We start from the raw sequence: 56,281 nt of genomic DNA, 5'->3' as shown, positions 1-56,281 counted from the left end.
GGGGAGCAGCAGCTGATCGAGCCGTCCCAGCCAGACCGGCATGCCGGTGACGGAAGGAACATGGTGATAGAGGATGCGCAGGGCATCGAGCGCTTCATCGAAATTTCGCGGCGCTGCCAGCTCCAGCCAGGCTGAGCCCTGGGTCAGGAACTTCTCGTAGTCCGGCAGCACATAGCGCGGCTTGTAGGGGGCGTGGCCCTCGAACATGTCACAGACAAATCCCTGCGCCATCGCCTCGGCCACTGCGGCAGGCAGGTCGGGGTATGGCAGCGCATTCTCGGCGGCCAGCGCCAGCGCGTGGCTCTTCTGGGCGGGAGAGAGATGGGGATCGCGCACGATGCGCTGGCAGGTTTCGGTCAAAGACATGGCAAGCTCCTTCACTGGCAGAGCCCATATCCTCACCTTTTGCAGGCTTTTTTGGAATTGACATTCATAACATGGTGGATGTCCCTAAAAGACATCCGAAAGGCGGGATCACATCCGCTACAAACCAACGGGGCCCGCTCGATGGAGCGGGCCCCGTTCATCAATCAGGGTTCGATGATGATAGGCGTGCCGGGCTTGACGGCCTCCCACACCTCATCCAGATCGTGGTTGAGCATGGCGATACAGCCGTTGGTCCAGTTGGAGGGCTGTACCCTGCGGTTGCCAATGCTGTTGATCTGACCGTGGATCATGATCATGCCACCCGGGTTTACCCCCTTCTCGTTGGCCGCCTTGATGTCGTCCAGATTGGGGTAGTTGATGTGGATCGCCTTGTAATAGCCGGAGTTGGTCTTTTTGTAGTCGAGGATGTAGCGACCTTCCGGAGTGCGCTGATCCCCCTCCCGCTGCTTGTGCCCCTTGGGCGCTGGGCCCAGCGCGATCCAGTAGCGTTTGACCTCTTTGCCATCCTTCATCAGGGTCAGGCTATAGGTGGACTTCTTGACCACCACCATGTCGGCAGACAGGGTGGCAAAACTCAATGCGGGCCACAGCCCCAGTAAACACAGTAATACGGCTCTCATTCCATCCCTCGACAAGCCTCTGATACGGGCTTTGGTGTTGCCAAATCATCTGAATAATCTTCGCCTGCTGGCGAGCGAGCGCCATGATATTGGATCGCCATCAATACTCAATATGCGCGATAAAACATATCTTGGCACCGGTTTCGCCTGATCCCCGCGCACGTCGGTCAGACTTCAATAATTAATATTAAAAACAATAAGATATCGTCAAACATCAGTTCTGGCGTATGACCTGATGATCGGCGATGATTACTTTTCAATCCATCGACAGGATCATGCCATGCGCTCTTCATGCCGCTTCGTCCACCTGCTGTTGTCACCCCTGCTGCTCTGGCTGCCCGCATCCTACGCAGCGGATGCGCTCTGGCTGCGCGACCCCGCCCTCTCCCCCGATGGCAAGCAGCTTGCTTTCACCTGGCAGGGACGGATCTTCATCACAAGCGCACAAGGGGGGCCGGCCAGCGCCCTCACCGGCAGCAGCTACCTGAGCCAGCGCCCCATCTGGTCGCCAGATGGCAAGCAGATCGCCTTTGCCGCCAACCTCTATGGCAACGAGGATGTGTTCGTGGTGCCCGCCAGCGGCGGCAAGATGGTGCGGCTCACCCGCGACTCGCGCAACGACCTGCCGCAGGCGTTCAGCCCCGATGGCAAACAGCTGCTGCTGAGCAGCCAGCGGCTGACCGACCCCAATGCCGATCACTTCGTGGCCGAAGGGGTGCAGGTCAGCGCCCTCTACTGGGCGCCGGTAACAGGGGGCAAGCTGCAGGCAGATCTGCCACTGCCGGCGATCCTCGCCCGCCCGCACGGGCAGCAGCTTGCCTACCAGATGCCGTCGATGGAGCAACCCTTTCGAAAGCACCAGCACTCGTTCGCGGTGCCCCGCCTCTGGCTGTTCGATGGCAAGCAGCACAGCCAGCTGACCGAGGATCGCATCGCCGCCACCGATCCGGTCTGGAGCGACAAGGGGGATACCCTCTTTTATCTGAGCGAGCGCAGCGGTGACTTCAACGTCTGGCGCCGCGATCTGGCCAGCGGCAAGGAGCAGCAGCTCACCCACTACAAGGGCAGTCCGGTGCGGGGGCTGAGCGCTTCGCGCAGCGGCGATCTGGTCTGGTCGTGGCTCGGGGAGCTCTACCGCCTCGATGCCGGCAGCACCGAGCCGCGCAAGCTCGCCATCACGCCGCAGGTGGTGAGCGAGCCGGACGAACAGAGCCAGTCCAACAATCAGGCGGACGAAATTCTGGTCAGCGAGGAGGGCAAGGAGCTGATCCTGGTGAGCGAGGGGAGCCTGTTCGCCGTCGATCCCGAGCGGGAGCGGGTACGCCAGCTCACCGACTCCCCCAGCGAGCAGTCCAGCCCCCTCTTTGCCGAGAAGGAGCGCTCGCTTATCTACCTCTCCGAGCAGGATGGGCCGGCCGCCCTCTATCGCCTGCGCAAAGCGGATCCGGAGCGTCTCTTCAGCGATCCGGGCCCCTTGCAGGAGAGCCTGCTGCTGGCCATTCCCGGCAAGGGGATCAGCCGTCCGGTGCTATCTCCCGATGGCAAGCTACTCGCCTTCGTGGTCGATGGTCAGGCCATCCATCTGCTCGATCTGGCGAGCAACAAAGAGCGGGAGCTGGTTCCCGCCAGCTTCAACCCTTCGCGCCACGAGGTGATGCTCGCCTTTGCTCCCGACTCCCGCCATCTGGCGCTCACCTTCCGCCCCGACTCGGCCCAGCAGGAGATCGCCGTGCTCAATACGGCCGATGCCAAAGCCAAGCCGGTTAACGTCAGCCTCAACGGCTATCAGGACGGAGCGCCGGCCTGGAGTCAGGATGGCGGCATCCTCTACTGGCAATCGACCCGCTATGGTGTGCTGGATGCCGATGGTGAACCCCTTGGCAGCAACCTGCTCGGCATCTACAGCAGCCGGGCGGCCAAGGCGGACTTTCTGGCCGAAGTGGCGCCGCCCAAGGAGGGGTATGGCTTCGAGACCGATCGCCTCTCCCATCGGGAGGCGCTGCAACTCTTCCCCAGCGGCACGCTGCTCGCCAGCCGGGTCGTTCACGACCAGCTCGTCTATCTGGTGGAAGAGGGGGGCCCCAACAACGAGAGCGAAATCAAGGGTTACGCGCTCGACCTGCGCAAGGGGGAGACCCGCCAGCTGTTTGGCGATCAGCCGGGGCCGGCCATGGCCACCCTCAATCGGGAGGCGACCCTGGCCACTCTGGTGCGGGACGGAGAGATCACCCGCATTAACCTCGACTCCGGCGAGGCGCTCAGCTCCGCTTTCGAGCTGGTGCAGAGCAGGGGCCAGCACGCCCGGATGGTGGCCGCCTTTGACCAGATAGCCCGCCTCACCCGGGACGAGTTCTATCGCGACGACATGAACGGAGTGGACTGGAACGGCTATGTCGCCACCTATCGCCGACTGCTTGCCGGCATCAACAACGGCCGCGACTTCGGTGACCTGCTGGCGGAGCTGGCGGGCGAGCTGAACGTCTCCCACACCTGGGGCTATGGCCCCACCCGCTATCCCGACATGGCGGATGAGACCGCCAGTCTCGGGGGCTACTGGCAGGATGGCAAAGAGGGGGTAGTGCTGACCCATCTGCTGCCCGGCGGGCCGCTGGATCAGGAGAGCGACATCGCCGCCGGTGCCCGTCTGCTTGCCATCAACGGCAATCCGGTCGCCACCCGGACAGAGCTCGATCGCGCCCTCAACCACAAGGCCGGGGCGCGGCTTGCCCTCACCTTCCAGCAGGTGGGGAACAAGGAGCCGGACGAGGTGGAGGTGACCGCCATCGATCAGCAGCAGGAGTACCGGCTGCAGCTCGACAGCTGGATCGCCAAGCGGCGGGATCTGGTGGCCAAGCTGAGCAAGGGCCGGGTCGGCTACGTCTATCTGCCCGAGATGAACAGCGCCGTCTATGAGGAGCTGGTGTCGGAGGCGCTCGGCCGCTTGCGCAGCAGCGAGGCGCTTATCGTCGACGTGCGCTTCAACAAGGGGGGCTATCTGGCCAATACCCTGGTTGGCTTCCTCACCGGCAGCAGCAGCGCCCACGGCATGGCCATCTCGGATCCCAAGGCGGGACAAGGGGCCAGCGATGCCGCGACTCGCCAGTGGACCAAACCCTCGGTGGTGCTGGTCAACGCCGGCAGCTACTCGGAGGGCTCCGCCTTCCCCGAGTACTACCGCGCACTCAAGATTGGCCCCATCGTCGGCGAGCCGGTGCCCGGTACCGGCACCATGGTCTATGGCCATACTTCCCGTCTCGTGCCCGGCCTCTCCTACGGCATTCCGACTCTGGGGCTGCGCAAACCGGATGGCACCTTCTACGAGAATCAGGAGCTGATCCCGGATCTGCAGGTGCCCCTCACCCCGGCCGATATGCTGGCCGGGCGGGATCCGCAACTGGAGGCCGCGGTACAGGCCGCCCTCAAGCAGCTGCCCGCCAGCGCCAAATAACGGCGCCCATCAAGCTCACCGAAAGCGAAACAGCTCGCGATGCAGATGCCCGCCCGGCAACAGCCGGGTCAGGGCATCTGCCATCCCCTCCGGCCCGCAAAACCATACCTGCTCGGGTGCATCCTGCGCGATGCGGGCCAGATCCAGCCGCCCGGCCGCCTTGTCCAGATGCAGCTGATAACGCACACCGGTGCGATGACAGAGCTCGGCTAACCGCTGGTGGTAGACGGCGCCCGCCAGATCCGGCGCACACTGGATCAGGGTGATCCCCTCGCCGCGCTCGCCACGGGCAACCAGCCCCTCCAGCCAGGCCACAAACGGCGTGATACCGATCCCGGCCCCCAGCCAGAGGGCTCGCCCTCCCCCTTGCGGGGCGACAAAAGCGCCATAGGGGCCGGTCACCACCACCTCATCCCCGATGCGCGCCTCTGCCACCAGCTGACGGGTATGATCCCCGAGCGCCCGTACCGCGATCACCAGCTGGCGCCGATCCGCCGACACCCGCACCAGAGTAAAGGGGTGCGGCCCCTCCTTGGCGTCAAATTCGAAAAAGGCAAACTGACCCGGGCGGTAATGGGCGAGCGGCCGCTCCAGCTGCATGGTCAGCTCGCAGGTCTGATCCGCCAATGTGCGCACCGCAACGACCCGGCCGGGATGGCGCTTGCGCGCCCCCACTTGCCCCAGCAGGGAGTAGAGGGCCCCGATAGCGCCGATCCCGCCGATCAACCAGATCGCTACCCCAACCGGCGTCATGGCCCCCACCTGAGGCAGCAGGCAGAGCCCGTGGCCCCAACCCGCCAGATAGATGAGCGGTGCCAGCCGGTGGATCAGCCGAAAGCGGCCATAACTCACCAGCGCCAGCAAGCTCACCACCACCAGCGCGATCAGCAGATAGAAACTCCACTCCCCCAGTGTATTGCCAAGGGCATGGAGCGAGATGCCATTGCCTGCTCCTGCTCCTGCACCAGCTCCGGCCGCGCTGGCCCCACGCTTTGCGGGACGGCTCAGCCAACCCGCCGAGACCGCCCACTTGGGCGCCTCCACCAGCAGCCAGTGAACAGTCAGTGCCAATGCGCCGCCGATGGCCGTCTGGCGGTGCAATCGCAACATCCGGTCCAGACCGCCACACCACACTTCCAGCTGCGGCAGGCGCAACGCCAGCAACAGCGAAATGGCCATATAGGCCATCCCCAGCAGGCCCGTCAGCAGCAACATCTCATGGCGCCAGGGCCACACCCCGTTGGCGTCCCCCGCATAACCCAGCCACCAGACTCCAACCGCCAGCAGCGGCAACAGCCACCACACCCGTTTACTCGTCATAACATGCTCCCTGGTTCCATCGTGGCAGGGCCTCACCCCTGCTCATGGTTCCATTACAACCCCGTCCGGTCACAAGACTTTGCCAGAGGGGGAAGCTTGTGTGGCAATGTGTGACAAACGGCAACAGCAGAGGAGCCCGCCGGCCCCTCTGGTCACCCTTGCTGACTGGCCCTCTCTTCATGGGGAATAGCGCAAAATCCACCTCTGCCGTGATTGACGACCTGCCTGCAAAAGGAATCAAATGGGGACGACACATATCTGCGGCGGAAAACCAGCTGCCCACTCTTCCGGACAAGGAGATCCCCCTTGCTTTCATCCACCGAACAACGCTACTGCTCAAGCTGTCAGCGCGAGACCAACCATGTCGTGGTGCTGGTCGACAAAGCCTTTGGCCAGCAGCTGACACCGGAGCAAAAGCGCAAAGCGTTTATCAAGGACTTCATTACCGGCTGGGCCGCCGGCCCCTTTCTGGCCAACATGGATCGCTTTGAACGCCACGCCATCTGTGAAAATTGTGGAAAAAAGGTCATCGATGAGTAGTGAACAATGAGCAAAAAGAATGGCAGGAAGGTTGCCCCGCCTGCCAATTGCCGTATCAAAGCAAGTTAACGCCTATTAGATTGCTCACTGCACGCAGCTCCGCCCCTCCCCGACATCCCCCGCAAAGTAGTGCCGGGCAATCCACGCCTCGAAATCGACCAGCATGCGCGCCTCCGACTCGCTGTTGTCGGCGATAAGCTCGGCGCCGTGTACCACCCGGATATGGGCGTCGAGCGGGCTTCCCTCACCCGCCGCGGGGCGCACCCGGGCGGCGGCCATGCAGGCTTGCGCCTGTTGCCACGCCTCGGCGGCGCTCAGGTTGCACGCCTCGGCCAGCGGCACGGCACTGAAGCCTTCACCAGTCAGGCTGCGCAAAGTCTCATCGTGAGTCATGCCGTTGCCCGGCCCCCAGTAGTGGGCAGCCAGATCCGGCCCGATGCGCGGGTTGTCGGTAAGGTAGCCATCGCGCTTGAGGAAGTAAGCGCGGGTTTGCTCCACCGCCATCAGCGCCAGCAGGTAGCCGTGATAGGCGCAGGCCGACTCCTGATTAAGGAGGTGCGGAATGGCCAGCAACGGGCGCGGGCTCTCGACCCCGAGGATCTTGCGCTCCCATTTGCGGGCCAGTGCCAGCACAGCCTCGGGCGTGCGATCGCTCTCTGCCATGGCGTAGAGATCCCGCTCGAAGTAGGCCACCAGCGCGATCTGGCGTTCGTTAAAAGCGCGAAACGGCTGACGTGCGGCGATCATCTCCTTGATAAGCGCATCGGGGATCGCCTCTCCTGCCGTATTTCTGGCGTAGCGTTTGAGCCAGTCGGCATCGTCCAGCAGGCTGTCGCAGAACATCGACTGGGTCTCGGCATAAGCCATGGAAGTTGGCGGGAACTCCTGGGAGAAGCAGGGGGCGTTGCCGGTGACATTGGCAAAGTGCGCAGCGTGGCCCCCCTCGTGGAACAGGGTATTGAGGCCACTCCAGCCGCTGCCCACCTGCGCCGGGTCGGCCAGGCTGGTGAAGTTGACCACCGCAGGTATCCACTCACCCTGCTGGAAGAAGCTCGGTACCGGGCCATGACAGAAGCCGTTCTCGTATTTCCCCTCCCGGGTCAGCAAGTCCAGGGTAAGGGTCGCACCACGATACTGGATGCCGAGCCGGCGGAAGCTCTCGACCCAGTCCCGCAGCGCCCGCGAGAAGGGCACATAGGGGTCGAGCTGGCGGGTCACGTCGCCACTGACGAAGTAACGCAGGTTGTGGGGCAACAGGGCCGCCTCCCCTTTGGCCGCTGTCAGTTCGACCAGACTCTGCTGCAACCGGGCGTCGGTACGGGCGATGAAGTCATCAAGGATGGCGAACAGCTGATCCGGGCTCATCTGCTCGTTCTTGCGCACCTTGTAGGCGAAGTAGTCGCGATAGCCCATGGCGCGGGCAAAGCGGTTGCGCAGCGCCACCACCTCGAGAAAACCGTTGCCGACCACCCACTGCTCCAGGGTGTGGAACATGGCGATGGCGCTTTGTCGCACCGCCTCGTTCGAGCTGGCGGCCAGCGAGGTGCTGGCGGCGGGCAGGCTGCCAGCCACCTGCTGGCCCTGCTCATCCAGCAGGGTCAGTTTCAGCCCCTTGCGGCGGGCAAACAGATCCGCCTCGGCAGCTACCAGCTGATCCATCAGGGCGGCGGCAGCGGGATCCTCGATGACGTTGCACTCGAAGAAGGCGATCCAGCCCGCCAGACCCCGTTTTAACTCCTCATCTTCGGCAAGGGCGTGCATCTTGCGCAGTTCCGGCAACCGCTCCGGATTGGCGCAAAAGGCCTTGTAGGCCTGCTCGGCTGTGGTAAATCCTGCCTGATCGTCGCTGGTGCCCATGTAGGTGGCCCAGAACAGATCCTCCTTGCGTCTGTGAACCTGCAGATAGTCGCGATTGAGCTGGTCAAAATACTCTCTGGCAATCGAACTCATAAATTCCCTCTTGTCGCAGGAGCGCTCCGGATGGCCCCTGTTCTGGTTGGTGAAATGCTAAGCTATTCACATTTTTCGGCAAATCGTGCGAAGAAACCCTTTTCAATGTGCTACCCGAAAGCGGGCTGTAACCTCTGCTGACTATACTGATGTTAAAACGCTCATTTAAACAGGCTCGCCAAGCCACTGAAAGTAAATGAATTGTTAAATGAGACGTTCAGCAAGAGAGATAGAGGCTACCGCTGTATCGAGCCACCATAACATCAACGGGATAACGAGGGGTTAGTCATGTTCAAGCTCGGTGATATCACCGTGAGCCGCAAATTGATCTTGCTGCTCACGGTTGCGTTTGTCGGTTTCGTGTCACTGCTGCTCATCTCCGCCAACGCACTCCAGCGCAATCTGATGAGTGAACGGGAAGCGCGACTCAATGCCGTGCTGGGACAGGCCATGAGCCAGATCCAGTTTCTGGCCAGCACCCTGCCGGCAGAGCAGGCGCAGCAGGAGGCGCGCAAGCTGCTGACCAATATGCGCTTTGATGGCAACAACTATTTGTTCGTCATCGACGAGAGCCGCAAGATGCTGGTACATCCCATCCGGCCCGAACTGGTCGGCCAGACCATGGGAGAGGGTTCGGGTGCCACCGCAGGGCAGTTCTGGTTCCAGATGGTCGATATCGCCCGTGGCGGCAAGCAGGGAACCCTGCAATACATCTGGACCGGCCCGTCTGGGGAAACCGCTGACAAGCTCTCCATGGTCTCTGGCTATCAACCCTGGGGCTGGATCCTCGGCACCGGTATGCTGCTGCAGGACATCCACCAGACCATCTGGGCCCAATACATGAAGATGGGCAGCGCAACCGCCATCGTCATTGTACTGATGGGGCTGCTGGGCTGGCGCATCACCCACTCCATCGTCTCCCCGCTCAACCAGATCAACCACGCCATGCAGCGGGTCGCCAGGGGCGATCTGGTGGTCACTATTCCGGTGCAGGGCAAGGATGAGCTGGGCATGGTGGCCAGCTGCACCAACCAGAGTCTCGATGCCATCCGCCACGCGCTGCTGGAGGCAAGTCAGGGGGCCCGCAACGTGGCCGATGCCGCCCTGCGCATCGCCGCCTCCGCCGAGCAGACCAATCAGGCGGTCACCAATCAGCGGGATCAGCTGGCCCAGCTCGCTACCGCCATGAACGAGATGAGTACCACCATCTCTGACGTCGCGGGCCATGCCGAGAACACGGCGCGCGATACCCAGGAGGCGACCGGCGAGGCTGGCCTCGGCAACCGGGATGTGCACGCCAGCGTGAACGGCATCAAGGCGCTCGCCAGCGAAGTGGAGCAGGCGACCCAACAGGTCAATCAGCTCAAAGAGGGGGTCATGCAGATCGGCGAGGTGACGGCGGTCATCAGTGCCATCTCGGATCAGACCAACCTTCTGGCCCTCAACGCCGCCATCGAGGCAGCCCGCGCCGGCGAGCAGGGCCGTGGCTTTGCCGTGGTAGCCGACGAGGTGCGCCAACTGGCCAGCCGCACTCGCCAGTCCACCGAGGAGATCCAGAGCACCATTGCCCAGCTGCAACAACGGGCCGTCAGTGCAGCCAATGCTATGGATGCCAGCCGCAAGCTGGCGGAGAGCAGCGTCGATCAATCCCAGCAGGCGGGCCAGGATCTCACCCTGATCGTCAACCACATCCAGCATGTGAGCGACATGGCGACCCAGATCGCCACCGCCGCCGAGCAGCAGAGCATGGTGGCCGAGGATATGAACCGCAACGTCAGCGGCATCAACGACTCGGCGCTGGAGATGTCCCAGTCCGCCTCGCAACTGGCGCAGGAGAGCGAGCTGCTGGCCGGTCTCTCCCGCAGCCTGGATGATCGGCTTGCGGTGTTCAAACTGGGCAAGGAGTCAGCTACAGCGCCAATGATGGCTCCCGTATCTCCCCCCTCCGGAGAGCTGCGCGCCCGTCATTGATGGCGTCAACCCGTGTCGCTTTGTCACCCGACCTGCCAGCCAAGCTGGCAGGTTTTTTTACGCCGCCAACACGCAATCGGCATGCACCTTATCGGCATATTCAACGGCATTCGATGCCATTCACAGATAAGAGAACAATTTAAAAACAGCTAGTTAGAATGATCCATGTGCCGTTGAACGGTGCATTTAAACATTTAACTTCAAATAATTAATCAATGCAGTGCACAATACTAATGGCCGAACATTTGGCCCATAACTAACCATCTAGTCATTTGGCAAACTGACCGAAAGGTCGGGACGCAAAGCCTCCGGTCTACAGACGTTTTGTCCAGGATAGCGGGGTTGCCACACGCAAGTGTGCATCGGGGAACTCCCCGGCCAACTGACTGCCCACATCTATCGAACAGAGGAATGTATGGCAGCAAAAATCCAACTCAATCACATCGCAACGGTGCTGGCCCTGCTAGCCAGCGGCAGCGCCCTGGCTCATGGCTACATCAACCAGCCAGAGAGTCGCAACTACCTGTGCAAAACCGGTGGCAACAGCCAGTGTGGCGGCGTGCAGTGGGAACCCCAGAGCGTGGAGGGCCCATCAGGCTTCCCGCAGAGCGGCCCGCAGGATGGCCAAATCGCCTCGGCGGGCAGCCCGCGCTGGAGCGAGCTGAACATCCAGACCAGCGACCGCTGGACCAAGCGTGAAGTACAGCCCGGCCCCTTCGCCGTCAGCTGGACCTTCACCGCCAACCACGTCACCCGCAACTGGCGCTACTACCTCACCAAGCAGGACTGGAACCCCAACCAGCCGCTCACCCGCGCCTCGTTCGACCTGACCCCCTTCTGCATCATCGACGGCAACATGGTGCAGCCGCCCAAGCAGGTGACCCACAACTGTGTCCTGCCGGAGCGCACCGGTTATCAGGTGATCCTCGGCGTGTGGGAAGTGGGCGACACCAGCAACAGCTTCTACAACATCATCGATGCCAAGTTCAAAGATGGCAGCCAGCCGCCGCTGGAGTGGAGCCAAGCAGGCACCATCTACCCCTCCATCGACCTCGCAGTGGGTGACAAGGCGATGACCCGGGTATTCGATGCCAACGGCGAGCGCCCCGAGCTGCAGACCGTACTGACCATCACCACCGCCGAGCAGGGCCAGAAGAACAGCTGGGCCCATGCCCTCGCCAGCAAGATCAACGCCGAGCAGAGCCTGATCCGCGCCGGCCAGCAAGGAGCCGATGGCCAGTTCAATCCGATTTACGGCATGAACCCCGTCTATCTGAAGCGAAACAGCAAGCTGGAGCGAGTCGAGATTGATCTGCAACAGCTGCAGCCGCCGGTAGTGGACAGCATCAGCGTCAGCGGTCTGGCCAGCGACTATGTGCTGGATAACGGCAAGGCAACCCTCGATTTCACCGTCACCGCACAGGGCGATCTGGCCGTCACCAACACCCTCTATGACCACGGCGGCGTCGCCAAGGGTGAAAGCAGTGCCGACATCAGGGACAGCAGTCACACCTTCACCATGGCGCTGGAAGGGCTCAAGGCAGGTCACCACCAGCTGGTGATCAAGGCCACCCCGAAAGCGGGCGGCGAGACCATCCAGCAGACCATGGATCTGATGTTCAAGGAGCAGAGCAGCGGCGAATACGACTTCGTCTTCCCGAACTCGCTCAAATCCTATGCCGCCGGCACCAAGGTGCAGCAGCCGAGAAATGGCAAGGTCTATCAGTGCAAGCCCTTCCCCTACAGCGGCTACTGCCAGCAGTGGACTACCACCGCCACCCAGTACGAGCCGGGCATCGGCTCCCACTGGCAGATGGCGTGGGATGAAGTGCACTAACCCACGCTTGGGCACATAAAAAAGGGCGTCCTCTCTAGCAGGGGACGCCCGGAAAAATCAAACCTTGCGGTTTGCATACCAACGGAACCAAGACCTCACTCTTCACTTACTTCACACACTCAACACACTCTTCAAAACAGGGCTTGTCCATTAACCCTGCCATTTTCCTCCTTCGACGATCACATCATTCGGATCGGTATCAGGGCTCAGCTTGTCACGCACATACTGGTCATAGAGTTTCAGCAGGTACTTCTCCTCACCCAGCTTGGCGAGACGGTCGTTGACCCAGTCACGCAGCTCGATATTGCCCTTCTTCACCGCCGGGGCGATGGGATCTTCCGAGCCCAGTTTTTCGGGCAGTACCCGATAGCCCGGATTCTCCTTGGCCCAGCTGAACAGTACCAGGTTGTCCTGGGCGTAGGCATCGCCACGGCCCTGCGCCAGCGCCTGCAAAGATTCGGTGTTCTTCTCGAACTTGAGTACCTTCCACTCCGGGTGGTTGCGGGTCAGCCAGATGTCGGCCGTGGTGCCGGTGGTCACGATCAGGGTCTTGCTGGCCAGATCGTCGAGCTTCTTGGCCGGACTCCCTTCCGGCACCAGCACCTGTACCGCCACTCGCAGGTTCGGGTTGGTGAAATCCACCACCTCGCGCCGCTCCGGGGTCACCGTCATATTGGCGAGGATCAGATCCACCTTGTCGCTCTGCAGGAAGGGGATGCGACTGGCTGGCTCCACCGCCACGAACTCGATCTTGTTCTCGTCCCCCAGCAGGTCCTTGGCGAAGCGGCGGCCGAGATCGGTGTCAAAACCGACGTAGTTCCCCTTCTCGTCCACGTAGCCAAACGGTGGCTTGTCGGTGAATACGCCGACGATGAGCTTGTCCCGCGCCTTGATCTTGTCGAGAGAACCGTCCGCCGCATGGGCAGCGCCGCTGGCGATACCCAGTCCCAATAAGGCACTAAGCAGAACCGAGGTGATTTTTTTCATGCTGACTCCTTTCGTTTGATGACATTTGTATAAGAAAACTTGGCGAGGAACTGGCGCGCACGCTGGCTCCTGGGATTGTCGAAAAATTGGTGGGGGGCGGCCTGCTCCAGAATGTGGCCGCCATCCATGAAGACGATGCGATCCGCCACCGCCCGGGCGAAAGCCAGCTCGTGGGTGACGATAAGCAGGGTCATACCGCTGCCGGCGAGATCGCGGATCACCTCCAGCACCTCCTGCACCATCTCGGGGTCGAGGGCGGCGGTCACCTCGTCAAACAACATCACCTGCGGGTTCATGCACAGCGCCCGCACGATGGCGATACGCTGCTGCTGACCACCGGAGAGCTGGCGCGGATAGTCATGGCGCCGCTCCCACAGGCCGATGCGGGTCAGCAGCTGCTCGGCTTGCAGCAGCGCCTCTGCCCGCTCCCGCTTTTGCACCTGCAGGGGGCCAAGCAGCACATTTTCCAGCACCGTCAGGTTGGGGAAGAGGTGATAGCTCTGGAACACCATGCCGATCCGCTGGCGCACCCGCTGCCAGTCGGTGGCACCATCCAGCAACACTCCATCGAAGCGGATCTCGCCCCCCTGAATGGGTTCGAGCCCGTTGAGAGTGCGCAGCAGTGTGCTCTTGCCACAACCGCTCGGCCCCAGAATGACGATCACCTCCCCGGCGCGCACGCTGAGGCTGATCCGATCCAGCACCAGATTCGGGCCGAACTGTTTACTGACAGAACCGAGTTCAAGCAGAGGTGTCATACCGCATTACCCCATTGTTGCTCCAGCCTGCGCGAGGCGAGCGAGAGCGGATAGCAGACCAGAAAAAAGAACAGAAACAGCAGACCGTAAATAAGCAGCGAGCCATAGGTGCGCTCGATGATCTGCTGGCCCACCTTGATCACCTCCACCACCCCGATCAGCACCGCCAGCGAACTGGTCTTGATGATGCGGGTGTAGATGTTGATGGTCGGCGGCGTCAGCCGCTGCAACGCCTGCGGCAGCAACACATGGCGATAGAGCTGCCAGGTCGAGAGCCCGAGCGCCAACCCGGCCTCCTGCTGACCACGGGCGAGGGAGTTGAGGCCACCACGCACCACCTCCCCCACCTCGCTGGCGCCCCAGAGGGCGAGTACAAGCACGGCGCACCAGAAGGCCGGAATATCGAGGCCGAAAAAGATCGGCAACCCGAAGAAAAAGAGATAGAGCCACACCAGCACCGGCACCACCCGAAACAGCTCGAGATAAAGCCGCAGCAACCCCCGCACCAACCGGCCGCCCTGTTGTGCCAACACGCCGTAAGCGACACCGCCAAGGGTGGCAAACAGGATGGCCAGCAGCGAGATGGCGAGGGTCTGACCCGCACCCACCGCCAGCAGTGGCAACGCCTGCGCCAGCTGCTCAGTAACGGAATTGACCATATTGAGCCCTCCTTTCCTGCGCCTCGGTGGCGAATGACTGCGGCAGCTGGAAGATAAGTGCCCACATCGGGATCCTCGCCTGCATTAAGGATTCAGTGACCGAACTGACCATGTTGCAGCCTCCTTTCAACGACGCGCAGAGCGAGGGAGAGCGGCAGGAAGATCAGCACGCACATCAAGGTCAGCACCGCCAGCATCTCGTAGGTCTTGTAGTAGAGGGCGATGTAATTCTTGGTGGTGTAGAGCAGCTCTGGCACCGCCACCGCTGAGGCCACCGTCGTCTCCTTGAGCAGGAAGATGAAGTTGGCAAACAACGCGGGCAGGCTGGCGAGCCAGGCCTGGGGCAACTGCACGTGGCGCAGCAGTTGCCAGCGAGAAAGCCCGATAGCCCTGCCAGCCTCCAGCTGACTGGCGGGCACCGCCTGAATGCCTGCACGCAGCGCCTCGGTCAGATAACCACCGCCGAGGAAGGTCATGGCAATCACCGCAGTGGTAAAGCCCGACAGCGACAAGCCGAGCGCAGGCAGCCCGAAATAGAGGAAGAAGAGCTGGATCAGCAGTGGCGTGTTGCGGGCCAGCTCGACATATCCGCGGATCAGGGCGCTGAGCGGCCGCTTGTGCAGGCTCAACAAGGCGACGTTGAGCAGGGCGACCGCCAGCGAAGTGAGGATCACTATGGTTCCCAGCTGCAAGGTGACCCAGACCGCCTTGCCGAAGGCGGGCAGCGTCGTGAGGATGAAGGGCACATCCAGATTCATGCAGGGATCCTCCCGTCACGCTGCAGACGCTGGGGCAGCACAGTGATCGCATCAGGGTACTTGATGCCGGCACCGGTATTGAGCACGACAACCTGCTCCTGCTCCCGGATCCAGCCCGCCTCGCGCAGTTGACGAGCGGCAGCAAACGCGGCGGCCCCTTCCGGGCAGACAAAGCTCCCTTCGCGAGAAGCAAGCAAGCGGATCTCGCTCTGGATCGCCTTGTCATCCACCGCGATGGCGCAACCCTCGGTGCGATAGAGGGCGTCCAGCACCAGAAAATCCCCCAGCGCCTTGGGCACATTGATGCCGAATGCCAGCGTCCGGGAGTCGGGCCAGAAGCTCGATTCTGTGGATCTCTGTTGCCACGCCTGTACGATGGGCGCGCAACCGCTCGCCTGCACGGCCACCAGCCGGGGCAGGTCCCCCTTGACCCAGCCCAACTCCTGCAGCTCGCGCAGCCCCTTGTAGATACCGATAAGGCCGACCCCGCCACCGGTGGGATAGATGATCACATCCGGCAGGGTCCAGCCCAGCTGTTCGGCAATCTCCAGCCCCATGGTCTTCTTGCCCTCAATCCGGTAGGGCTCCTTCAGGGTTGAGGCATCAAACAGGGCGTGCTCCGCCACCGCCTGCGCCACCTGGCGTCCGGCATCGCTGATCAGGCCATCCACCAGATAGAGACGGGAGCCGGCGAGGGAGGTCTCCAGTCGGGTGATGGCGGGGGCGGCCTGCGGCATAACGATGGTGCTGCGCAGTCCGGCGCGAGCACCGTAGAGCGCCCATGCAGCCCCTGCGTTGCCGTTGGTCGGCATGGCGAAGTGAGTGACGCCGAGTTCACGCGCTCGGGAGATGCCCACTGCAGCGCCACGAGCCTTGAAGGAGCCGGTCGGAATGACGCTCTCGTCTTTCATCCAGAGATCCGGAATACCGATCTGCTTGCCCAGCGTGGGCAGCCGTAGCAGCGGGGTAAGCCCCTCACCCAACGTCACAACGTGAGCGGGATCCCGCACCGGCAGCAACTCGTGATAACGCCACAGGCTGGCCGGGCGACCCGACAATGCCGCCGGGTGCCAGGCTCGCTTCAGCGCATCGAGATCGTAGCTGGCCAGCAGTGGTGCACCTGCCCGGCTCAGTTGCCAAGGTTGGTCGGCATCATGGATCTCGCCACTCTTGCTGCAACGCAGATGTGATAGGTAGCTATACGGCATGCTTTATCCTGAATGGATCGACTTTGGTCAGTCACTTATTCCATCCTGCAATCCAAGTACCGGATAACAAACAAAATTAACTGGCAAACCTAAGTGAAAAAATTCATATGAAGCCGTCTGTTTTCGCTGACAATCTCATCTGCCAGCCATAAAGAAGGGGAGCCAATGGCTCCCCTTCTGCTCTTCTCTTCCGATTCAAATCTGGAAGTCGATGGCAGGCTCGCTGCCCATGGCGCGGGCCTGAATATCCGCCAGCGCCAGCTCGGGGTTGCAGAGCTGGATAAACTGCCAGGCAAAGTTGTGCTGGAACTGCCCCTGCTTGAGGCCAATCCAGGCGGTGTGGGGGGCAAACAGATGGCTGCCATCGAGCTGCACCAGCCCCTGATCCCGTTGGGCATCGAACGCCATGTCGGCCAGTATGCCGACCCCCATCTCCAGCTCGACATAGGTCTTGATGACATCGGAGTCCTGCGCCGTCAACAGGATCTGCGGCTCGATACCAGCCGCAGCAAAGGCTTCATCCACCCGTACCCGCCCGGTCAACCCGGCTTGATAGGTGACGATAGGCCAGTTGGCCAGCGCCGCCAACGTCAGATCCCGCTCACCTGCCAGCGGATGTTGCTCGGGCACCACGATATTGTGGTGCCAGCGGTAGTAGGGAAATGCCACCACCCCTTCGCTCTTGTCGAGCTGCTCGCTGCTGATGCCGATATCCACCTCGCCGGTCTGCACCAGCCGCACAATCTCCTCCGGGCTGCCCTGACGCAGCTCCAGCTGTACCAGCGGGAACTGCTCGCGAAACGCCTTCACCACCCGCGGCAGGGCATAGCGGGCCTGGGTATGGGTGGTCGCCACCAGCAAACGGCCCGAGTCGCGGTTGGCAAAGGTGCTGGCCAGTTTGCGGATGTTGTTGGCGTCATTGAGAATGCGTTCGGCAATCACCAGCAGCTCCTTGCCAGGCTCGGTCATACCGAGCAGCCGCTTGCCGTAGCGGATAAAGAGCTCGATACCGAGCTCCTCTTCCAGCTCGCGGATATGGCGACTCACCCCGGATTGCGAGGTAAAAAGGGCGTTGGCCACCTCGGTCAGGTTGTAATCCCGCCGCGCTGCCTCCCGGATAATTCGTAACTGCTGAAAATTCACCTTGTCGCCTCCTGCGAAGAGTGGGTGACACAAGCTGGTCACCCCCTCATTTTTGTTATTTGGCCGGATCATGCCCCGGCAGAGCGCCTGAACCCGGGTAACCATGCCACCCGCAACACAACATCAAATCTGGTAATCGGGATAGAACTGCGCCTGTCTGGCCACCAGCCGCACCCCCTGTCCCGGAGCAAACTGCTTGGCCGCCTCCTTGCTCAGCTCCGCCTCATAGTGGGCCCCTTTGGTTTCGCCATCGCCACGCAGCTCCACCCGAATGCGTGGCCCCATGGGCAGCAGACGGGTAATGGTGGCGCGGATCCCGCCCGGCGCATCGGCTGGCAAGATCTCTAGCTCATGGGGACGGACATAGGCGATGGCGGCACTGCCGTTTGCCAGATGAGAAGCCGACGGCCCGCCGAGCAGCTGCTCGCCGACACCGAATCCCTGCTCCGCTACCCGACCGCGGAACTGGTTCACGCTGCCAAGAAAGCTGTGGACGAAGGAGCTGGCAGGCTGGTCGTAGACCTCGGCCGGGGTGCCGATCTGCTCGACCCGTCCGGCGTTCATCAGCACCACCCGATCCGCTACCTCCAGCGCCTCCTCCTGATCGTGAGTCACGAACAGGCTGGTGACGTGCAGCTCGTCGTGCAGCTCGCGCAGCCAGCGGCGCAGTTCCTTGCGCACCTGCGCATCGAGGGCGCCGAAGGGCTCGTCCAAGAGCAACACCTTGGGCTGCACCGCCAGCGCGCGGGCCAGCGCGACCCGCTGACGCTGGCCGCCGGAGAGCTGGGTCGGGTAGCGCTCGGCCACGTGGCTGAGCTGCACCAGATCCAGCAGCTCTTTGACCCGGGCACGAATGGCCGCCTCGGCCGGACGCTCGCTGCGCGGTTTGACCCGCAGGCCAAACGCCACGTTTTCGAATACCGTCATGTGGCGAAACAGGGCGTAGTGCTGGAACACGAAGCCGACGTTGCGCTCGCGCACATGGAGATCCGAGGCATCCTCGCCACGGATGATGACGCTGCCACTGTCGGCCTGCTCCAGCCCGGCGATGATCCGCAGCAAGGTGGTCTTGCCACAGCCGGAGGGGCCGAGCAGCGCCACCAGCTCACCGTCGTGAAAGTCGAGGTTGATGTCTGCCAGCGCCGCGTACTGATTGAAATGCTTGTTGAGTTGTTGAACCTGAATGCTCATGGCTGCCTCTTTAAAACGGTGATCAGTGAGATTTGGTGGGCTGGGCACGCAGCCGGGCCAACAGGGTTTCACCCAGCAGGGTGAAGATCCCGAACAGAGCCAAGAGACTGGCCACAGCAAAGGCGGCGCCGGTCTGGTACTCGTTGTAGAGGATCTCGATATGCAGCGGCAGGGTATTGGTCTGGCCGCGAATATGACCGGAAACCACTGACACCGCGCCAAACTCCCCCACCGCACGGGCGGTACAGAGCAGCAGGCCGTACATCAGGCTCCAGCGAATGCCGGGAAGGGTGACGCGCCAGAACATCTGCAGACCGCTCGCCCCCAGCATGATGGCCGCCTCCTCCTCTTCCGGGCCGCGCGCCTCCATCTGGGGCAGCAGCTCGCGCACCACGAAGGGCACGGTAATGAAGGTGGTGGCCAGGATGATCCCCGGGGTGGCGAAGATGATCTTGATATCGTGCTCGCTCAGCCAGTCACCGAACCAGCCACGGCTGCCGAACATCAACACCAGCATCAGACCGGCGATCACCGGCGACACCGAGAAGGGCAGATCGATGATGGTGATGAGCAGCTGGCGACCGGGGAAGCGGAAACGGGCGATGGCCCAAGCCGCCGCGATCCCGAACAGCAGATTGAGTGGAACGGCGCAGAGCGTTACCAGTGCGGTGAGACCGAGGGCGCTCAGGGCATCCGGCTCGCTGATGGCGTGCCAGAAGAAGGCGAGCCCCGGCGTCAGCGCCTGAATAAAGACGGTGGCCAACGGCAGCAGCAACAGGGCGGCAAACCAACCGAGACCCACCGTGATGAGCAGCCATTTGACCCACTGGGGCTCGCGGATCACGGTCGGAGCCTTGCGCACGGAAGCAACCTCCACAGGGGCGACTTCAAGGGCGAGTGTCGATGCGTTCATATCCGGCTCCCTCCGATACGAGACCAGCTCCAGGCCTGCAACTTGTTGATTAGCAGTAACAAAATGAATGAGATCAGCAGCATCACCACGGCAATGGCAGAGGCGCCGGCATAGTCGTACTCCTCCAGATGACTCATGATCATCAGCGGTGCGATTTCCGAAACCATCGGCAGGTTGCCGGCGATGAAGATGACGGAGCCGTACTCCCCCACTGCACGGGCAAACGCCAACGCAAAGCCGGTGAGCAGGGCCGGGATCAGGGTCGGCCAGAGCACGTGGATAAAGGTCTGCCAGCGATCGGCACCGAGGCTGGCGGCGGCCTCCTCCTGCTCGCTCTCAGCCTCTCGCAGCACCGGCTGCAGGGTGCGCACCACAAAAGGCAGCCCGATAAAGGTGAGGGCGATAACGACGCCGATGGGGTTGTAGGCGAGCTGGATGCCGAGCGGCGCCAGCAGATGGCCGATCCAGCCGTTGGGGGCGAAAATGGCGCACAGGGCGATGCCGGATACAGCGGTCGGCATGGCAAATGGCAGGTCGATCAACGCATCCACCAGTCGACGACCGGGGAAGGTGTAGCGCACCAGGATCCAGGCCAGGATCAGGCCAAACAGGCTGTTGAGCAGCGCCGCGACAAAGGCCGCCCCGAAGCTCAGGCGAAAGGAGGCTAGCACCCGGGGTGAACCTATCACCTGCCAGAACTCGGCAGCGGTGAGGTTGTTCGCGGCAAACAGCACCAGCGCCGAGAGCGGCAACAGCACCAGCAGCCCCAGATAGAGCAAAGTAAAGCCGAGGGTCGGGCCAAATCCCGGCAGGACTGAGTAAGAACCAAATCGCATAACGATTCCATTTGTTATGAAAAACATCAGATATAGCGATTCTGCTTACTCTCCTTTTAAGCAACAAACACCATTTGCGACTTTGCTAATTACTTTTTTGTCTAACAACGGTGGAACAAGGCTTTTAGAGCGATCCAAATAAAAAAAGGTCTTTTATATAAATAAAAGACCTAAGAAATGGAGCAATACGGAGCGCAACATTCAAAGAGCAGGGTTCGCAACAGCTCACCCGATAACATATCCCGCCATTGGTTAAGGGCCGATGGCAGAGACAACAACAGTTCTGATAGCCGAAGCCGCTTGCGGAGCAACCACCAGCTCGGCCCGGCGATAGAGAGAGCCAAGCAGTTCCAACCCCTGATGCCAGTCGCCATGACCGGACTGGGCATTGATATGGCCCGCGTTGCCGGCGTCGAACAGGGGCACCTGCCACTGACGACTCCAGTATTCGGCCCGCTCGAAGCTCATCCAGGGATCGTTGCGACTGGCCACCAGCTGGGCGGAGACTTGCAACGGCCCTTCCAGCCGCTCATCGACAATCCCGAAACGGGCCGGATCAGCCGGTGCCACCAGAAAGAGCGAGGCGACCTTCTCCGGCTGCAATCTGGCTGCCGCGATGGCGGTCAGGGCACCAAAAGAGTGGGCCACCAGATGGACCCGACTACGGCGACTTCTCAACTTGCTCGCCAGCTTGGCACTCCAGACCGTGAGGTCCGGTTTCTCCCATGGCAGACCCGTCATCCGTTGCCAGTAGGGAAAGTGCTCGTGCCAGCGACTTTGCCAGTGATCCGGCCCACTGTTGTGCAGACCGGGAACCAGGAGGATCTTGTTCATCTTGGTGCTCCTATCGGCTGGCACAGGGGCCAGTTCAAAGGGGTTAAACGGCGTTACCTGCCTCAGCCACCGGGTTGGTAGATCTGGTCAAACAGACCGCCCTGTGCGAAGTGCTTCTTCTGGGCTTTATCCCAGTTCCCCTCGATATCCTTGACCGTAAAGAGTGCGAGCTTGGGGAACTGATCTGCGGTCTCTTTCAGGATCGCCGGGTTGCTGGGGCGGTAGTGATACTTGGCGACTATGTGCTGCCCCTCGTCGGAGTAGAGGTAGTCGAGGTAGGCCTTGGCCACCGTTTCGGTGCCGTGCTTCTTGGCGACCTTGTCCACCACCGCGACCGGCGGCTCAGCCAGTATGGAGACCGATGGCACCACCAGCTCGAACTTGTCGCTGGCACCGGGCTGACCAAGTACCAGCAGGGCTTCGTTCTCCCATGCCAGCAGCACATCGCCAAGGCCACGCTCGATAAAGCTGGTGGTGGCACCGCGGGCGCCGGAGTCCAGCACCTTCACGTTCTTGTAGAGATCGCCGACAAACTGTTTGGCCCCCTCTTCATTGCCACTCTTCTTCAGGGCATAACCCCAGGCGGCCAGATAGTTCCAGCGGGCACCGCCGGAGGTCTTGGGATTGGGGGTCACGATGGCCACATCCTTGCGCACCAGGTCGCCCCAATCCTTGATCTGCTTGGGATTACCCTTGCGTACCAGGAAGACGATGGTCGAGGTGTAGGGCGCTGCATTATTGGCCAGACGGTTCTGCCAATCCGCAGCGATAAGACCTTGCTTGGCAACGGCGTTGACGTCGTAGGCAAGCGCCAGCGAGACCACGTCAGCTTCCAGCCCGTCCACTACGGCGCGAGCCTGCTTGCCGGAGCCACCGTGAGACTGGCTCACCACCACATCGTCACCGGTTTTGGCCTTCCACTCCTTGGCAAAGGCGGAGTTGTACTCCTGAAACAGCTCGCGGGTCGGATCGTAGGAGACGTTGAGCAGGTGTACTTCCGCGGCGTAGGCCTGGCCAAAGGCCAGCACGGAGAAGAGGGAGAGAGCGGTCATTCGCAGTTTCATGGTGATACTCCATATCGTTGGGTTGAGAGCAGCATGCCGCGGAGTTGTTATGCCGAGAAGAAAGAAATAACTCTTTGCTTATCTCTTTTGCTCATATCAGGCGACCACACGCCACAAGGAGCCAGACGCAGACTCTGTGAGCCATGCCCCTCTGTGACTTCAAGCGCTGTGCCATCATGGGAACAAGGCAGACAGATGACGAAAAGGAAGTCGTTATGTGGATCAATGCAGAACCCGTCAACGGTGCCTTGGTCTCGCTGGCCATCGGCCTCATCATCGGACTGGAGCGCGGCTGGCAGGTACGCCAACTGGGGGATAACCAGCGCATCGCCGGGATGCGTACCTACGGCCTTATCGGTCTGCTCGGCGGGGTCTGCGGTTTGCTGCTGCCGACCCTGGGCCCCTGGCTGCCGCTGCTCGGCCTGCTGGCGGTGGTGATCGGCTGCGGCCTCTCGGTCTGGCTGGCCCAGCGCTGGCAAGGGGAGTTCGGCCTCACCAGCTCGGTGGCCATGCTGCTCACCTATCTGCTGGGGCTGATGTCGGTACTGCTGAGCCCGAGCGAGGCGGTGGCCTGCGCCGTGCTGGCGGCCCTGCTGATGGGGCTCAAGGGCAAGATCCAGCAGGGGATGCTGTTTCTCAGCGAAACCGAATTCCACGCCACCCTGCGCTTTCTGCTCATCTCGCTGGTACTGCTGCCGGTACTGCCCAACGAGGAGATGGGCCCCCTCGATGCCTTCAACCCCTTCAAGATCTGGCTGATGGTGGTGGTGATCGCCGGCATCTCGTTTTGTGGCCACTTCGCGGTGCGGCTACTCGGCACTCGCGCCGGACTGGTGCTCACCAGCATACTGGCGGGATTGGCCTCCTCCACCGCCCTCACCCTGCAGTTTGCCCGCCTCAACAAGGAACAAGGAGGGCTGGAGCGGCTACTGGCCACCGGCATCCTGCTGGCGGGGGCCACCATGTGGCTGCGGCTGCTGGTACTGGTGCTGCTGATTCACAGCGAACTGGCGATGCGCCTCGCCGCCCCGCTCGTGTTGCTGGCGACCACGGTGTACGGCTTTGCCTTCTGGTTCTGGCGCCAGCGCGAGGAGCTGACTGACGGCCCGGTGCAGCCGGAAACCAGCAACCCGCTCGATCTGGCCACCGCCATCAAGTTCGGCCTGCTGCTGGCGTTGATCGGCTTTATGGCAACTCTGCTGCAAGACAAGGTAGGCAACTCGGGGGTCTATCTGCTGTCGCTGGTGTCGGGGATCACCGACGTGGACGCCATCACCTTGTCGCTCTCCCAGCTCTCCCACAAGGAGCTGGCGCTGGAGGTGGCTGCCCGCGGCATCCTGCTTGCCGGTTTGATCAACTCGCTGGTGAAGGGGTTGCTGGCCCTCGGCATCGGTGGTCGCAGTCTGGGGCTGCGGGTGCTGCTCCCCTACTTCGTCTCGGCCCTGCTGATCCTGCCCCTCGTCTGGCCAGCAGGATGACGGGGATCACCTGCCAGAAGTGACAGACTGACGCCTCTCGCGCTTGTCACGTATACTGCCCCCTCTTGCAGCATGAGGAGGTAGCAATGGCGAGCGACTGGGACAAGGTACTGGCAGGCGGGGCGCTGGATGGCCAGAGCGAGGAGATAGCGAACGACCGGATCCGCGGTCAGGCGCTGCTGGCCCAGCTTAATGGTTCACCTGCAGGCGATGGCCCTCTGCGCCAGCAGATTTGCCGCGAGCTGTTCGGCCACTGCCCCGACTCCTGCTGGATCAGCACGCCCTTCACCTGCGAGTTTGGCCGCAACATCCACATCGGCGAGAAGACCTTCTTCAACTTCAACGTCACCATTCTCGATCTGGGTGAAGTGCATATCGGCAGCCATGTGCTGCTGGCCCCCAACGTGCAGATCTACACCGCCACCCACACCATGAACTATCTGGAACGACGCAACTGGATCGCCTACAACAAGCCGGTACGGATCGGCGATGACTGCTGGATCGGCGGTGGCGCCATCATCTGCCCCGGCGTCACCATAGGGCCGCGCTCCATCATTGGCGCCGGCGCCGTGGTCACCCGCGACATCCCGGCCGACTCGGTGGCGGTGGGCAATCCGGCCAAGGTGATCCGCACCCTCAAGCAGGATGAGGAGCGCTGCTGGGAGCTGGCCCAATGATGGCGCTGGCGCTGCTGCCGCTGGGCTGGACCCTCTGGCTCGGCCTCGACAGCCAGCAGTGGTGGCCACTGGCCGCACTGCTGACCATGAGTCTGCTGACGCTGGCGGCCTACGCCTGGGACAAGCGACAGGCGGTGCGGGGCGAGTGGCGCATTCCCGAATCGAGGCTCCATCTGCTGGAGCTGTGCGGCGGCTGGCCGGGCGCTCTGGTGGCCCGCCAGTGGCTGCGTCACAAGACCCAGAAGCGCAGCTACCGGCTGGTTTTCTGGTTTATCGTGCTGCTGCACCTCACCCTGTGGGCGCTCTGGGTCGCTCGGCCACTCTGGCAGCAATAGCTGTCTGCGTCACAAAGGGACAATTGGCCCCATTGCGGCCGCCCGGCGGCTATGAGAAAACAGAGCAGATCTCATCAGCGTTTTCGCCGTCTATAGACGACAAGGAGTCGTGACATGACCATGTGGACAGGCATAGTCCTGATCGTATTTATCAGCGTATTGTTCGGATATCTCGGCAAGCGGGCCCGCTATCAGATGGGGGATGCCCGCATCACCGACCGCCTCGGCAGGCAGGATATGATCATCAGAGAGTTGCAGGAGCGGATCGCCAATCTGGAGGCGATCGTCATCGAAGAGGAGAAACGGCGCCCATTCCGGGAGCTGTGATCTTTCACCGCCAGGTTTCAGATACAGAGAGGGCTGCATGATGCAGCCCTCTCTTGTTTGAACTGATTCAGATTGCCAGCGGCAGCAACTCGGCATAGTCGCGGATCGCCGGAAAAGCGGTAATGCTCTGCTCCGGCTTGCAGCTATCCGGATTCTGGATCGCCAGCTGATAGCCGATACCGTAGTCGGCGGCAGCCCGCAGGATCCGCTCGCTATCATCCACAAACAGGGTGCGGGCCGGATCGAACGCCAGCCGCTGTGCCAGCGCCTGCCAGCAGTGTTGGCTCTCCTTCGACCAGCCCAGCTCGTGGGTACTCACCATCAGATCCAGATGGTTGCTTAGTCCCAGCTGCGCATCCTTCACCGACAGACTGGCGGGGTGGGCATTGGTGAAAAGCACCAGCTGCTTGCCCGCGGCGCGCAACGCGGCCAGAAAGGGGATGGCGTGGGGACGCCACTGGATCTTCGCCAGCAGCTCCTGCTTGAGGGCACGGATGTCGAGCCCCAGGGTCTCGCTCCAGTAATCCACGCAGTACCAGTTGAGGGTGCCGTTGACGGCGTGATAGTGGACATCGATCTGCGCTTTGGCTTCATCCAGTGGCAGCCCGAGCCGCTCGGCGTAACGCTCCGGCACCAGCTGCTGCCAGAGGTGGTTGTCAAAATGGAGATCGATCAGGGTGCCATCCATATCGAGCAAGACGGTATCTATCTGGTGCCAGGGCAAGGTGTTTGAGCGGGAGTGTGGCATCGGGCCTCTTGATCGCGGATCTCGGAAAACGGGGCGGCAGTATAACGGATTTTTCCTCCCCCTTTCCCCTCCCTGCCCCGTGGTGTTCGGTGTGGGAGTCGTTTACTCTTGAAGCACGATTTTTTAACGAGCCGTCACCCCTGATGAGTGAGCACCACAAAAGCCCCCCCGAACAGATTTCGATCGACCAGCTGGAGCAGGAGAAGAGCAAACCGGAGATCCTCAAGGCCGAGATCGTGGCCGAGAGTCGGCTGTTCAGAGTGGAATCCCTCCACCTCAAATTCTCCAACGGCGAGGAGCGGGTCTACGAGCGGATGCGCGGCGGCAATCGTGGCGCCGTCATGGTGGTGCCGCTGTTCGATGAGCAGACCCTGCTGCTGGTGCGCGAATATGCCGCCGGCACCCACTCCTACGAGCTGGGCTTTCCCAAGGGGCTGATCGACCCGGGCGAAGATGCCTTCGAGGCAGGCAACCGGGAACTGATGGAAGAGGCGGGCTTTGGCGCCAACAACCTGACCCTGCTCAAACAGGTGTCGCTGGCGCCGGGGTACTTCTCCAGCCGGATGGACATTTTGCTGGCGCGGGATCTCTTCCCCGAGCAGCGGATCGGCGACGAACCCGAACCGCTGGAGGTCATCCCCTGGCCACTCAATCGGATCGACGAATTGCTGGCGCGGCCCGACTTCACCGAGTCGCGCAGCATCAGTGCCCTGCTCTTGGCCCAGAAGTGGCTGGCGGAGCAGGCAGAGTAGCCCGCAGACGGGCAGTTAACAGACAGAGGATAACGAGATGCAGGAGTTGTTGGCCTGGGTGCCGGGGGTCAAGGAGATTGCCCGCGAAGCCGGAAGGATCCTTCACGACATCTATCACGGCGGTCAGTTCGAGCGTCAGCTGAAGGAGGATGCGACCCCGGTCACCAGTGCCGATCTTGCTGCCGATGCCTACCTCAAACAGGCGCTCTCGGCGCTCACCCCCCATGTGCCGGTGCTGACCGAAGAGGCGGCCGATATCCCCTTCAGCCAGCGCGCCAACTGGCGACAGTACTGGCTGGTGGACCCCCTCGACGGCACTGGCGAATTTATCGCGGGCAGCGGCGACTTCGCCACCCTGATCGCCCTGGTGCGGGACAATGTGCCGGTGCTCGGGGTCATCTATGCTCCCGAGTCCAACGTGCTCTACTGGGCGGTGCGCGGCTACGGCGCCTTCAAGGAGGTGAATGGCGAGGTGTTGCCCATCAGCGCCATGCACCACGAGCATGACCAGCCTGACTCGCTGGTGGTGGCCATCAGCCGCCGCCAGAAGCTGGAGAAGCTCACCCGCCGCCTCAACCCGGCCATCAACTACGAGCTGATCCCGCTCGGCTCCAGCTCCCTCAAATCCTGTCTGGTGGCGGAAGGGGCGGCCGATTGCTACGTGCGGCTCGGCCCCACCGGCGAGTGGGACACCGCCGCCGCCCAGTGCATCGTCGAGGCGGCCGGTGGCCGCATCCTCAGCCTGGCGTTGCAGCCACTCAGTTACAACGAAACCGAGTCGCTGGAGAACCCTGACTTTATCGTGATGGGAGATCCGGATCTCGCCTGGGGCAACATTCTGGCCCACTAGACGGATTGCGATATCATCATATCAGACAAGCAGGCGGCCCGATGGCCGCCTGCTTTTTCAGGGAATCGCCCCCGAGTGATGACCGGAGCGATCCGCTGGTCAAGGCGCTCTTGAACAGCGTGATACGCTGGCAAAGCGGCAAAATGATAGTGAAACATCACAGTCGGTCGGTGAGAAATGGTGCAATTTTTCACGTAATTCTAAAAACACCTGATTAGCCAAAATAAAAAAACGAGCGCAGATCAAATTTTGGTTTTATATTTCACAAAAACTACCAATATCAGTTTTGTTTCATTCTGTGACCCAGATTCCATTCCCAATCTCGCTGGCTAAACCCCGCAATGGCAGTGATATGTTTCAGTCTCGCTTTTTGAGAATTAAATCCCGATAAACCACAATAAACTCAGATTAAAACACTGACAAAAAGTGAATTAGTAATGAGTTTATCTGTAGAGGCAACCAAGGAGCTATCCGGTTCCTGCTCCACCACTGCCTGCATCACCCGCTGGCGCCGTCACGACACCCACTGGGTTATCAGCCTGTTTGGCACCGCCGTTGGCGCCGGTATCCTGTTCCTGCCCATCAATCTGGGTCTGGGCGGCATCTGGCCTCTCGTCATCGTCGCGGTACTGGCAGGCCCCATGACCTTCCTCGCCCACCGCGGGCTGGCGCGCTTCGTGCTCTCCTCGTCACGCCCCCACGCCGACTTCACCGAAGTCGCGGAGGAGCATTTCGGCAAAATGGCCGGTCGCCTCATCTCGGCGCTCTACTTCCTCTCCATCTTCCCGATCCTGCTCATCTACGGGGTCGGACTGACCAACACGGTGGAGAGCTTTATGGTCAACCAGCTCGGCATGGCGACCCCGGATCGGGTGATGCTCTCAGGCGTGCTGGTATTCGCCATGATCGCCGTGATGCTGGCGGGTGAGAAAGCGATGCTGCGCGCCTTCGCCTTTATGGTCTATCCGCTAGCGGCCATTCTGGCGGCCCTCTCCTGCTACCTGATCCCTCAGTGGCAATGGCCGGAAGTGACGGCGTTTGAAGGGGTCAGCTTCCTCAACACCGTCTGGCTGGCGCTGCCGGTCACCGTGTTCGCCTTCAGCCACGCCGCCGCCATCTCCGGTTTTGCCAACGTGCAGCGCCGTGAATATGGCGAGCAGGCGGAAGCCAAGAGCGGCCTGATCCTGCGCAACACCACAGTGATGCTGGTGGGCTTCGTGCTGTTCTTCGTCTTCTCCTGCGTGCTGAGCCTCTCGCCAGCCCAGCTGGCCGAAGCCAAGGCCCAGAACGTCTCTGTGCTCTCCTATCTCGCCAACATCACCGATAACCCGGTGATCGTGACTCTGGGGCCGCTCATCGCCTTTATCGCCATCAGCTCCTCCTTCCTCGGCCACTTCCTCGGTGCCCGCGAAAGCCTGAAAAGCCTGATCGCCAAGCCCACCGGCCTGCCGCTGGCCAAGGCAGACAAGCTGGGCATCGCCCTGATGTTCTTCTCTATCTGGGGTGCCGCCGTCATCAACCCGGGCATTCTGGGGCTGATGGAGACCCTCTCCGGCCCGGTCATCGCCATGATCCTGTTTATCATGCCGGTGATTGCCATCTACAAGGTGGAGGCGCTGGCCCGCTTCCGTCACGGCTGGACCAACGGCTTTATCCTGCTGACCGGCTCGCTGGCGGTATCGGCGCTGATCTTCAGCCTGTTGAAGTAGCGACTCACAGCAGATAACAAAAAGAGAGGCGACCCCGGGGTCGCCTCTCTTCTCTCTGTTCGGGTGTGAGCTCAGCCCAGCCTGGCGCCGTTCTCCACCGCCTGCTCGGGGATGGCCATCACTACGGCGCCATCCGGCCGGTAGAAACCGGTCAGCAGAAACTCCGACTGAAACGGGCCGATCTGCTTGGTCGGGAAGTTGACTACGGCGATGATCTGGCGGCCCACCAGCTGCTCTGGCTGGTAGAGGGCGGTGATCTGGGCGCTGCTCTTGCGAATCCCCAGTTCAGGGCCAAAATCCGCCCACACCTTGTAGGCCGCTTTGCGCGCCTCGGGGAACGGCTCGACCCGCACCAGGGTGCCCACCCTCAGCTCCACCATCTCGAAATCCTGCCAGCTAATCGTCTCCATTTCGGCTCCTGTTTATCGTGCACCTTGCATGACCCGCAGCATGGCCCAAAGAGAGCATCCCGTCTTCGGCAATCAGCCGTTTCGTTACGGCTGGTGGCCGTTTTGCTGGCGCCAGAGGGACGGAGTGAGCCCGGTCTCACTCAGGAAGCGCTCGCTGAAGGCCCCCTGATTCTGGTAACCGCAGCGGCTGGCAATCTCGCCAACGGGCAGTTGCGTACCGGCAAGCAGGGTACGCGCCAGCGCCATGCGTCGACTGCGAATGTAGTGGGAGACGCTCACCCCCAGCTGCTGGCGAAAGGCGAGCTTGAACTGGCTCTGGCCAAGACAGGCGATGGCGGCGAGTTGCTGATTGGTCAGCGGGGCAGCGAGGTTGGCATCGATATGGCGTTGCACCTTGAGGATGCGGGCGGCAAGGCGTGGAATGGCTGCGCTCTGCATCCCCTGCCCTTCCGCCAGCAGGGAGAGCCACACCTGCTCCATGCCCGCCACCTGCCGCCCCTCGGCCACCATGCGGTGCAGAAAAGCGAGGTAGTGACGCTGAGGTTCATCCAGCTCGATAAAGGGGCGGGCCGCCAGATCACCGGGCAGCCAGTCGCTCTCCTGCACCAGAAACGCAAGCACCGGATCGGCGGCGTAGTCGTGCCGCTCGCCGGGAGCGATGACGCAGGCAGAACCGGGGGCAAGCCGACGCCCATGGCCCTGTACCTCGATCTCGAGGGGGCCGTCGAGGGGGATCACCAGCTGGGCAAAGTCGTGGCTATGGCTGCAGACGTGGTGGTGATAGTGGCGCAGGCTGAAACGGGACATGGCAGATAGCAATGACGCGGCCAGGGCCGCGTCATTGGGAGTTATTCCTTGTCGAAATCTTCAATCTCTTTGCCCAGCGCTTCCATGATGGCGCGCGCTTCGGCAGGGACGCTGTCCGGATGATCCTTGCGCAAGTCTTCGTCGCAAGGGAGCGGCTGGCCGGTGAAAGCGTGCAGGAAGGCTTCACAGAGCAGCTCGCTGTTGGTCGCATGACGCAGGTTGTTCACCTGACGGCGGGTGCGCTCATCGGTCAACACTTTCAACACCTTGAGCGGGATCGAGACGGTAATCTTCTTGACCTGTTCGCTCTTCTTACCGTGTTCCGCGTAGGGGCTGACGTAGTCGCCGTTCCACTCTGTTCCCATGACTCACCTGTTCTCATTTAGCCGTGAGCGCGGATTTTAACCCTTAAGGAAATTAATGGCAATCCAACAGCAAAGCCATTTAGACGTCTGGAAGTGTTGACGGCCTTTTTAAGCTGGCGTAGTGTGGTTCATCATGATGCCAGCATTGGCACGATTGCGTGTGGCAAAAGCAGCGTGGCAGGAAGAGCGGCCACCGTCCAGAGAGATCAAGGAGAGAAACATGACCCACAAGGCCACCCTGGCGGTTCGCACCGGGATTGAGACAGACCAGCAACACGGTGCAGTGGTGCCGCCTATCTACCTCTCCAGCAACTACACCTTTGCCGACTTTGGCGAACCCCGTCAATACGATTATGCCCGCTCCGGCAACCCGACCCGCACCAATCTGGCTGACGCGCTGGTGGCACTGGAAGGGGGCGCCGGTGCCGTGGTCACCGGCACCGGCATGGGCGCTATCCATCTGGTCACCACAGCCCTGCTCAAGGCGGGGGATCTGCTGATCGCCCCTCACGACTGCTACGGCGGCACCTGGCGCCTGTTCGAGTATCTGGCGGCCAAGGGCCACTACCGGGTGCAGTTTGTCGATCAGGGGGATGAGGCCGCACTGGCCGCCGCGCTGGCCCAGAAGCCCGCGCTGGTATGGGTCGAGACACCCTCCAACCCGCTGCTGCGGGTGGTGGATATCAGCGCCATTGCCAGTGCAGCTCATGAGGTGGGTGCACAGGTAGTGGTGGACAACACCTTCCTCTCCCCCCTGCTGCAACAGCCGCTGGCCCTCGGTGCCGATGTGGTGGTGCACTCCACCACCAAGTACATCAACGGTCACTCAGACGTGGTGGGCGGAGTGGCGATTGCCAAGGAGGCCGCACTGGCCGAGTCGCTGGTGTGGTGGGCCAACTGTCTGGGGCTCACCTCCGGGGCGTTCGACTCCTACCTCACCCTGCGCGGCCTGCGCACTCTGGCCCCCAGATTGCGCACCCATCAGGAGAACACCGATCGCATCCTCGCCTTCCTGCAACAGCAGCCGCTGGTGAAACGCATCTATCACCCCAGCCTGCCGAGCCATCCGGGCCACGATATTGCGCGCCGTCAACAGTCCGGCTTCGGCGCCATGCTAAGTTTTGAACTCGATTGCAGCGAGGCGGGCATTCGCGCCTTCCTTGCGGCCCTCACCCTCTTCTCGGTAGCCGAGTCCCTCGGCGGGGTGGAGAGTCTGGTGGCCCATCCGGCCAGCATGACCCACAGGGCCATGACCCCGGCGGCGCAGCAGGCAGCTGGCATAAGCGCCCAGCTGCTGCGTCTGTCGGTCGGTATTGAACACGGTGAAGATCTGGTGGCCGATCTGGCACAGGCTTTTGCACAGGCGCAGCAGGCAGAACAGGTAGCGAAGTAATGGAACAGCAGCAACAAGGAGAGATCGCGGTGGCAACAGAAGCAGGCTTGAAGCGACGTCACGTCCACAAATTCGGTGGCAGCAGTCTGGCGGATCCGGTCTGTTATCGCCGGGTCGCCAGCATCGTTGAACAACAGGTGGGTGGGGATGAACTGATCGTGGTCTCTGCCGCCGGCAAGACCACCAACCGGCTGATCCAGCTGGTGGAGCTGGCCGAAGCGGGGGATGAAGCAGCTGGTGAAGCCATCTCCGCCCTCCACGCCTATCAACAGGGGCTGATCGACGGCCTGCTGGAAGGCGAGTTGCAGCTCGACCTGAGCAAGCAGCTGGCCGACGACATGCAGCTCATCGCCAAGACGCTTGAGGGGCAGTTTGACCGCTTTGCCCGCAACGGCCTGCTCGCCTTTGGCGAGGTATGGTCGGCGCGCCTGCTGGCTGCCCTGCTCACCAGCCGCGGCGACAAGGCCATCTGGCTCGATGCCCGCAGCTTCCTGCGCGCCGAGGATGGCGCTCTGGTCAAGGTGGATACTGCGCTCTCCAGCGAACTGCTCAAGGCGCGACTGGCGGAGCATGCCGGTCGTATCGTGGTAACCGGCTTTATCGCTGCCGACATGGAAGGCCGCTCACTGCTGCTCGGTCGCAACGGTTCCGACTACAGCGCCAGCCTGTTGGCGCTGCTGGCGGACGGCGAATCCACCACCATCTGGAGCGACGTGGCCGGGGTCTACAGCGCCGACCCGCGCCGGGTGAAGGAGGCGCGTCTGCTGGAGCGCCTGAGCCTCGCCGAAGCCAACGAGCTGGCCCGCCTCGGCTCCTCGGTCTTGCACTCCCGTACTCTGCAACCGGTGGCTGACAGTCGTCAGCGCCTCACCCTGCGCTGCAGCTACAACCCTGACGAGGGCTGCACCCACATCCTGCGCCGCGCCCCCCGCTCCGGCGGTGCTCGCATCGTCTCCTCGGTGGATCAGATCGCCCTCATCGAGCTGAAGGTGCTGCCACAGACCAACTATGAGCAGACGGTGGCCACCATCGAGGCCCATCTGGCCCGTCACCGTCTCAATCCGCTCACTCTTCAGCGCCAGCCGGATCGCAGGGTGCTGCGCCTCGCCTATACCCTTGAGGTAGCGCAGGGGGCTTTCGAGCTACTGCGCGACTTTCAGCTGCAAGGGAGCTTCACCGGCCTCATCCAGAAGGAGGGGTACAGTCTGGTAGCGCTGGTGGGGGCCGGCGTCACCGACAATGCCGAGCAGTGCCACCGCTTCTACCAGCTGCTGGCGGATCAGCCGCTGGAGTTCGTCCAGGTGGCCAAAGATGGCCTGAGTCTGGTGGCCGTGCTGCGTCAGGTGGTACTGGAACCCCTGCTCATCGCCATGCACAGCGCCCTGTTCAGCCGCCCCAATCGGGTCGGACTGGTGGTGTTCGGCAAGGGCAATATCGGCGGCCACTGGCTGAGCCTCTATGCCCGCGAAAAGGCGCGCCTCGAACATGAACTCAATCTGGCGCTCACCCTCTACGGCGTGTTCAGCTCTGAAGGGGGCCTGCTCGATGAAGAGGGACTGGATCCGCTCAAGGTGCAGGACAACTTTGCCCCCAAAGCGCTGATCTGGCCCGAACTGCTGGCCCAGCTGGAGCAACACAGCTTCGACACCCTGATCGCCATCGATTTGACCGCCAGCGAAACGGTGAGCCGCTACTACCCCGACTTCGCCCAGCTCGGCATTCACATCATCGCCGCCAACAAGTTTGCCGGGGCCGCCGACAGCGAGTTCTACCAGCGCATCAAGCAGACCTGCCGCGACCATCAGGTGCAGTGGCGCTACAACGCCACCGTGGGTGCCGGGTTGCCAATCCAGTCCAGCATCCAGATGCTGCGCCAGAGCGGCGACCGTATTCAGGGGGTCTCCGGCATCTTCTCCGGCACCCTCTCCTGGCTGTTCCAGCAGTATGACGGCACCCGCCCCTTCTCCGAGCTGGTGGATGAGGCGTGGCAGCACGGTCTGACCGAACCGGATCCCCGCGAGGATCTCTCCGGTCAGGATGTGCGTCGCAAGCTGCTCATTCTAGCGCGGGAGGCGGGCTTCGAGCTCGACTCCGCCGATATCGAGCTCGAGAATCTGGTGCCCGTCCCGCTGCGCAAGGTGAGCACAGATCAGTTCATGGACAGGCTGAAAGAGCTGGATGGCCCGATCCAGACCGCCTTCGAAGGGGCCAAACGGCTTGGCAAAGTGCTGCGTTACGTTGCCCGCTTCGAGCATGACGGCAAGGCACGAGTCGGGCTGGAAGCACTGGAACCCCACCACCCGTTTGCCAACCTCTTGCCGTGCGACAACATTTTCGCCATCGAGAGCGACAGCTACCGCACCAACCCGCTGGTGATTCAGGGGCCGGGGGCTGGTCGCGAAGTGACGGCCGCCGCAATCCAGTACGACCTCTGGCAAATCTGCGCGTCGCTCTAAGCGCAGGAAATAGCGGCAATAAAAAAGCCCGAGTCGATGACTCGGGCTTTTTGTTGCTGAACGCAGCTTCTTAGGAGAAGCAGGCCTGCAGCACGTAGAAGATACCGATGGCCAGAATGGCACCTGCCGGCAGGGTGATGACCCAGGAGACCACGATGTTGCGCAGCACACCCAGGTTCAGCGCCGCGATACCGCGCGCCAGACCCACGCCCATGACCGCACCAACCAGAGTCTGGGTGGTGGAGATGGGCAGACCGGTGCCGGAGGCGATTACCACGGTAGCGGCAGTGGCCAGCTGGGCGGCGAAACCACGGCTCGGGGTCAGGTGAGTGATGCCGGTGCCGACTGTCGCCATCACCTTCTCGCCCATGGTGGCCAGACCGATCACGATACCGATCCCGCCGAGCGGCAGGATCCACCAGGCAATGGCTGCCTGACCGGAAATCTCGCCACCGGAAGCCACGATAGAAGCCACCGCAGAGAGCGGGCCGATGGCATTGGCCACATCGTTGGAACCGTGGGCAAACGCCATGGCACAGGCGGTAATGACCATCAGGATGCCGAACACCTTCTCCACGTTGGCGAAGTGCATCTTGCTGTCATCCTGCGGGTTGTACTTCTGACCGCGAATATAGATCCAGCCGGCAAACGCTACGGCGATGGAGATGGCCACGGAAAGCATGACGCCTTCGCCATCGGTCAGGTGCAGACCAACGTGAGTCAGACCCTTCTTGATGGTTACCAGGCAGATGACCAGCGAGGTCAGGAACATGTAGAAGGGGACGTAGCGCTTGGCGTTGTTCAGGGGATCATCGGTGTTGAAGATGAGCTTCTGCACGCTGATGAACATGAAGTAGGCGATGACACCGGAGATGGCGGGGGTGATGACCCAGGAGCCGACGATGCCGCCAAACTTGTTCCACTGCACCGCTTCCGGGCCAATGCTCACCACGGCGAAACCGACGATGGCGCCGATGATGGAGTGAGTGGTGGAGACAGGCCAGCCGAAGTAGGAGGCGAGGATCAACCAGGCACCGGCAGCCAGCAGGGAGGCGATCATGCCGAGCACCAGCAGATCCGGGCTATCGACAAAGGCATTGCTGTCGATGATACCGCTACGGATGGTGGCGGTTACTTCACCACCGGCCAGATAGGCACCGGCAAATTCGAAGATCATGGCGATGATAATCGCCTGACGAATGGTCAGGGATTTGGTACCGACCGATGTGCCCATGGCGTTGGCTACGTCATTCGCGCCAATGCCCCAGGCCATCAAAAAGCCGAACAAGGCCGCCACGAGCACCAGAGTGGTGCCGTAATTCGCAATAATGTCCATTGATAGTGTTTACCCAGTCAGTCGATTACGAACGAGCCAGCATCAGCTCAAGACGGGCGCCTACGCGCTCGGCCTGATCAGCCAGGTCACCTACCCATTCGAGGATCTTGTAGAGGAACATCACGTCGATCGGGTTGTAGTTCTGCTCAACCGCTTGCAGCTGTTGGCGCAGACCGATCTGCATGGTGTCTGTATCGTCCTCGATCAGATCCAGCTGGTGGATCATCTCGGCAACCATTTCCACTTCCCGTCCTTTGAAGCCGGTCTCGAGCAGCTCGTCGAGCTCCCCGATCGCTTTCTCGGCCTGAGCGGTCGCATCAATACAACGTTTGAGGTAAGCCATGAAGCCTTCCCGCATTTCGGAAGGGAACTCCATGCGACGACCAAGCATGCGGCCGGAGATATCCTTGGCACGGTTGGCAATCTTGTCTTGCTGGGTCAACAACTCCAGCAGGTCGGTGCGTGCAACCGGCAGGAACAGACCGCGGGGCAGTTTCAGACGAATTTCACGCTTGAGGATATCCGCCTCTTTTTCCAGCTGGGAGATCTGTTGCCGGATCTTCTCGGCATCTTCCCAACGGTCTTCAGCAACGGCATCAAAGAAGGGAACCAGCTGCTGGGAGCACTGGTGAACCTTGACGATATGCTTCTGCAGCGGCTTGATGGGGGACTTGGCAAAAAGCCCCAAAATAGTATTTACTGGCATGGCCAAACCTGTGTCGGTGAAAAAACACTCGATACGATTTTATGAGGCGCGCATGTTAACCGAACTGCGCCCTCAATTAAACCGCGAATTAATCTAGTCGTTTCGCGGGCATTATATCCCCGCGACCCGATTCCTGCCCCCCAAAGTTGCCTGCCAGCCCGGAATGAGTATGCAAACTGAGATCGAGATAAAGTTTTTTGTCGCCCGCGACATTGCGGCAGATTTATCCAACCTGTTGAATTCTTTTGAGATTAAAGAATCATCACAACAGCAGCTCGGCAACGTCTATTTCGACACGCCGACCCTCGACCTGCGTCGTCTGGACATGGGGCTGCGCATTCGCCGCTGCGACGCCTACGCCGAACAGACCATCAAATGCCGCGGCCAGGCGGTGGGTGGCCTGCATGCCAGACCCGAATACAATGCGCCTATTGGTGGCGATCTGCCGACATTGAGCGCCTTTCCCGCAGAAATCTGGCCAGATGTGACAGAACGTGACCGCATCCAGCAGCAGCTGGTCGCACAATTCAGTACCGACTTCCTGCGCCGCCACTGGCTCATCACCTTAGAGGGTGCCGAGATCGAGCTGGCCTGGGATCAGGGGGAGATAGTCGGCAGTCAGGGGCGCACAGCGATCAACGAGCTGGAACTGGAGCTCAAGTCGGGCGATACCACAGCGCTGTTTGCACTGGCGCAGCGCCTCGCCCGGCTGGGTGGAGTGCGTCTGGGGGCGCAATCCAAGGCACAGCGCGGTTATCGACTCGCTGGGCTCGGCAAGCCGCTGGCCCTGCAATCTCTGGCCACCAGCGAAGCCATGGATGTGGCAACCGCCATCGCCGCAGGCCTGAGTCACTGGCAGCATCACGAGCAGCTCTGGCTGGAAAATCAGCAGAATGAAACCATTCGACAGCAAGCATTCGCCGCCCTGTGTGAAGGGATTGCGCTGATTGAACGTCGGGCGGCCGAGCTGACGCAGCCGACCCTTTGGGGTTCAGAGCTGGCAAGCCTGCTGGCACATCTGCAAGCCGCGCCGGTCTCTGATCGGCAGTGGCCCGCCGAGCTGGGCAACCTCTTCCTCTCAGCGGATTATGTCGCACTGCAGCTGGCTATCGCCGACTGGCTGCACAGCGCACGCTGAGCGGCCCATCTGATACAGAAAACAAAACGGGTGAGCCTTGGCTCACCCGTTTTGCATTACAGCAGGTTGAGCTGCTGCATGGCGCTGCGAATGCGCTCGCGAGTCGCCTCCGACAGTGGCATCACCGGCAGGCGGCACTCTTCGCTGCAGAAACCGAGCAGGGAAGCGGCATATTTGGCACCAGCCGGGCTCGGCTCGGCAAACATCGCCTGATGAAGCGGAATCAGCTGGTCTTGCAGTTCACGCGCCTCTTGCCAATTGCCAGCCAGCGCCAGATTTTGCACCTCGGCCACCAGCTTGGGAGCCACGTTGGCAGTCACCGAGATACAGCCCTGACCACCGCCGATGTTGTAGGCCACGGCAGTGGCATCCTCACCGGAGAGCCAGGCAAAGGGCTTTTTGATCAGCTGGCGCTCGGTCCAGGGGCGCGCCAGATCGCCAGTGGCGTCTTTCACCCCGGCAATCCGTGGCAGTTCGGCCAGACGTGCCAGAGTGGCGGGCTGCACATCGACAATGGCGCGCGGCGGGATGTTGTAGACGATGATGGGTTTGCTGGTAGCGTCGTGCACTGCCTTGAAGTGGTGGTAGAGCCCCTCCTGATTGGGGCGGTTGTAGTAACCGGCCACATGCAGGGTGGCATCTGCACCGACCCGCTCGGCATACTGGGTATATTCGATCGCCTCGACCGGATTGTTGGAGCCCGCCCCGGCAATTACCGGAATGCGACCAGCGACCTGTTTGACTACCAGCTCCACCACCCGGCAGTGCTCGTCGTGGGTCAGGGTCGGGCTCTCACCCGTAGTGCCCACCGGCACAATGCCGTGAGTACCCTGCTCGATATGCCACTCCACCAGACGCAGCAGCGCCTCTTCATCCAGCTTTCCCTGTCGAAACGGGGTAATCAACGCAACGATTGAACCTTGAAACATGGGATCTCCTTCTCCGGTTTGACACTCATATGGCAATAAAAAACCCCGGTTCGATGTGCGCAACCGGGGTTTGAATCTTCTCAGGGATGAGAGGTTACGCGCGAACGTCAGCAGGCCCGAATTTCAGGCTTTTTTTATGCTTTCGTTTCAACCCGTTGAACCGCATTGACTCATCTCTGCTCAAAAAATGGTGTCTGGGCATATTTCGGGAACACGGCATAAATGTCAAGGCGAAAGGGGCTATGTATAATGGCCGCCCAAAATTGCGTGGAGAGACCCGATGAGCAGCCCAATCAGTGCCGTCAGCCAGATGCTGGAACGAAACCAAGCCCTCTTTGTCGGCAAGCGGCTACTTGTCTGTGGCGCACTGGAGGATGACTACCCTCGCCAGCTGGCCACTCTGACCCAAACCCTGACCGTCTTTACCACCGATTACTGCTACTACCGCAGCCAGCAGGCGGCCCTCGGCGAGGCTATCCTGTTCGACCACCAACTCGGTGGCGCCCCCCGCTTCGATGCCCTGTTGCTGCTGATGCCCAAGGCGAAAGCCGAGGCACAATATCTGCTGGCCATGATGACCCCCCTGCTGGAGGCTGGCGCCGACCTGTTCCTCGCTGGCGAAAACCGTGGCGGCATCAATGGCGCAGACAAGCTGCTGGCCCCCTATGGCGACAAACCGATCAAGCGCGATTCGGCGCGCCGCTGCTCTCTCTATCATGGCGAACTGAGCAAACCGGTCGCCCCGTTCGATCTGGATAGCTGGTTTGGCCGCTATCAGTGCAAGGCGGGTGATACCGAGCTGACCGTGCTGGCGCTGCCCGGCGTTTTCAGCGCCGCCGAGCTGGACCTCGGCACCCAGATGTTGCTGGCCACCGTGCCGGCCATGAAGGGTTCACTGCTCGATTTTGGTTGCGGTGCCGGGGTAATTGGCTCCGTGCTGGCCAAGCGCAATCCCGAGCTCAAGGTCACCATGGTGGACATCAATGCGCTGGCGCTGGAGTCAAGCCGCCGCACCTTGGCTATCAACGATCTGCAAGGGGAGGTTCATGCCTCTGACGTCTACTCCGACATTACGGGAAGCTTTGATCAGATTGTCTCCAATCCCCCTTTCCATGCCGGGCTCAAGACCTTCTATGCGGCGACCGAAACCTTCCTCGCCAGGGCGCCTGAATTTTTGCGTCCCCATGGCAGCCTGACCATAGTTGCCAACGCATTCCTGCGCTATCAGCCTATACTGGAAGCACACTTCAAACGGACGGAAGTGAGCAACAGCGATGCCAAATTCAAGGTCTATCTGAGCAAAGTGTAAATAAGTGTAAGCAGTACAATAAAACCGCTAGAGAGCGCCATCCGGAATCTGATAAGGTACTAGAAGCACAGCAAAAACACCCCTTTAGGGGTGTTTTTATGCCGAAGGTTGAAAACCTTTTCATACATGTTTATTCAGGGAGAGAAATACGATGGCTGGCATTTTGACCATGATCCTGGCCGGAGGTGAAGGTACTCGCCTGCAGCCTTTGACAACCACCCGCAGCAAGCCGTCGGTACCCTTTGGTGGCAGCTACCGGCTAATCGACTTTGTCCTCAACAATTTCGTCAACGCAGACTTTCTGCGCATCTACGTCCTCACCCAGTTCAAATCCCAGTCCCTCTATCTGCACATGAAAAAGGGCTGGAATATCGTCGGCATCACTGACCGCTTTATCGATCCCATTCCGGCCCAGATGCGGATGGGCAAGCGCTGGTATGACGGCACCGCCGACGCCATCTATCAGAACCTCGGCTTTATTGAGCGGGCCGAACCGGATCATGTCTGCATTTTCGGCTCCGACCACATCTACAAGATGGATGTGAGCCAGATGGTGAGCTTCCACAAGCAGAAGAATGCCGCCATGACAGTCGCTGCCCTGCGCATGCCGATTGCAGAAGCCAGCTCGTTCGGGGTGATCGAGGTGGACGCCGAAGGGCGGATGATCGGCTTTCAGGAGAAACCGAAACAGCCGAAACACATTCCCGGTGATCCCACCCAGGCCCTAGTCTCCATGGGCAACTACATCTTCGAGACCGAAGCGCTCTGCCGCGAGTTGAAGCGGGATGCCGCAGAGGAGAACTCCAGCCATGACTTTGGCAAGGATGTGATCCCCAGCCTCTACCCAAGGGCGCCGGTCTATGTCTACGACTACAGCACCAACGTGATCCCGGGCGAAAAACCCAACGTCTACTGGCGCGATGTGGGAACCCTGGACTCCTACTGGCAGGCGCACATGGATTTGGTGGCCGACAACCCTCTCTTCTCTCTCTACAACCGCAAGTGGCCGCTGCACACCCACTATCCGGCCCTGCCGCCAGCCACCTTCATCGACAGTGACGAGTGCAAGGTGAAGATCGCCAACTCGCTCATCTCCGCCGGTTGCTTCATTCAGGGCAGCCAGATCCAGCGCTCCATCCTCGGTTTTCGCTGCAACATCGGCGCCTGCAGCCACATCAGCGAGTCCGTCCTGCTGGGGGATGTGAAGATTGGTGAAGGGTGCTCCATCCGGCGCGCCATCATTGATAAAAACGTTGAAATTGCGCCAGGCACCGTTATCGGTGAAAATCTCGACCACGATAGAGAACGATTTACCGTATCCGAAGGCGGTATCGTGGTGGTACCTAAGGGAGCAAGAGTTGGCTATTAACCCACTGAAAATCCTGTTTGTTGCCTCGGAGGTCGAGGGGCTGGTCAAGACTGGTGGCCTGGCGGATGTCGCCAGAGCGCTGCCAATGTATCTGGCCCAGAAGGGGCATGATGTCAGGATCATGCTCCCCTTCTACAAGACGATAAAACACCGGGATGAGGCCAAACTGGTGGCATCGCGCTGGCTGCCCACCCACCCGGGTCTGCCGGATATCGGTTATCGCATTTACCAGATGGAGCTGGATGGTGTTTGCATCTATCTCATCGACTGCCCGCAATATTTCGACCGCCCCCAGCTTTATGCTGAAAACAATCAGGCTTATCCGGACAACGGCGAGCGCTTTGCCTTCTTCTCGGCAGCAGCTCTCCATGCCTGTGAGCAACTTGGTTTCGCCCCGGACATCGCCCACTGCAACGACTGGCACACCGGCTTGTTGCCACTGCTGTTGAAAACCCGCCATGCCCATAACCCCTTCTTCCAGCAGACTCGCAGCGTGATCAGTATTCACAATGCGGCGTTTCAGGGGGTATTCGGGCGGGAGCAGTTCTGGGCCATGCCCGAGATCGCCGACTACGAGCGCCGCATCAACTACGACTACGGTCATGTCAACCTGCTCAAGTGCGGGGTTCTGTATGCTGACAAGATCAATGCGGTCAGCCCCAACTATGCCCAGGAGCTGCTGACTCACCTTGGTGCCCACGGCATGGCACACATCTTCCAGCAACGGGCTGCCGACCTTTGCGGCATCCTCAATGGCTGCGACTACAAGGACTGGGATCCCGAATTCGACGAACTCCTGCCCGCAACCTATAGCGTCGACAATCTGACCGGCAAACAGGTCTGCAAAGAGAGCCTGCAACAAGAGGTTGGTCTGCCAGTCGCAAACCTGCCTATCTATGGCATGGTATGCCGCCTGACCGAGCAGAAGGGTGTCCCCCTGCTGATCCCGGCGCTGGAGAAATTTCTCCACCATCAGGTACAAGTGGTGATCGTCGGCTCTGGCGATCCTGCGCTCGCCACGCAACTGCAAACCATGGCCCGGGATTACCCGGACAAACTCGCCTTCATCAATGCCTATGATGACCGACTGGCCCATCTGGTTGAAGCCGGAGCAGACTTCTTCCTGATGCCCTCTCTGTTCGAGCCTTGTGGACTCAACCAGATGTACAGCCTGGCCTATGGCACCCTGCCGCTGGTGCGCGCCGTTGGTGGACTGAAAGATACCGTGGTCGACTGGGATACCGACCCCGAGCATGCCACCGGCTTCTGCTTCAATGACCCGACCGCCGCAATTTTGCTCGATACCATGCGCCGCAGCCTGCTCTACTTCCTGCAAGACAAGGAGAAATTTGCCAAGGTGCAGCGCAACGCCATGAACACCCGCTTCAACTGGCCCGACTCGGTCACCCAGTACGAGCAGATGTATCTGAGCGCACTGGGCCGTTACTGAGCTAGCTACTCGGGCAGATTGCTGAAGTTTTGTCCCTTTGGCATGTCTTTAAGCGTCAACAGCGAAAAAAGTCCCCTTTGGCTGTTGACGCCCCCCCAAAACTCTATAGAATCCCCCTCCGCAGTGATGCGAAGGTGGCGGAATTGGTAGACGCGCTAGCTTCAGGTGTTAGTGTCCCACGGATGTGAGGGTTCGAGTCCCTCTCTTCGCACCATACTGCAGATGCTTTTATCAGACAGCATATAAATCCAGACTGATAACCCGATGTGCGAAGGTGGCGGAATTGGTAGACGCGCTAGCTTCAGGTGTTAGTGCCCCCCGGGTGTGAGGGTTCGAGTCCCTCTCTTCGCACCATGCTTTTATCAGACAGCATGTAAATCCAGACTGATAACCCGATGTGCGAAGGTGGCGGAATTGGTAGACGCGCTAGCTTCAGGTGTTAGTGCCCCCCGGGTGTGAGGGTTCGAGTCCCTCTCTTCGCACCATGCTTTTATCAGACAGCATGTAAATCCAGACTGATAACCCGATGTGCGAAGGTGGCGGAATTGGTAGACGCGCTAGCTTCAGGTGTTAGTGCCCCCCGGGTGTGAGGGTTCGAGTCCCTCTCTTCGCACCATGATTCTGACATGTAAAAACAGAGCGATGCGCTCCAACCGCATCTAAAAACCAGCTGGAAAAAATCAGTGTGCGAAGGTGGCGGAATTGGTAGACGCGCTAGCTTCAGGTGTTAGTGTCCCACGGATGTGAGGGTTCGAGTCCCTCTCTTCGCACCATTCATTACGCAAAAGGCCCATCACGAAAGTGACGGGCCTTTTGTTTTTACTCCTTGTTATGGCTATGCTTTTGACGACTCACCGCCCATCGTCATGCCAAGGAACGCATATGATACTGGATACCGACATTCACAACTTCTACGAGCATCTGGTGCTCAAGGAGATTGAAAAGCAGGGTCTGCAGCAAAAACTCAGCAGCGACCAGATGGCCGATCTCTGCTGCCTCACCCTCAACCAGCTCCCCTCCCACTATATTCGCCACGATGTCGACATGATCTACTTCCTGACCGATGCCAAACGGAGCGAGATGGAGAAAAATGTCGTTGAATCGCTCAAACAGGCCCAACAGAAGATCAAGCAGGCTCCCGTCAAACACGCATAACGCCTACTAGCCGGTATGCTGCCAGAGCAGGGCCACCACGCCGGTCAGCCCTGCCACTGGCAACAGGATCAGTGCCGGTTTCAATCTGGGTTCAAGCATCATCCAGGCAGCCAGCAGAAATCCCAGACTCCAGATGCCGTACTCTTTGTCATGGCCCCATCCGAGCACAACCAGTCCAGTTAGTAGCATCACTCCCCGCACCACCCAGTTCATGTTTTGCCTCCCCCAACAGAGATAATGATAATAATTATCATATTCATAAATGAGAGATGCAACCCTCCTCCAACGCAAGACTCAAAATAGGCTTTTATGCCAATAAAGCGCTCAAAAACGGGTTACGAGATCAACAACTGTGTGATTTTTTCAATCAAAAGTGCAATTTTGCCAATTTGGTTAGGCTTTAACCCTCCCACTTTGTGGTAGATTGCGGCCTCTTTTTGGGTTGGCCCCTCGGGATATGCGTATCCACAGGATGAGAGGAGCCAACCTTGGCGAGCAAGAGTTTAGGAAGTATCTATGCAAAACCAACACAACCACATCCGATTGCCGAGCATGTCGCAGGTGTTTGCCTGTCTGGCCATTTTTCTGGCTCTGGCATTCTCGTTCACCAGCGTGCTCGATCTGCCTATCCAGCTGGCACTGTTCATCGCCTGGTTCGTCATCATGGGGCTTGGCATCAAGCTCGGTCATGACTACAAATCCCTGGAGCAAGCCGCCGTTGATGGGGTATCCAAGGGAATGGGGGCCATCCTGATCCTGGTTTCCGTCGGCGCACTGGTCGGCACCTGGATCGCAGGCGGTATCGTGCCCAGCATCATCTACTTCGGCCTCAAGGTGATTCACCCTTCCATCTTCCTGCTGGCGACCCTGATCATCTGCTCGCTGACCTCGCTGGCCACCGGCACCTCCTGGGGGTCGGCCGCCACCGCCGGTATCGCCATGATGGGGATTGGCCATAGCCTCGGCGTACCTGCGCCTCTGGTTGCCGGTGCCGTGCTCTCCGGCGTCTATTTCGGTGACAAGCTCTCCCCGCTCTCCGACTCCGTCGTGCTGGCATCCACCATGTCCAACGTCGACGTGGTGGAGCATATAAAGGGGATGCTGCCCATCAGCCTGCTCTCCTACATCATTACCGCCGTGCTGTTCACCGTGGTCGGCATGCAGTATTCGGGCAACGTCAGCCTGGAGCAGGTCAATCTGGTAATGGAGGCCCTCGACAAGCAGTTCAACATCACTCCGCTGGCCATCGTGCCGGTAGTGCTGGTGCTTGGCCTGCTGGCCAACCGCAAGCCCGCCTTCCCGGTGATCAGCTTCGGCGCCCTGCTGGGCCTGATCTGGGCCATCCTGTTCCAGGACATGGATCCGGTGAAAGCGATGCACTCTGCCTACAGCCCGTTTGCCATTACCTCCGGCATCGACTTCATCGACAACATCCTCGGTCGTGGCGGTATGGAGTCCATGCTGGGCTCGGTCGCTGTCATCATCTTCGGTCTGGGCTTTGGCGGCCTGCTGGAGAAAGTAGGCATCCTCTCCGTCATCGCCAGCGCCTTCGAGAAGCGCATCAACAGTGCCGGCAGCCTGACAACCCACACCATTGGCACCGCTTTCCTGGCCAACGTGTTCGGCTCCGCCATGTATGTATCGCTGATACTGACCCCCAAGATCATGGCCAAGAACTACGATCGGCTGGGACTGGCACGCAAGAACCTCTCTCGCAACGCCGAGTTTGGCGGCACCCTTACCTGCGGCATGGTGCCCTGGAGCGACAACGGCATCTTTATGGCCGGGGTACTGGGTGTGGCCACCCTCGACTACCTCCCCTACATGTGGCTGAGCTTCACCTGCATCATTGTGACCATCACCCTCGCCTACATGGGCAAGGCGGTGAACAGGGTTCCACTGGTAGCGGCAGCAAGCTCCCGCTAACTGTACCAATCAAAAAGGCGCCTCATCGGCGCCTTTTTATTTCCACTCAACCATCTGCACAAGGAAAAACGGCCCTCGTTGCCGAGAGCCGTTGCGTCTGATCGTCGGGAGCGATCAGATGGAGAAGCTGGACCCACAACCACAGGTAGTGGTTGCATTGGGGTTGGTCACGGTAAAACGTGACCCTTCCAGCCCCTCGGTGTAATCCACACTGCCGCCAACCAGATACTGGAGACTCATCGGATCGATCACCATGGTGACGCCATTCTTCTCGACCACGGTATCGCCGTCGTTGATCTTCTCATCAAAGGTAAAGCCATACTGGAAACCAGAGCAGCCCCCACCCGTGATATAGACCCGCAGCTTGAGCTCCGGATTCTCTTCTTCGGTGATCAGGTTCTTCACCTTGTTGGCCGCCGCATCCGTCATCTGGATGGGCAGCGGGGCTTCTGCTACTGCACTCATTACTGACCTCACAACCATTAGATCCACAAACATGGAAACCGCGAAATTATCCAATACCCGACCATTCAGTTCAAGTATTCACCACGTTTAACCTGCAGCGGGCACCGGAGCAGGCGGTGCGGCGACTAGCGGCTTAAGCGCATCGGCCCACTCAACCAGCAGCTCCTGCGCCGGTTGCCGGCCATCCTTGTTGATGGTGACCCGGATCCGATCCGGCACAAACCCTTCCGGCAGTTGCCAGTTCCCCTCCAGCAACTGGAAATAGCGCAGGGAGTAGCGCCACTCGCTCACCTTCATGCCCAGATCTCGCCCGGACAGCACTTTGGGCTTGTCGCCAAGGCTCCCCTCGACCCGGATCTGCACCTGACCGCGAAACAGCTCGCGCTTCTTGGCCGGCTGGGTCAAAGCCAGTCGATAGTGGTAGCGACCCGGAATGCTGCTCTCCTGCAGGGTCAGGTTGTCGATTACCACCCCAACCTGCTCGCCAGTCGGGCGCATGATCCGCTCGAAAAAGGCCAGCTGGCGCTTGAGCTCCTGCACCTGCGCCTCCTGACTCTTCAGGGTGGTCTGCAGCTGCTCGAAGGCGGCTCGCTGGGTGGCGAGCTGGGTATCCTTGAGACCGAGATCCGTCTTGAGCTGGCTGATGGCATTGCTCTGGCGATCCAGCGTCTCCTGCTGAACCCCCAGCAAGCTGCTTTGCGCCAGATCCTGATGGTTGCCGGCAAAATAACCGGCCAGACCACCTACTGCGAACACCACCAATAACTTCAATAGGTTGGACATAGCCCTCTTTCCCGTTATTTGCCTCACAGCGGCAACTGCGACCTCCTTTCACTATACCGCCCTAACCGAAGCCACAGGCGGTGATGGTGAAAATTAACTGGTGGCCACACTGCCATCACCCCGCTTTTGACGCGCGGCAAGCCGTAAAGTTCGCTCAAGGATCTGGGAATAGATAGGACGACCGCCCAGCGCTTGCGCCACAAGAGTGGCTCCCATGGTGGTGATCATCATCGGCAGGATCAGCTGGTAGTTGTCGGTCATCTCGGTGACCAGCACGATACCCGTGATGGGCGCTCGCACCGTCGCGGCAAACAACGCTCCCATGCCGGCAATGGCAAAGGCGCCGGGCTCGATGCCAAGCTCCGGAAAAGCCGCGTGGAACAGATGACCAAACACCACGCCAAACAGGGTGCCAAGGGCCAGGGTCGGCGCAAACACCCCGCCGGGCGCGCCGGAGCAGAAGCAGATCAGGGTTGCCACCAGACGGATGGAGAAGATAAGGAACAGGGTCGCCATCGCATACTCGCCCCCCATCAGATGAGGAATGAGCTCAGTGCCGCCACCCGTTACCGAGGGGGCAAACAGCGACAGCACGCCGAAAGTACCGGCAACCAGCATACCGATGGCGACGAAACGGTGGCGCTTGTTCTGGTGCAGCGCCAGATAGCCATCCTGACAGGCCAGCACCAGCTTGTTGAAAACAAAGCCCAATACGCCGAAGGTGGCCCCCATAAAGAGGAATAGCCAGAGCGCCTTGAGGGCTGGTGCATCGTAGTGCGGCAGAGTGATCACCGCCCCCTGCCCCTTCATGTTTTGCAGCATCAGGGTCGCCATGATGGCGGAGATCCCCACCGCCTTGATGGCCAGGAAGGAGTAGCGAAACTGCGGCCGCATCTCCTCCATCACAAACAGAATGCCCGCCAGCGGTGCATTGAAGGCCGCCGCCAGACCGCCCGCCGCACCGGCTGCCAGCAAGGCGTGGCCATGCTCCTTGGGCAGCCGGAAGATATCCGCCACCATCTTGCCGAGGTTGCCGCCGATCTGCACCGAAGGCCCTTCCCGTCCCAGCACCATGCCGGAGCTCAGGGTACACACGCCACCGAAGAACTTGACTGGCAACACCCGCCACCACCGCACCGGACGCAGGTCCTCCATCGCCCCCTCTATTTCGGGAATGCCGGAGCCTCCGGCCTCGGGGGCAAAAGTATGAGTCAGGAAGTAGCCGATACACCCCAGCATGGCGCTGAAGCCAAAGCCAAGCAGGCCGAGCTCCCACCATGGGCGATCAGCCAGCAGGGCGAGCCGCTGCTCTGCCAGCCAGTGCACGCCTGACTCGAACAGGCCACAGACCAGTCCGGCCAGGGTGCCGACCAGTGCCGCCAGCAGCAGAACCAGCAAGGGCATCCTGTCTTGCCGAATGATTCGGGAAACCGGCCCGCGCGGCGAGGCGGACGGTTCGGAAGAGGAGAGAGCTTGTTGCGCCATCTTGTTACACCAACTTGGAAACACCATATCTCAGCTAGCTGAGATCAGGATCACCCGGCGCGTTGCTCGGCTGCCCAGGGCTGGGGCTTTCTGCTATAGTCGGCCCGTTAAATTTTTGTCACGGGAGCAGACCGAGAGTCCGGGTGGCGAGAGCGCAAAGCATACTCCTGATGCCCCTACCTGCCGAGTCTCGATCGACTGCTTTCTCCTGCGTGACGACCAAAATCCCATTAAGGATGATCCATGTCAAAATCAGATCAGCTGTTTGAACAGGCCCGCCAGACCATTCCGGGTGGCGTCAACTCACCGGTCCGCGCCTTCAATGGGGTCGGCGGTACACCCCGCTTCATCGATCACGCCGATGGCGCCTACCTCTATGACGTGGATGGTCAGGCCTATGTGGATTACATCGGCTCCTGGGGCCCCATGCTGCTGGGCCACAACCACCCGGCCATCAAGGCCGCCGTCATCAAGGCGGTGGAAAAAGGGTTGAGCTACGGCGCGCCGACCGAGATCGAAGTACTGATGGCCGAGAAAGTACGTCAGATCGTCCCCTCCATGGAGCAGGTGCGGATGGTCAACTCCGGCACCGAGGCGACCATGAGCGCCATCCGGCTGGCCCGTGGCTACACCGGCCGCGACAAGATCGTCAAATTCGAAGGCTGCTACCACGGCCACGCCGACTCCTTGCTGGTCAAGGCCGGCTCCGGCGCCCTGACCCTGGGTCAGCCCAACAGCCCGGGCGTACCGGCTGATTTCGCCAAGCACACCCTGACCTGTGTCTTCAACGATCTGGCGTCGGTGCGCGAAGCCTTCAGCCAATACGGCAGCGAGATCGCCTGTATCATCGTCGAGCCGGTCGCAGGCAACATGAACTGCATCCCGCCGGTACCCGGCTTCCTGGAGGGGCTGCGCGCCATCTGCGACGAATTCGGTGCCCTGCTGATCCTGGACGAGGTGATGACCGGCTTCCGTGTCTCCCTGCGCGGTGCCCAGGGCCACTACAACATTGACCCGGATCTCACCACCCTCGGCAAGATCATCGGTGCCGGCATGCCGGTCGGCGCCTTCGGCGGCAAGAAGAAGGTGATGCAGCACATTGCCCCGACCGGCCCCGTCTATCAGGCTGGTACTCTCTCCGGCAACCCGGTGGCCATGGCGGCCGGCCTCACCATGCTGGATCTGCTGCTGGAGCCGGGTCTCTATGAGCAGCTGAGCGACAAGACCGCCCGTGTTGCAGAAGGACTGAAAGCCGCCGCCGCCAAACACGGTATCCCGCTCGCCATCAACTATGTGGGTGGTATGTTCGGCTTCTTCTTCACCGAGGAGCCCGAAATTACCCGCTACGAGCAGGTCACTCGCTGCGATATGGAACGCTTCAAGCGCTTCTATCACCTGATGCTCGAAGAGGGCGTCTATCTGGCGCCGAGCGCCTACGAGGCAGGCTTCCTGTCGCTGGCTCACGGCGACAAGGAGATTGAACACACTCTGGCCGCCGCCGAACGCAGCTTCGCCAAGCTGGCCGGCTAAATCGCCGCTGCTTGTCGCCAAAGGGCCCGTCACGGGCCCTTTTCCATATCTGCAATCTACGCCCGCTTCTGGTGCACCCCGACCTCCTATCCCGCTTATTTGCCACCCTCTGGTGCAAATGCTCCCGCTCAGCCTGTCATATATCGGGCCCACTATTTGCACATCCGCTACAGGAGCCCACGTCACCGAGGTCCATATGGCAGAGATGAGCCCCATCGATGTATTGCGACGTTATCAGGAGTATCAGGTCGAGCTGACACCACTGATCCATGGTTTGCTCGGCGCACCTCTTGCTGCGCTCAAGGAGTACCCCTTTATCATCAGCATCGACCGCTATCAGGGGCCAGCTTGCATCCTGTCGCCACGCCCGAGCACGCAGAACCGCTTGCAACTGATCGCTCGCGGAGAGGGACGAGAGCTGACCCTCTGCCTCAACCAACTGATCGCCTGGCTGATGGGAGACAGAGAACGGCGCCGCGCCATGCCCTGGTTCAAGGCCATCTATGTGGTACTCAGCATGGCGCTGTTCCTCATCGTTGCAACGCTCATCTGGCACGGACTGGAACAGCTCTATCTGCTGCTATGCGGGGCGCAGCAGAACCGACTGGGGGCCCTCAGCGCCATTATCTTTCTGACGCTGGCACTGGCGGTATTTGATCTGGGCAAAACCATTCTGGAGGAGGAGGTGCTGCTGCATAAGGATATCTTCCGCCACAGCGCCATAAGACGCACCATCACCCGCTTTATCGCCGCCATCCTGATCGCGGTCTCTATCGAAGGGTTGTTGCTGCTATTCAAAGGGTCACTCGGCCAGAGCGAGCTGCTCTGGCCTGCGATTGGGGTGATGGGGTGCGCGGTGGGATTGCTGCTGGCCCTCGGGCTCTATGTCTTTCTCGGGGCCAGAGCGGAAGCAGCACTGGTGCAGGCTAACCAGCGATATCCGCAGCCAGCTGCACGCTGGGGCGACGAGCAGCCCGCCAGGAGGCGTACATGGTCCAGGAGGTATAGATGACGATAAAGGCAACCAGCCACTTCAGCATCGCCATATCCATCGACTTGACCAGCATGGCCGCCAGCACCACACCAATGGGGCCAAAGATGGCAACCGCCAGCACCGCCTTGGCATCAAATGCCCCCTTGCGGATAAAGGTGCCTGCGGAGAAGACGCTAAGTACCGCGGTAGAGCCCATCATGATGGGGAACGCCGCCAGCGGATTCATCCCGAGCAGATAGACCAGTGTCATGCAGGGAGCGAACAGACCGATCCCCACATTCATCAGGACACCGAAGATAAAGTTGCCGATCAGGGCGATCACCAGCTTGTAGCCACTGAGCCCCATGGCATCGCCACCGACCGGGAAGAGGCCGAGCAGGCCGGCAAAAATCAGCCCGGCAACGACCAGCAGAGAGACCGCCATCACCAGCCGGATGGTCTGACGATCAAACGAGGCGACGTGACGCGCCCCCCAGGCAGCACCGGCTGCGGCAGCAATCATCATGCTGATCAGCGTCAGCGGCTCCACCGCTACTGCGCCGACAAAGATCAGCGACTGAGTCACGGTCGGCAACACACACTGGCCGTTGAGAGTCCCCGGCAACAGACGATCATCGATTAGCTTGAACTGCTTGTAGCAGGCTGTTTTGACCGCAAAGCTGCCAACTCCCAGGGTATCGAGAAAGTTGGCAACACCGCCGATCAGCGCCACCGGCCAGAAAGGTGTGGACTCAAAATTCCCGTTGCATCGTTTTTGCCAGCACGCTTGTACCAGCATAAAGATGAATACCAAACCGCCAGCTATAAAAACAAGCCGCAAAATATCAACTAACATAGGGGTTTTCTCCTGCAAGGGACGCGATTCTAAGGCAGGCAGCAGAAAAAATCCTGACCTGAATTAAGCAACTCTCACAAGCGACTGCGGGACGCTTAAATAAATGCGAATGGAAGTCGAACGACTCTGCTAATACTTGTTACTGAGACCGAGAGGTCGAGTCCTGCGCACGTTGTTATGGTCCTTTCGCGACGACCACCTGTGACTCGGGACATAAAGAAAAGAGGGCCGGTAGCAATACCGACCCTCTTTTTATTCCGTCAGGATACAAGCACGTTACTGGATGCTTTTGCCAGCACGCACATCCTTGATAAAGCTCTTCAGGCTTGCCAGATCCCGTGGTGCACCACGCAGGATTTGATCACCGATGATAAAGGCAGGAGTACCGGAAATACCGAGCGCTTCAGCCAGAGCCCGGTTGGTTCCCAGATTCTGATCGATGCTGCCATCCTTGATCTTGGCCTCTACCTTGCTCCAGTTAACACCGGCCTCTTCTGCCACCTTCTTGACCTGCGCTTCATCGGAGAGCGGGCCCTGATGGGCATAGAGCTTCTCATGGAAAGCCTGGTACTTGTCGGGCTGACCCAACTGAACGGCCAGTGCGGCACGCGCGGCGAAATAGGAGGTTTCGCTCAGGATCGGGAACTGCTTGTAGATATAGCGAATATCCTTGTCCTCAGCCATCAGCTGCTCGACCAGCGGATGTGCGCGCTTGCAGTAACCACAGTTGTAATCGAAGAACTCGACAATCGTCAGCGAGCCCTTCGGATTGCCCATTTCGGGATCCTTGTTGCCATAAAGCTGTTGGGCATGGGCCTTGATCAGCGCCTTGTCGCTCTCGGCCTGCTGACTCTCCTGCTTGGCACGCAGGGCATTGGACATCTCGACCAGGATCTCGGGGTTCTTGACCAGATAGTCACGAACGATCTGCTCGACATCACTCTTGGTCAGCTCGCTCGCCTGCACCGGCGATGCCAGCAAGGTTACGCCCGCCAGAGCGCAAAACAGGGCATTTTTAATAGTCATAATGTTATCTTGCAGAGGATATGATGGAGGCCACTATAGTGGTGGACTCTCTTTTCAAGTCAAGCAATCAGGCCAAAAAAGCACTCATTCCAACCAGTTTGCCCATTTAATCGGTCATTTCGTGCAATTAACCAGCAATCGAACCAGCCGGGGATTTACAACCCTGATCAGCGTGGTAATATTCGCCGCACTGCTGCGGAGGGGTGGCAGAGCGGCTGAATGCACCGGTCTTGAAAACCGGCGATGGGCGACCATCCGTGGGTTCAAATCCCACCTCCTCCGCCATTTATTCCGAGCCCATGCAACGCAAGTTGCGTGGGCTTTTTGTTGTTATCCCTTCTCTATATCCCATCACTTTATCTTTCATGGCGCTTCATATGCCGCCTCACTGTAATTCACCACTTAAACACTCTGCTTTCTACCCCCACTGCTCTCTGAACTGAAGGAGAGAGGTTAGCTGATGATGGAAAAGATCATCCGCTACGCCAGCGAACAGACCATTGGCCAGCTCTCCGGCACGACCATGCCGAGCAATCGCGGCATGGTAACCCTCGCCAAACGACTCGGCTTTACCATTGATGTCCAGGTGGAGGAGGGTGTGGTCAATATGGCCCTTCTCTGTAGGGCAAAATCTGATTGAAGGCGGCGGGTGGCTACGAGTAATCCAGTACCAATGGTTGCGAATCATCCAAAAATGACCGCAATTACACACCAAAAGGAGGGAATAACGGGCCTGCCAGTGCGCCCCGCCATCAGGCAAGAGCTACTGTTCAGTGGCTGCTGGATGCTGAAAATGCAAAAGCCCGGTCTGATAACCGGGCTTTTCTGTCTATTCAGGCGTGCAGCGCCGTAGCCAACGGGCAAATCGCTCATAGCAAAAAGGCCTTCCCAATCGGGAAGGCCTTCTATTTAGTGGCGGAGCGGACGGGACTCGAACCCGCGACCCCCGGCGTGACAGGCCGGTATTCTAACCGACTGAACTACCGCTCCGCATTCGGCTAGCTTATTGCTAATTTGGTGCCTGGCAGTGTCCTACTCTCGCATGGCGAATGCCACACTACCATCGGCGCTACCGCGTTTCACTTCTGAGTTCGGCATGGGATCAGGTGGTTCCACGGCGCTATTGCCGCCAGGCAAAATCTTCAATCTGAGAAAGCTGACGTAAGTAATTCGTTCGTATTTGCTACAAGCCTTAGAACACTTCTTGGGTGTTGTATGGTTAAGCCTCACGGGTAATTAGTATGGGTTAGCTCAACACGTCGCCGCGCTTACACACCCCACCTATCAACGTTGTGGTCTCCAACGGCCCTTTAGGACCCTCAAGGGGTCAGGGATGACTCATCTCAGGGCTCGCTTCCCGCTTAGATGCTTTCAGCGGTTATCGATTCCGAACTTAGCTACCGGGCAGTGCCACTGGCGTGACAACCCGAACACCAGAGGTTCGTTCACTCCGGTCCTCTCGTACTAGGAGCAACTCCCTTCAATCATCCAACGCCCACGGCAGATAGGGACCGAACTGTCTCACGACGTTCTGAACCCAGCTCGCGTACCACTTTAAATGGCGAACAGCCATACCCTTGGGACCGACTTCAGCCCCAGGATGTGATGAGCCGACATCGAGGTGCCAAACACCGCCGTCGATATGAACTCTTGGGCGGTATCAGCCTGTTATCCCCGGAGTACCTTTTATCCGTTGAGCGATGGCCCTTCCATTCAGAACCACCGGATCACTATGACCTACTTTCGTACCTGCTCGACCTGTCCGTCTCGCAGTTAAGCTGGCTTATGCCATTGCACTAACCTCCTGATGTCCGACCAGGATTAGCCAACCTTCGTGCTCCTCCGTTACTCTTTGGGAGGAGACCGCCCCAGTCAAACTACCCACCAGGCACTGTCCGCGGCCCAGATTCATGGGCCTGCGTTAGAACATCAAACATACAAGGGTGGTATTTCAAGGACGGCTCCAGCGCAACTGGCGTCACGCCTTCAAAGCCTCCCACCTATCCTACACATGTAGGTTCAATGTTCAGTGCCAAGCTGTAGTAAAGGTTCACGGGGTCTTTCCGTCTAGCCGCGGGTACACCGCATCTTCACGGCGAATTCGATTTCACTGAGTCTCGGGTGGAGACAGCATGGCCATGGTTACACCATTCGTGCAGGTCGGAACTTACCCGACAAGGAATTTCGCTACCTTAGGACCGTTATAGTTACGGCCGCCGTTTACCGGGGCTTCGATCAAGAGCTTCGCTTGCGCTAACCCCATCAATTAACCTTCCGGCACCGGGCAGGTGTCACACCCTATACGTCCACTTTCGTGTTTGCAGAGTGCTGTGTTTTTGATAAACAGTCCCAGCCATCTGGTCACTGCGACTCCCGTCAGCTCCATCCGCAAGGGACTTCACCAACAAGAGCGTACCTTCTCCCGAAGTTACGGTACTATTTTGCCTAGTTCCTTCACCCGAGTTCTCTCAAGCGCCTTGGTATTCTCTACCCGACCACCTGTGTCGGTTTGGGGTACGATGACTTGTAATCTGAAGCTTAGAGGCTTTTCCTGGAAGCAGGGCATCAATGGCTTCCGCACCGTAGTGCGTTCGTCTCGTGTCTCAGCGTTGCACCTCCGGATTTACCTAAAGGTACCGCCTACGCACTTTCACCAGGACAACCGTCGCCTGGCCCACCTAGCCTTCTCCGTCCCCCCATCGCAATTACAAGTCGTGCAGGAATATTAACCTGCTTCCCATCGACTACGCCTTTCGGCCTCGCCTTAGGGGTCGACTCACCCTGCCCCGATTAACGTTGGACAGGAACCCTTGGTCTTCCGGCGAGGAGGCTTTTCACCCCCTTTATCGTTACTTACGTCAGCATTCGCACTTCTGATATCTCCAGCATACCTCTCGATACACCTTCGCAGACTTACAGAACGCTCCCCTACCACTCACACATAAGTGTGAATCCGCGGCTTCGGTGCCTGGTTTGAGCCCCGTTACATCTTCCGCGCAGGCCGACTCGACTAGTGAGCTATTACGCTTTCTTTAAATGATGGCTGCTTCTAAGCCAACATCCTAGCTGTCTGAGCCTTCCCACATCGTTTCCCACTTAACCAGAACTTTGGGA

At 60.2% G+C, this 56,281-nt stretch carries 50 protein-coding genes, 7 tRNA genes, 2 rRNA genes and 1 riboswitch (2 of these 60 cut by a window edge); of the genes, 28 read left to right on the top strand and 31 right to left on the bottom strand.

Going from position 1 to position 56,281, the window contains the following annotated elements; translation table 11 throughout:
• On the bottom strand, window positions 1-366 hold the 5' portion of the coding sequence (locus tag I6L40_RS05225) for a YjjI family glycine radical enzyme (RefSeq protein ID WP_216995089.1). Its footprint begins 1,161 nt before the window's first position; the window shows 366 of its 1,527 coding nt (coding positions 1-366); its start codon is at window positions 364-366; its stop codon lies beyond the left edge, outside the window.
• Window positions 367-530: 164 nt separating this feature from the next.
• A complete protein-coding gene (locus tag I6L40_RS05220) occupies window positions 531-1,007 on the bottom strand; it encodes a murein L,D-transpeptidase family protein (protein WP_033114013.1) in 477 nt (158 codons plus the stop codon).
• A gap of 280 nt (window positions 1,008-1,287) precedes the next feature.
• On the opposite strand from I6L40_RS05220, the gene I6L40_RS05215 reads away from it, so the two are divergent.
• Window positions 1,288-4,455: a S41 family peptidase gene (locus tag I6L40_RS05215; protein ID WP_216995088.1), complete on the top strand. Its 3,168-nt coding sequence runs from the start codon at window positions 1,288-1,290 to the stop codon at window positions 4,453-4,455.
• Between the two features lie 15 nt (window positions 4,456-4,470).
• Here the strand turns inward: I6L40_RS05215 and I6L40_RS05210 are convergent, their stop codons facing one another.
• A complete protein-coding gene (locus I6L40_RS05210) occupies window positions 4,471-5,775 on the bottom strand; it encodes a ferric reductase-like transmembrane domain-containing protein (RefSeq protein ID WP_216995087.1) in 1,305 nt (434 codons plus the stop codon).
• A gap of 306 nt (window positions 5,776-6,081) precedes the next feature.
• Between I6L40_RS05210 and I6L40_RS05205 the strand changes: the two genes are divergently transcribed.
• The gene (locus I6L40_RS05205) at window positions 6,082-6,315 is read left to right on the top strand and encodes a hypothetical protein (protein ID WP_216995086.1); all 234 of its coding nucleotides are present in this window, start codon (window positions 6,082-6,084) and stop codon (window positions 6,313-6,315) included.
• Window positions 6,316-6,399: 84 nt separating this feature from the next.
• On the opposite strand, the gene I6L40_RS05200 is transcribed toward I6L40_RS05205, so the two are convergent.
• Complete coding sequence (locus tag I6L40_RS05200) at window positions 6,400-8,265, bottom strand: M3 family metallopeptidase (protein ID WP_216995085.1); 1,866 nt, start codon at window positions 8,263-8,265, stop codon at window positions 6,400-6,402.
• 288 nt (window positions 8,266-8,553) lie between these two features.
• On the opposite strand from I6L40_RS05200, the gene I6L40_RS05195 reads away from it, so the two are divergent.
• Together I6L40_RS05195 and gbpA are read left to right on the top strand one after the other, a co-directional pair.
• Window positions 8,554-10,236: a methyl-accepting chemotaxis protein gene (locus I6L40_RS05195; RefSeq protein WP_216995084.1), complete on the top strand. Its 1,683-nt coding sequence runs from the start codon at window positions 8,554-8,556 to the stop codon at window positions 10,234-10,236.
• Window positions 10,237-10,500: 264 nt separating this feature from the next.
• A riboswitch (cyclic di-GMP riboswitch) is annotated at window positions 10,501-10,586 on the top strand.
• Window positions 10,587-10,651: 65 nt separating this feature from the next.
• A complete protein-coding gene (gbpA, locus tag I6L40_RS05190; protein ID WP_216995083.1) occupies window positions 10,652-12,073 on the top strand; it encodes an N-acetylglucosamine-binding protein GbpA in 1,422 nt (473 codons plus the stop codon).
• 150 nt (window positions 12,074-12,223) lie between these two features.
• Here the strand turns inward: gbpA and I6L40_RS05185 are convergent, their stop codons facing one another.
• The 11 genes from I6L40_RS05185 to I6L40_RS05135 form a co-directional block, all read right to left on the bottom strand.
• Window positions 12,224-13,060: a transporter substrate-binding domain-containing protein gene (locus I6L40_RS05185; RefSeq protein WP_040067363.1), complete on the bottom strand. Its 837-nt coding sequence runs from the start codon at window positions 13,058-13,060 to the stop codon at window positions 12,224-12,226.
• Window positions 13,057-13,818: an amino acid ABC transporter ATP-binding protein gene (locus I6L40_RS05180; RefSeq protein WP_040067361.1), complete on the bottom strand. Its 762-nt coding sequence runs from the start codon at window positions 13,816-13,818 to the stop codon at window positions 13,057-13,059. Before I6L40_RS05180 ends, I6L40_RS05185 begins: the two co-directional genes overlap by 4 nt.
• Window positions 13,815-14,477 carry an amino acid ABC transporter permease gene (locus tag I6L40_RS05175; RefSeq protein WP_216995082.1) on the bottom strand — a complete coding sequence of 221 codons (663 nt, stop codon included), beginning with the start codon at window positions 14,475-14,477 and terminating at the stop codon, window positions 13,815-13,817. Before I6L40_RS05175 ends, I6L40_RS05180 begins: the two co-directional genes overlap by 4 nt.
• A gap of 92 nt (window positions 14,478-14,569) precedes the next feature.
• Window positions 14,570-15,235, bottom strand: coding sequence for an amino acid ABC transporter permease (locus tag I6L40_RS05170; RefSeq protein WP_216995081.1), 666 nt, complete (start codon window positions 15,233-15,235; stop codon window positions 14,570-14,572).
• Window positions 15,232-16,443, bottom strand: coding sequence for a threonine synthase (locus I6L40_RS05165; protein ID WP_216995080.1), 1,212 nt, complete (start codon window positions 16,441-16,443; stop codon window positions 15,232-15,234). Before I6L40_RS05165 ends, I6L40_RS05170 begins: the two co-directional genes overlap by 4 nt.
• 195 nt (window positions 16,444-16,638) lie before the next feature.
• Window positions 16,639-17,586, bottom strand: a complete 948-nt coding sequence (cbl, locus tag I6L40_RS05160; protein ID WP_042030338.1) for an HTH-type transcriptional regulator Cbl — start codon at window positions 17,584-17,586, stop codon at window positions 16,639-16,641.
• Between the two features lie 123 nt (window positions 17,587-17,709).
• Window positions 17,710-18,777 (bottom strand): sulfate/molybdate ABC transporter ATP-binding protein, encoded by a 1,068-nt coding sequence (locus I6L40_RS05155; RefSeq protein ID WP_216995079.1) that lies wholly within the window; start codon window positions 18,775-18,777, stop codon window positions 17,710-17,712.
• Window positions 18,778-18,799: 22 nt separating this feature from the next.
• Window positions 18,800-19,690 carry a sulfate ABC transporter permease subunit CysW gene (cysW, locus tag I6L40_RS05150; RefSeq protein WP_216995078.1) on the bottom strand — a complete coding sequence of 297 codons (891 nt, stop codon included), beginning with the start codon at window positions 19,688-19,690 and terminating at the stop codon, window positions 18,800-18,802.
• Window positions 19,687-20,526, bottom strand: a complete 840-nt coding sequence (gene cysT, locus I6L40_RS05145) for a sulfate ABC transporter permease subunit CysT (RefSeq protein WP_041209035.1) — start codon at window positions 20,524-20,526, stop codon at window positions 19,687-19,689. Before cysT ends, cysW begins: the two co-directional genes overlap by 4 nt.
• A 252-nt stretch (window positions 20,527-20,778) precedes the next feature.
• A complete protein-coding gene (locus I6L40_RS05140) occupies window positions 20,779-21,360 on the bottom strand; it encodes an alpha/beta hydrolase (RefSeq protein WP_041209034.1) in 582 nt (193 codons plus the stop codon).
• A gap of 62 nt (window positions 21,361-21,422) precedes the next feature.
• Window positions 21,423-22,424 (bottom strand): sulfate ABC transporter substrate-binding protein, encoded by a 1,002-nt coding sequence (locus tag I6L40_RS05135; protein WP_042030331.1) that lies wholly within the window; start codon window positions 22,422-22,424, stop codon window positions 21,423-21,425.
• Between the two features lie 215 nt (window positions 22,425-22,639).
• Between I6L40_RS05135 and I6L40_RS05130 the strand changes: the two genes are divergently transcribed.
• From I6L40_RS05130 to I6L40_RS05115, 4 genes are all read left to right on the top strand, one after another.
• Window positions 22,640-23,902, top strand: a complete 1,263-nt coding sequence (locus I6L40_RS05130) for a DUF4010 domain-containing protein (RefSeq protein WP_005343059.1) — start codon at window positions 22,640-22,642, stop codon at window positions 23,900-23,902.
• An 86-nt stretch (window positions 23,903-23,988) separates the two neighbouring features.
• On the top strand, window positions 23,989-24,579 hold the full coding sequence (locus I6L40_RS05125) for a sugar O-acetyltransferase (RefSeq protein WP_216995077.1): 591 nt from the start codon (window positions 23,989-23,991) through the stop codon (window positions 24,577-24,579).
• Entirely contained in the window at window positions 24,576-24,914 is a 339-nt protein-coding gene (locus I6L40_RS05120) for a DUF1294 domain-containing protein (protein WP_042030326.1), read from the top strand. The genes I6L40_RS05125 and I6L40_RS05120 overlap by 4 nt, the downstream gene beginning before the upstream one ends.
• Window positions 24,915-25,028: 114 nt before the next feature.
• Window positions 25,029-25,241: a hypothetical protein gene (locus I6L40_RS05115; protein WP_041209029.1), complete on the top strand. Its 213-nt coding sequence runs from the start codon at window positions 25,029-25,031 to the stop codon at window positions 25,239-25,241.
• Between the two features lie 67 nt (window positions 25,242-25,308).
• Here I6L40_RS05115 and yrfG read toward each other — a convergent pair whose 3' ends face one another.
• Window positions 25,309-25,989, bottom strand: a complete 681-nt coding sequence (gene yrfG / locus I6L40_RS05110) for a GMP/IMP nucleotidase (protein WP_216995076.1) — start codon at window positions 25,987-25,989, stop codon at window positions 25,309-25,311.
• A 143-nt stretch (window positions 25,990-26,132) separates the two neighbouring features.
• Between yrfG and nudE the strand changes: the two genes are divergently transcribed.
• From nudE to I6L40_RS05095, 3 genes are all read left to right on the top strand, one after another.
• Window positions 26,133-26,741, top strand: a complete 609-nt coding sequence (gene nudE / locus I6L40_RS05105) for an ADP compounds hydrolase NudE (protein WP_033113990.1) — start codon at window positions 26,133-26,135, stop codon at window positions 26,739-26,741.
• A gap of 37 nt (window positions 26,742-26,778) precedes the next feature.
• Window positions 26,779-27,591 carry a 3'(2'),5'-bisphosphate nucleotidase CysQ gene (gene cysQ, locus I6L40_RS05100; protein WP_069530012.1) on the top strand — a complete coding sequence of 271 codons (813 nt, stop codon included), beginning with the start codon at window positions 26,779-26,781 and terminating at the stop codon, window positions 27,589-27,591.
• Between the two features lie 437 nt (window positions 27,592-28,028).
• Window positions 28,029-29,300 carry an aromatic amino acid transport family protein gene (locus I6L40_RS05095; protein WP_216995075.1) on the top strand — a complete coding sequence of 424 codons (1,272 nt, stop codon included), beginning with the start codon at window positions 28,029-28,031 and terminating at the stop codon, window positions 29,298-29,300.
• A gap of 71 nt (window positions 29,301-29,371) precedes the next feature.
• Here I6L40_RS05095 and I6L40_RS05090 read toward each other — a convergent pair whose 3' ends face one another.
• From I6L40_RS05090 to metJ, 3 genes are all read right to left on the bottom strand, one after another.
• Window positions 29,372-29,710, bottom strand: coding sequence for a tRNA-binding protein (locus I6L40_RS05090; RefSeq protein WP_181269286.1), 339 nt, complete (start codon window positions 29,708-29,710; stop codon window positions 29,372-29,374).
• 84 nt (window positions 29,711-29,794) lie between these two features.
• Window positions 29,795-30,517, bottom strand: a complete 723-nt coding sequence (locus I6L40_RS05085) for an AraC family transcriptional regulator (RefSeq protein WP_216995074.1) — start codon at window positions 30,515-30,517, stop codon at window positions 29,795-29,797.
• 41 nt (window positions 30,518-30,558) lie between these two features.
• On the bottom strand, window positions 30,559-30,882 hold the full coding sequence (metJ, locus tag I6L40_RS05080; protein WP_005343046.1) for a met regulon transcriptional regulator MetJ: 324 nt from the start codon (window positions 30,880-30,882) through the stop codon (window positions 30,559-30,561).
• 220 nt (window positions 30,883-31,102) lie between these two features.
• Here metJ and metB point away from each other — a divergent pair, with 220 nt between their 5' ends.
• Both metB and I6L40_RS05070 read left to right on the top strand, forming a co-directional pair.
• The gene (metB, locus tag I6L40_RS05075) at window positions 31,103-32,275 is read left to right on the top strand and encodes a cystathionine gamma-synthase (RefSeq protein WP_216995073.1); all 1,173 of its coding nucleotides are present in this window, start codon (window positions 31,103-31,105) and stop codon (window positions 32,273-32,275) included.
• The gene (locus I6L40_RS05070) at window positions 32,275-34,731 is read left to right on the top strand and encodes a bifunctional aspartate kinase/homoserine dehydrogenase II (protein WP_041209024.1); all 2,457 of its coding nucleotides are present in this window, start codon (window positions 32,275-32,277) and stop codon (window positions 34,729-34,731) included. The genes metB and I6L40_RS05070 overlap by 1 nt, the downstream gene beginning before the upstream one ends.
• Before the next feature lie 70 nt (window positions 34,732-34,801).
• On the opposite strand, the gene I6L40_RS05065 is transcribed toward I6L40_RS05070, so the two are convergent.
• Both I6L40_RS05065 and I6L40_RS05060 read right to left on the bottom strand, forming a co-directional pair.
• Complete coding sequence (locus tag I6L40_RS05065; RefSeq protein ID WP_041209023.1) at window positions 34,802-36,067, bottom strand: inorganic phosphate transporter; 1,266 nt, start codon at window positions 36,065-36,067, stop codon at window positions 34,802-34,804.
• Between the two features lie 25 nt (window positions 36,068-36,092).
• Window positions 36,093-36,773 (bottom strand): TIGR00153 family protein, encoded by a 681-nt coding sequence (locus I6L40_RS05060; protein WP_033113984.1) that lies wholly within the window; start codon window positions 36,771-36,773, stop codon window positions 36,093-36,095.
• A 169-nt stretch (window positions 36,774-36,942) separates the two neighbouring features.
• Between I6L40_RS05060 and I6L40_RS05055 the strand changes: the two genes are divergently transcribed.
• Window positions 36,943-37,911, top strand: a complete 969-nt coding sequence (locus I6L40_RS05055; protein ID WP_216995072.1) for an inorganic triphosphatase — start codon at window positions 36,943-36,945, stop codon at window positions 37,909-37,911.
• Between the two features lie 56 nt (window positions 37,912-37,967).
• Here the strand turns inward: I6L40_RS05055 and dapA are convergent, their stop codons facing one another.
• On the bottom strand, window positions 37,968-38,840 hold the full coding sequence (gene dapA, locus I6L40_RS05050) for a 4-hydroxy-tetrahydrodipicolinate synthase (RefSeq protein ID WP_216995071.1): 873 nt from the start codon (window positions 38,838-38,840) through the stop codon (window positions 37,968-37,970).
• Between the two features lie 280 nt (window positions 38,841-39,120).
• Here dapA and rsmC point away from each other — a divergent pair, with 280 nt between their 5' ends.
• From rsmC to I6L40_RS05005, 9 genes are all read left to right on the top strand, one after another.
• Window positions 39,121-40,149: a 16S rRNA (guanine(1207)-N(2))-methyltransferase RsmC gene (rsmC, locus tag I6L40_RS05045; protein ID WP_216995070.1), complete on the top strand. Its 1,029-nt coding sequence runs from the start codon at window positions 39,121-39,123 to the stop codon at window positions 40,147-40,149.
• Window positions 40,150-40,300: 151 nt separating this feature from the next.
• A complete protein-coding gene (gene glgC, locus I6L40_RS05040; protein WP_033113980.1) occupies window positions 40,301-41,518 on the top strand; it encodes a glucose-1-phosphate adenylyltransferase in 1,218 nt (405 codons plus the stop codon).
• The gene (gene glgA / locus I6L40_RS05035; RefSeq protein WP_216995069.1) at window positions 41,508-42,968 is read left to right on the top strand and encodes a glycogen synthase GlgA; all 1,461 of its coding nucleotides are present in this window, start codon (window positions 41,508-41,510) and stop codon (window positions 42,966-42,968) included. The genes glgC and glgA overlap by 11 nt, the downstream gene beginning before the upstream one ends.
• Before the next feature lie 128 nt (window positions 42,969-43,096).
• Window positions 43,097-43,182, top strand: a tRNA-Leu gene (locus I6L40_RS05030).
• A gap of 54 nt (window positions 43,183-43,236) precedes the next feature.
• Window positions 43,237-43,322: transfer RNA gene (locus I6L40_RS05025), tRNA-Leu, on the top strand.
• Between the two features lie 45 nt (window positions 43,323-43,367).
• Window positions 43,368-43,453, top strand: a tRNA-Leu gene (locus I6L40_RS05020).
• A gap of 45 nt (window positions 43,454-43,498) precedes the next feature.
• Window positions 43,499-43,584 (top strand) — tRNA-Leu (locus I6L40_RS05015).
• 71 nt (window positions 43,585-43,655) lie between these two features.
• A tRNA-Leu gene (locus I6L40_RS05010) sits at window positions 43,656-43,741 on the top strand.
• Between the two features lie 109 nt (window positions 43,742-43,850).
• Complete coding sequence (locus tag I6L40_RS05005; RefSeq protein WP_033113978.1) at window positions 43,851-44,123, top strand: late competence development ComFB family protein; 273 nt, start codon at window positions 43,851-43,853, stop codon at window positions 44,121-44,123.
• 6 nt (window positions 44,124-44,129) lie between these two features.
• Here the strand turns inward: I6L40_RS05005 and I6L40_RS05000 are convergent, their stop codons facing one another.
• Window positions 44,130-44,336, bottom strand: coding sequence for a hypothetical protein (locus tag I6L40_RS05000; RefSeq protein ID WP_201967936.1), 207 nt, complete (start codon window positions 44,334-44,336; stop codon window positions 44,130-44,132).
• A 303-nt stretch (window positions 44,337-44,639) separates the two neighbouring features.
• Here I6L40_RS05000 and nhaC point away from each other — a divergent pair, with 303 nt between their 5' ends.
• Window positions 44,640-46,049: a Na+/H+ antiporter NhaC gene (gene nhaC / locus I6L40_RS04995; protein WP_041210901.1), complete on the top strand. Its 1,410-nt coding sequence runs from the start codon at window positions 44,640-44,642 to the stop codon at window positions 46,047-46,049.
• A 114-nt stretch (window positions 46,050-46,163) separates the two neighbouring features.
• On the opposite strand, the gene erpA is transcribed toward nhaC, so the two are convergent.
• From erpA to clcA, 3 genes are all read right to left on the bottom strand, one after another.
• Window positions 46,164-46,514, bottom strand: a complete 351-nt coding sequence (gene erpA, locus I6L40_RS04990; RefSeq protein ID WP_005340225.1) for an iron-sulfur cluster insertion protein ErpA — start codon at window positions 46,512-46,514, stop codon at window positions 46,164-46,166.
• Between the two features lie 87 nt (window positions 46,515-46,601).
• Window positions 46,602-47,297 carry a DUF6776 family protein gene (locus tag I6L40_RS04985; RefSeq protein WP_042030308.1) on the bottom strand — a complete coding sequence of 232 codons (696 nt, stop codon included), beginning with the start codon at window positions 47,295-47,297 and terminating at the stop codon, window positions 46,602-46,604.
• Between the two features lie 93 nt (window positions 47,298-47,390).
• Complete coding sequence (clcA, locus tag I6L40_RS04980) at window positions 47,391-48,782, bottom strand: H(+)/Cl(-) exchange transporter ClcA (protein ID WP_071913457.1); 1,392 nt, start codon at window positions 48,780-48,782, stop codon at window positions 47,391-47,393.
• Between the two features lie 243 nt (window positions 48,783-49,025).
• On the opposite strand from clcA, the gene hemL reads away from it, so the two are divergent.
• Together hemL and I6L40_RS04970 are read left to right on the top strand one after the other, a co-directional pair.
• Window positions 49,026-50,312, top strand: a complete 1,287-nt coding sequence (gene hemL / locus I6L40_RS04975) for a glutamate-1-semialdehyde 2,1-aminomutase (RefSeq protein ID WP_071913455.1) — start codon at window positions 49,026-49,028, stop codon at window positions 50,310-50,312.
• Between the two features lie 196 nt (window positions 50,313-50,508).
• Window positions 50,509-51,324: a hypothetical protein gene (locus I6L40_RS04970; RefSeq protein WP_071913453.1), complete on the top strand. Its 816-nt coding sequence runs from the start codon at window positions 50,509-50,511 to the stop codon at window positions 51,322-51,324.
• Here I6L40_RS04970 and I6L40_RS04965 read toward each other — a convergent pair.
• Together I6L40_RS04965 and I6L40_RS04960 are read right to left on the bottom strand one after the other, a co-directional pair.
• On the bottom strand, window positions 51,239-52,141 hold the full coding sequence (locus tag I6L40_RS04965; RefSeq protein ID WP_071913451.1) for a sulfite exporter TauE/SafE family protein: 903 nt from the start codon (window positions 52,139-52,141) through the stop codon (window positions 51,239-51,241). The two genes, I6L40_RS04970 and I6L40_RS04965, sit on opposite strands and share 86 nt — an antisense overlap.
• 276 nt (window positions 52,142-52,417) lie before the next feature.
• Window positions 52,418-53,167 (bottom strand): DsbA family protein, encoded by a 750-nt coding sequence (locus tag I6L40_RS04960; RefSeq protein WP_041210895.1) that lies wholly within the window; start codon window positions 53,165-53,167, stop codon window positions 52,418-52,420.
• A gap of 197 nt (window positions 53,168-53,364) precedes the next feature.
• Here I6L40_RS04960 and I6L40_RS04955 point away from each other — a divergent pair.
• Window positions 53,365-53,452 (top strand) — tRNA-Ser (locus I6L40_RS04955).
• Between the two features lie 175 nt (window positions 53,453-53,627).
• Window positions 53,628-53,807, top strand: a complete 180-nt coding sequence (locus tag I6L40_RS04950; protein WP_216995068.1) for a hypothetical protein — start codon at window positions 53,628-53,630, stop codon at window positions 53,805-53,807.
• Window positions 53,808-54,080: 273 nt separating this feature from the next.
• Here I6L40_RS04950 and I6L40_RS04945 read toward each other — a convergent pair.
• The 3 genes from I6L40_RS04945 to I6L40_RS04935 all read right to left on the bottom strand — a co-directional run.
• A tRNA-Asp gene (locus tag I6L40_RS04945) sits at window positions 54,081-54,157 on the bottom strand.
• A gap of 29 nt (window positions 54,158-54,186) precedes the next feature.
• Window positions 54,187-54,301 (bottom strand): 5S ribosomal RNA (gene rrf / locus I6L40_RS04940).
• An 81-nt stretch (window positions 54,302-54,382) separates the two neighbouring features.
• Window positions 54,383-56,281 (bottom strand): 23S ribosomal RNA (locus I6L40_RS04935) (it continues 991 nt past the right edge of the window).

Source organism: Aeromonas sp. FDAARGOS 1410 (assembly GCF_019048745.1).
GTDB classification, from domain to species: Bacteria; Pseudomonadota; Gammaproteobacteria; order Enterobacterales; family Aeromonadaceae; genus Aeromonas; species Aeromonas jandaei.
Note: the sequence above shows the minus strand (reverse complement) of the source record. Positions and strands in the feature narration are given on the sequence as shown.

Excerpts from the sequence above, each read along its gene's own strand:
- I6L40_RS05220 (WP_033114013.1), bottom strand. The coding sequence starts at position 1,007 with ATGAGAGCCGTATTACTGTGTTTACTGGGGCTGTGGCCCGCATTGAGT.
- I6L40_RS05215 (WP_216995088.1), top strand. The coding sequence starts at position 1,288 with ATGCGCTCTTCATGCCGCTTCGTCCACCTGCTGTTGTCACCCCTGCTG.
- I6L40_RS05210 (WP_216995087.1), bottom strand. The coding sequence starts at position 5,775 with ATGACGAGTAAACGGGTGTGGTGGCTGTTGCCGCTGCTGGCGGTTGGA.
- I6L40_RS05200 (WP_216995085.1), bottom strand. The coding sequence starts at position 8,265 with ATGAGTTCGATTGCCAGAGAGTATTTTGACCAGCTCAATCGCGACTAT.
- I6L40_RS05195 (WP_216995084.1), top strand. The coding sequence starts at position 8,554 with ATGTTCAAGCTCGGTGATATCACCGTGAGCCGCAAATTGATCTTGCTG.
- gbpA (WP_216995083.1), top strand. The coding sequence starts at position 10,652 with ATGGCAGCAAAAATCCAACTCAATCACATCGCAACGGTGCTGGCCCTG.
- I6L40_RS05185 (WP_040067363.1), bottom strand. The coding sequence starts at position 13,060 with ATGAAAAAAATCACCTCGGTTCTGCTTAGTGCCTTATTGGGACTGGGT.
- I6L40_RS05180 (WP_040067361.1), bottom strand. The coding sequence starts at position 13,818 with ATGACACCTCTGCTTGAACTCGGTTCTGTCAGTAAACAGTTCGGCCCG.
- I6L40_RS05175 (WP_216995082.1), bottom strand. The coding sequence starts at position 14,477 with ATGGTCAATTCCGTTACTGAGCAGCTGGCGCAGGCGTTGCCACTGCTG.
- I6L40_RS05170 (WP_216995081.1), bottom strand. The coding sequence starts at position 15,235 with ATGAATCTGGATGTGCCCTTCATCCTCACGACGCTGCCCGCCTTCGGC.
- I6L40_RS05165 (WP_216995080.1), bottom strand. The coding sequence starts at position 16,443 with ATGCCGTATAGCTACCTATCACATCTGCGTTGCAGCAAGAGTGGCGAG.
- I6L40_RS05155 (WP_216995079.1), bottom strand. The coding sequence starts at position 18,777 with ATGAGCATTCAGGTTCAACAACTCAACAAGCATTTCAATCAGTACGCG.
- cysW (WP_216995078.1), bottom strand. The coding sequence starts at position 19,690 with ATGAACGCATCGACACTCGCCCTTGAAGTCGCCCCTGTGGAGGTTGCT.
- cysT (WP_041209035.1), bottom strand. The coding sequence starts at position 20,526 with ATGCGATTTGGTTCTTACTCAGTCCTGCCGGGATTTGGCCCGACCCTC.
- I6L40_RS05140 (WP_041209034.1), bottom strand. The coding sequence starts at position 21,360 with ATGAACAAGATCCTCCTGGTTCCCGGTCTGCACAACAGTGGGCCGGAT.
- I6L40_RS05135 (WP_042030331.1), bottom strand. The coding sequence starts at position 22,424 with ATGAAACTGCGAATGACCGCTCTCTCCCTCTTCTCCGTGCTGGCCTTT.
- I6L40_RS05130 (WP_005343059.1), top strand. The coding sequence starts at position 22,640 with ATGTGGATCAATGCAGAACCCGTCAACGGTGCCTTGGTCTCGCTGGCC.
- I6L40_RS05125 (WP_216995077.1), top strand. The coding sequence starts at position 23,989 with ATGGCGAGCGACTGGGACAAGGTACTGGCAGGCGGGGCGCTGGATGGC.
- I6L40_RS05120 (WP_042030326.1), top strand. The coding sequence starts at position 24,576 with ATGATGGCGCTGGCGCTGCTGCCGCTGGGCTGGACCCTCTGGCTCGGC.
- I6L40_RS05115 (WP_041209029.1), top strand. The coding sequence starts at position 25,029 with ATGACCATGTGGACAGGCATAGTCCTGATCGTATTTATCAGCGTATTG.
- yrfG (WP_216995076.1), bottom strand. The coding sequence starts at position 25,989 with ATGCCACACTCCCGCTCAAACACCTTGCCCTGGCACCAGATAGATACC.
- nudE (WP_033113990.1), top strand. The coding sequence starts at position 26,133 with ATGAGTGAGCACCACAAAAGCCCCCCCGAACAGATTTCGATCGACCAG.
- cysQ (WP_069530012.1), top strand. The coding sequence starts at position 26,779 with ATGCAGGAGTTGTTGGCCTGGGTGCCGGGGGTCAAGGAGATTGCCCGC.
- I6L40_RS05095 (WP_216995075.1), top strand. The coding sequence starts at position 28,029 with ATGAGTTTATCTGTAGAGGCAACCAAGGAGCTATCCGGTTCCTGCTCC.
- I6L40_RS05090 (WP_181269286.1), bottom strand. The coding sequence starts at position 29,710 with ATGGAGACGATTAGCTGGCAGGATTTCGAGATGGTGGAGCTGAGGGTG.
- I6L40_RS05085 (WP_216995074.1), bottom strand. The coding sequence starts at position 30,517 with ATGTCCCGTTTCAGCCTGCGCCACTATCACCACCACGTCTGCAGCCAT.
- metJ (WP_005343046.1), bottom strand. The coding sequence starts at position 30,882 with ATGGGAACAGAGTGGAACGGCGACTACGTCAGCCCCTACGCGGAACAC.
- metB (WP_216995073.1), top strand. The coding sequence starts at position 31,103 with ATGACCCACAAGGCCACCCTGGCGGTTCGCACCGGGATTGAGACAGAC.
- I6L40_RS05070 (WP_041209024.1), top strand. The coding sequence starts at position 32,275 with ATGGAACAGCAGCAACAAGGAGAGATCGCGGTGGCAACAGAAGCAGGC.
- I6L40_RS05065 (WP_041209023.1), bottom strand. The coding sequence starts at position 36,067 with ATGGACATTATTGCGAATTACGGCACCACTCTGGTGCTCGTGGCGGCC.
- I6L40_RS05060 (WP_033113984.1), bottom strand. The coding sequence starts at position 36,773 with ATGCCAGTAAATACTATTTTGGGGCTTTTTGCCAAGTCCCCCATCAAG.
- I6L40_RS05055 (WP_216995072.1), top strand. The coding sequence starts at position 36,943 with ATGCAAACTGAGATCGAGATAAAGTTTTTTGTCGCCCGCGACATTGCG.
- dapA (WP_216995071.1), bottom strand. The coding sequence starts at position 38,840 with ATGTTTCAAGGTTCAATCGTTGCGTTGATTACCCCGTTTCGACAGGGA.
- rsmC (WP_216995070.1), top strand. The coding sequence starts at position 39,121 with ATGAGCAGCCCAATCAGTGCCGTCAGCCAGATGCTGGAACGAAACCAA.
- glgC (WP_033113980.1), top strand. The coding sequence starts at position 40,301 with ATGGCTGGCATTTTGACCATGATCCTGGCCGGAGGTGAAGGTACTCGC.
- I6L40_RS05005 (WP_033113978.1), top strand. The coding sequence starts at position 43,851 with ATGATACTGGATACCGACATTCACAACTTCTACGAGCATCTGGTGCTC.
- I6L40_RS05000 (WP_201967936.1), bottom strand. The coding sequence starts at position 44,336 with ATGAACTGGGTGGTGCGGGGAGTGATGCTACTAACTGGACTGGTTGTG.
- nhaC (WP_041210901.1), top strand. The coding sequence starts at position 44,640 with ATGCAAAACCAACACAACCACATCCGATTGCCGAGCATGTCGCAGGTG.
- erpA (WP_005340225.1), bottom strand. The coding sequence starts at position 46,514 with ATGAGTGCAGTAGCAGAAGCCCCGCTGCCCATCCAGATGACGGATGCG.
- I6L40_RS04985 (WP_042030308.1), bottom strand. The coding sequence starts at position 47,297 with ATGTCCAACCTATTGAAGTTATTGGTGGTGTTCGCAGTAGGTGGTCTG.
- clcA (WP_071913457.1), bottom strand. The coding sequence starts at position 48,782 with ATGGCGCAACAAGCTCTCTCCTCTTCCGAACCGTCCGCCTCGCCGCGC.
- hemL (WP_071913455.1), top strand. The coding sequence starts at position 49,026 with ATGTCAAAATCAGATCAGCTGTTTGAACAGGCCCGCCAGACCATTCCG.
- I6L40_RS04970 (WP_071913453.1), top strand. The coding sequence starts at position 50,509 with ATGGCAGAGATGAGCCCCATCGATGTATTGCGACGTTATCAGGAGTAT.
- I6L40_RS04965 (WP_071913451.1), bottom strand. The coding sequence starts at position 52,141 with ATGTTAGTTGATATTTTGCGGCTTGTTTTTATAGCTGGCGGTTTGGTA.
- I6L40_RS04960 (WP_041210895.1), bottom strand. The coding sequence starts at position 53,167 with ATGACTATTAAAAATGCCCTGTTTTGCGCTCTGGCGGGCGTAACCTTG.
- I6L40_RS04950 (WP_216995068.1), top strand. The coding sequence starts at position 53,628 with ATGATGGAAAAGATCATCCGCTACGCCAGCGAACAGACCATTGGCCAG.